The organism is Streptomyces sp. NPDC055025, from assembly GCF_053608565.1.
In genome coordinates, this window is record NZ_JBSGVS010000040.1 from 1 (window position 1) to 56,412 (window position 56,412).

Consider the following 56,412-nt stretch of genomic DNA (forward strand, 5'->3'; position numbering starts at 1 on the left):
GGGACCCTGTGGGAGAGTAGGACGCCGCCGAACAATTATTGTGTGAAGTGCCCTGTGCCGGTTATCCGGTACGGGGCACTTCTGCGTTCCAGGACCTTTCCGACGACCGTATCGCGACGGCCGTATCGCAATGACTGCGTAATGACTGCGTGCGGAGCCTGCGTCTAAAGTCGGAGCATGCGCTACGAATTGATCATTTTTGACAATGACGGCGTCCTCGTCGACAGTGAGCCGCTCTCCAACACCATTCTGGCCGCCTACCTCACCGAGTTGGGGCACCCCACGTCGTACGAGGACTCCCTGCGCGACTACATGGGAGCTGCCGTGCATCGCGTCCACGATCTCATCGAGGAGCGGACGGGCCGGCGTCTCCCCGTGGACTTCGACGACACGCTGCACGCGCGTGTCTTCGCTGCCTTCGAGCGGGAGTTGGAGCCGGTCGAGGGAGTGGTCGAGGTGCTGGGGAAGCTGGCCGTCGACGGTGTGCCGTACTGCGTCGCCTCGTCGGGGAGTCATGAGCGCATCCGTGTGGGCCACCGTAAGACCGGCCTGGACCGATGGTTCGAGGACCGGGTCATCTTCAGCGCCCAGGACGTCGGACGGGGCAAGCCGGCGCCTGATCTCTTTCTCCATGCCGCCGAGCGGATGGGGGTCGCCCCCGCGCGATGCGCCGTGGTGGAGGACAGCCCCCTCGGGGTCGCCGCGGCGAGGTCTGCCGGGATGGATGTCTACGCGTTCACGGCGATGACACCTGCCGAGAAGCTCGTGGGCGCCACCGCCTACTTCTCCACCATGGCCGAACTGCCTGGTCTGCTTGGTCGGCCTACGGCCTGATCCGCGGCCCGATCCGCGGCCTGATCCGTTACGCGATCCATTGTGTGATCCATCTACCCATAGGTAGCGGATCGCCCTACGCTGTCCGGCCATGACAGATGCGGCGGACGCGACGGACGCTCGGCTGCGGCACGGCCGTGTCTCCCTGGCGCTGAGTTTCTTCGTCCAGGGGGTGACCTTCGCACTGCTCGTGACGCGTATCCCCGCCATCCAGGACCGGTACGGGGTGTCCGACGGGCTCCTCCCCGCCTTTCTCGCCGCTGTTCCCGTCCTCGCCGGCGTCGGCAGTGTCGCCACCGAGAAGCTGGTCGCCCGGGTGCGGCCGAGGGTGGTACTGCGCTGGGCTCAGCCCGTCGTACTGCTGGCTCTGCTCGGTGTCGGAGCCGGTGACGCGGTCTGGCAGCTCGCCCTGGCCTTGGCGGCGTTCGGGCTCGCGGTCGGTGCGCTGGACGCGTCCATGAACATGCTCGGCGTCAGCCTTCAACGCGCCTACGGGCGCAGCATCATGCTCGGTTTCCATGCCGTGTACAGCCTGGGCGGTATCGCCGGGGCCTCGCTGGCCTGGGCCGGTGCCCACTGGGATCTGTCGTTGCTGGTGTCGTATCTGCCGGCGGTGGCCCTGCTGCTGCCGGCCGCCCTGCTCGGAAGCCGTTGGTACGCGGACACCGACCGGGATCCGGTCGACCGCCGGGACCCGGCTGTCGGCGGGAATCCAGCTCCTGCCCCGGGACCCGTGGTCTTCAAACTGCTGCTTCCGCTCTGTCTGGTGATGGCCTTCGCGTACATCGGCGACTCCACGGTGTCGAACTGGAGCGCGAAGTATCTCCAGGACGTGCTGGGTAGTTCGGAGGAGCTGGCGACCGTTCCGTACAACGCCTATATGGTCACCACACTGCTGGGGCGTGCGGTGGGGGATCTGGGGGTGCGGCGGTTCGGGCCGGTGGCTGTCGTGCGGTGCGGGACTCTGCTGGCGGGGGCGGGGTTCGCGGTGGTGGCGCTGGCTTCCGGCGCGTGGATGGGCATCCTCGGGTTCACGATGCTCGGGCTCGGGCTGTGTGTGATCGTGCCGCAGACGTTCGCGGCGGCGGGACGGCTGTTTCCCGCCTCCAGCGATGCGGCTGTCGCGCGGCTCAATGTCTTCAACTACGTGGGCTTTCTGATCGGATCGCCGCTGGTGGGAGCGCTCGGGGACATGTGGAACTACCGCGGCGCGATGCTCGTACCGATGGTCATGGTTCTGGTGACTCTGGTGTACGCCCGCTCGTTCGGGACGGATCCGGCCCGATACGGTGGCGGGCATGAGCGGTCGCGCACGGCTGATGTGGGATGACGCGGTTACGGGATACGACTTCGGGTCCAGCCACCCGATGGATCCGGTACGGCTCGCCCTGACCATGGGGTTGGTACGGGCGTATGAGCTCGACAGAGCGGTGGAGGTGAGGTCCGCGCCCGTGGCCGGGGACTCGACCCTGCGGCTCGTCCACGAGCAGGAGTACGTGGACGCGGTACGGCGGGTCTCACTGGATCCGCGTGCCGCCGACGGGTCGTACGGCCTCGGCACGATGGACGATCCGGCCTTCGCAGGGATGCACGAGGCGTCGGCGCTGATCGCCGGGCTGTCGGTCGGTGCGGCGGAGGCGGTGTGGAGCGGGGAGGCCGCGCACGCCGTGAACTTCGCCGGTGGGCTGCACCACGCGATGCCGGGGGCGGCGTCCGGCTTCTGCATCTACAACGACGCGGCCCTGGCGGTCGCCCGGCTGCTGGAGCTGGGCGCGGAGCGTGTCGCGTACATCGATGTGGACGTGCACCACGGGGACGGTGTCCAGGCGGCGTTCTGGGAGGACCCGCGTGTTCTGACGATCTCACTGCATGAGCATCCGCGAACGCTCTTCCCGCAGACGGGCTGGCCGGAGGAGACCGGCGGCGGTGCGGGTGAGGGCAGTGCGGTGAATGTGGCGCTGCCGGCGGGGACGGGGGACGAGGGCTGGCTGCGGGCGTTCCACTCGGTGGTGCCCGAGCTGCTGGCGGACTTCCGGCCCGAGGCGCTGGTGACACAGCACGGCGCGGACACGCACTTCGACGATCCGCTGGCGCATCTCGCGGTGTCGCTCGACGCGCAGCGTGCGGTACAGGCGTCCTGCCATGAGCTGGCACACGAGTATGTCGACGGCGGGCGGTGGGTCGCGCTCGGCGGCGGCGGTTACGCGGTGGTGGATGTGGTGCCGCGGTCCTGGACCCATCTCGTGGGGATCGCGGGACACGCGCCGGTCGAACCGGAGTCGGTGGTGCCGGAGTCCTGGAAGAGCGAGGTGTACGCGCGGACACGGCAGTTGGGGCCGGGGCGGATGACGGACGGGCGGACACCGAGCTGGCAGCCGTGGGAGGCCGGGTACGATCCGGCCGACCGGCTGGACCAGTCGATCCTGGCGACACGGAAGGCGGTCTTCCCGCTGCGGGGGCTGCTGGCCTGAGGGCCCCGGCCGTCCGGCCGGACGACCGAACGACCGTCCGTCACGTCATGTCCGTTACGCCAACTGTGCGGTGAACGCGGGGTTCCCGCCCCGGGCGGGTGCCTGAGGCGGGAGCATCGGCAGGGTGTTGAGCACCGGAGCGCTGCGGGCGCATCTGCTGGCGGCCGGACCGGCCGGTCCCGTGGCCACCTCGCGCGAGGACAGTCTGCGCAGCTACCGTCTCTTCGCCGCCCGCGATCCACGGGTCATGCTCGGACTCGATCCCGAACGGGCATGGGATGAGCGGGAATTGCTCGGTCTCATGGCCGACAGGTGCGGGGTTTCGAGCGATCCCGGTCGGGTGACGGGCACGGATGTGATCGCCCCGGAGCGGACACTGAGCGCGCTGGACGCGTTCGCCGAACGGCTGCGTGTGGCCGCGGCGCACGGGGCCCCGGTACTGCTCGGGACGGGGCATCCGGACCGGCTGCTCGGTTTCTACACGGGCCTGGCAGACGCTTTGTCGGCGGCGGGATGTCTCGTCCTCACTCCGGCGCAGGGGCGATGTATCGACATAACGACCCGGTTCGGCGTACGCACGCGCAATCTCGACTACGTACGGGGCGTCGCGCTGGTGCGGGAACCCGGCGTGCGATGTGCAGGGCGTGAGCCCGGCGCACATACCCACTCGCCGCTGCCGGTCCGGGTGGCTCTGGAGGGTCTGGCGGAGTCCGGCGGGCCCCTTCCCGGGCTGGTCGTCGGAGACCATGGATGGGTCTGCGGAGCAGGTCAGCTGGGCATTGAGGCCATCGGGCTCGCCGATACGGACGATCCCGCGCTGTTCGTGGGGGAGGCCGAGGGGCGCGTGTCCGTAGCCGTTCCACTCCACGACACCGCGCGGCCTTCTTACTACCTGCCGCTGACGCGCTATGTACTCAATCGAGCGTGTCTGTCACAGTAGGCCGCCGAAGGCTGCTCCTCTTCCCCACTCGCATCACCCGCCCCTAGTCTGGATGTGAGCGCACAGCGACGAAGAGTTACCGGAGGGGAAGCCGGTGGCCGTCGGGTGCGGAAGGTACAGGTGGGTCATGGCTGCTGGCAGCGAGAGGCCTCTCAACGAGGTCAAGTTCCTTACCGTGGCGGAAGTCGCCTCGGTGATGCGAGTGTCGAAGATGACCGTGTACCGCTTGGTGCACAGCGGTCATCTGCCGGCGATCCGGGTGGGCAGGTCATTCCGGGTTCCGGAGCAAGCGGTTCACGAGTATCTCCGCGAGTCCTTTGTGGGGGTCGAGTCCGCCTAGGGCGTCCCTCGGATTACGTCCCTCACTCGGCGACGGGTAGGCTAGGCCGACGTAGGTCGTGTGGGCCCAGACGCCCCGCACCGAGTGAAGAGAAGTGAGCGAGGGTAGTCGTGGGCTCTGTTATCAAGAAGCGGCGCAAGCGGATGGCCAAGAAGAAGCACCGCAAGCTGCTCAAGCGCACCCGCGTTCAGCGTCGCAACAAGAAGTAAGCGGCGCTGTTCGCGCATTCGCGGCCCTTCCACCGACCTGGTGGGAGGGCTTCGGTGTTTGTCGGTAAAAGTGCTGTGCGACGCGTCGTACGGTCACCGTCGCGCAATAACGACCAGCTACGGTGACGCGTAGGGACACTTTTTCCAGTGGAAGGCGCTGATCGTGGGCAAGGTCGTGCTCGTGACGGGAGCGGCCCGGCAGCTCGGCGGCCGTTTCGTACGGCGTGTTCAACGCGACCCCGGTGTCGACCGGGTGATCGCCGTGGACGCCGTCGCTCCCGCGCATCAGCTCGGCGACGCGGAATTCGTCCGTGCCGATATCCGCCGGCCCGCCATCGCGCGGGTGCTCGCCGAGCATGCCGTGGACACGGTCGTGCATATGGATGTGACGGGTACTCCGCTGGGCACGGGCGGCCGGGCCGCGGTCAAGGAGACCAATGTCATCGGCACGATGCAGCTTCTCGGTGCCTGTCAGAAGTCGCCGTCCGTGAAACGGCTCGTCGTCAAGTCCAGTACGAGTGTGTACGGATCCGCGCCCCGCGATCCGGCGGTTTTCACCGAGACCACACCGCCCAAGTCGCTGCCGAGCGGCGGCTTCGCCAAGGACGCGGTGGAGGTCGAGGGGTATGTTCGGGGCTTCGCGCGCCGCAGGCCCGATGTGGCGGTCTGCGTACTGCGTTTCGCGAACATCCTGGGGCCCGCGGCGGATTCTCCGCTCGCCGAGTATTTCTCCCTGCCGGTTCTGCCGACGGTTTTCGGTTATGACCCGCGGCTCCAGTTCGTCCACGAGGACGATGTCATCGATGTGCTGATGATCGCCGCGGACGAGCCGCGGCGCTCCACGCTCAACAGCGGGACCTTCAATGTCGCCGGCGAGGGCGTGCTGCTGCTGTCGCAGTGTTCCCGGCGGCTGGGGCGGCCCACGGTGCCCGTGTTCCTGCCCGCGGTGACCTGGGTCGGCACGGCGCTGCGTACGGTCGGGATGACGGATTTCTCGCCGGAGCAGATCAGGCTGCTGACCCATGGCCGGGTGGTCAGTACGGACCAGATGCGCGAGACACTGGGCTTTGTCCCGACGTACTCGACCGCAGGGGCCTTCGCGGACTTCGCCCGGGGCCGGGGTGCCGGGCTGCTGCCGCCCGAGGCTGTGGCCCGTACCGTCGACCGGCTCTCCACTCTCGTCAGCAAGGAGCGCACCTGACATGGCTGATGCCAAGGTCATCCCCTTCGGTGATGAACCGAGGTCGAGGCGTGGCTCCGCGGGTGGCCGGCGGCAGCACGCCAAGGACGCCGCCGCGAAGCGCTCACAGGGGGCAGGGCCGGGCTCCGGTCCGGCGCAGCCGGGTTCGGGTCCGGGTCCGGCGCACGGTTCGGGTCCGGCGCGTACGCCGGGTCCGCTGAAGCCTGTTCCTGAGCCCGGGGCGGAGGCGGGGCAGCGGGAGCAGGGTGAGCGGGACGAGGACGACGCCGGGTCGTCCGGTGGACTGTCCGGCTCCGCGACGGCGGCGGCCGCCGCTGCGGTCGGCCAGGCGCTCCAGGAGCAGGACGGCGGCGGCGACTGGGAGCGGCGGATCGCGGGCGGGCTGGCGTTTCTGCGCCGAAGGCTCACGGGGGAGTACGAGGTCGACGAGTTCGGCTACGACAAGGAACTCACCGATCACGTCCTCATGTCGTTGATCCGGCCGCTCTACGAGAACTACTTCCGGGTCGAGGTGAAGGGCATCGAGAACATCCCGTCGGACGGCGGGGCGCTCGTGGTGGCCAACCACTCCGGGACGCTGCCGCTGGACGGGCTGATGATGCAGGTCGCCGTCCATGACAACCATCCGGCGGAGCGGCATCTGCGGCTGCTCGCCGCCGATCTGGTCTTTATGCTGCCCGTCTTCAACGAGCTGGCGCGGAAGGCCGGGCACACGCTGGCGTGCGCGGAGGACGCGGAGCGGCTGCTCCAGCGCGGTGAGGTCGTCGGGGTGATGCCGGAGGGCTTCAAGGGCATCGGGAAACCGTTCGGTGACCGCTACAAGCTTCAGCGCTTCGGGCGCGGCGGATTCGTCTCGACGGCGCTGCGGGCGCGGGTGCCGATCGTGCCCTGTTCGATCGTGGGGGCGGAGGAGATCTATCCGATGATCGGCAACGCGCGGACGCTGGCGCGGCTGCTGGGCATTCCGTACTTCCCGATCACGCCGACGTTTCCGTGGCTGGGGCCGTTGGGGCTGCTGCCGCTGCCGACGAAGTGGACGATCCAGTTCGGCGAGCCGATTCCTACGGACGGCTATCCGCCGGAGGCGGCGGAGGATCCGATGCTGATGTTCAATCTGACGGATCAGGTCCGCGAGCAGATCCAGCACACGCTCTACAAGCTGCTGGTGCAGCGGCGCTCGGTGTTCTTCTGAGGCGGTCGGCGACGTTCTTCCGACGTGCTTGACGACGTGCTTGACGGGCAGACGGCTCGGTAGCGGTGGATGTCAGGCGCGGTGTTCCCTCGGAGAGCACCGCGCCTGACTCATGCCGTGTGAATCACTCCGTGTCCTCGGCCCTGATGCCCAGTCCTGGCAGCAGATCCGGCAGCAGGGGCGGGATGGTGACATCGGGACCCGGACGGTCGGCGCCGTTCTGGTTCTCGGACGGCGACGGGGTGGCGCTGTTCGGCGGAGGGTCGAACAGTCCGCCCGTACTGCCGCCGAGCAGACCTTCCTCGGACTCGCTCTCCGAGTGCCGGCCCGGCGGGTGCGGCTGATCGCTGGGGTGCGAGCCGCCTCCGTTCGTACTCGGTGAGCTGGGCGAGGGACGGTCGGGTCGGCCGGTGCCGGTGGAGTCCTGGGTGGCGCCGGGATGGGTGGTGGTGCCCTGGTGTTTCTCCGGGGCGCGGGGCAGCAGCGACTGGAGCGGTGCGACCTCTTCGTCTATGGCGTCGAACACCGAGCTGACTTCCTCGCTGACGTCCGTGAGCTGGACCGGCAGCCGTTCGCGCAGTCCGTTCCAGGTCTTGCGGTGCGAGGCCGAGAACGAGGAGAGCGTGGCGATCGGGCCGAGCGAGCCGTCCCGTTCATATGCCTGGTGGAGCAGGCGGTGGCCCTCCGACGCGTCGTGCTTCATCCCGCTCAGGGTGCGCCGGATCTCGGCCATGGATTCGTGGTCGAGCCGGCCGGAGCGGCCCCGCTCCATCAGCCGCCGGGCTTCGCTGAGCCGGGTCGAGGCATGGTCGAGGTACAGCTCGCCGCGGTCGGACTCGCCGTCCGCCAGATTGAGCTTGAAGTCCTCCATGCCGCGTTTCAGCCCGTACAGCGAATCACCGGGCAGGGCGTCGGAACTGGCGGCCGCGACCCCGCCGAACGCGCCCGCTGCCACGCCGACCGTGAGTCCGCCGGCCGCGAGGCCCTTGGACCAGCGGGATCTGGGGCGCAGTCTCCGGAGCCGGGAGGCCCGGTGGGCGCCCCGGCCGGAGGTCCGCTGCTCGGGCACCGTAGGGCCCGGAGACAGCCCGCCGCCGGCTGTGCCCTCCAGCAGCATGGCCTCCATGGCTGCCACGAGCTGGGCTCGCTGCACCACTTTGACCTCGGGGTCCAGCGTGGGTTTCGGCAATTCGCCGAGGCCCTTCGCCAGAGCCAACAGCCGCCCCTGTTCGGCCGGTTCGGCCGACTCGGCGGGCTGTTGTCCGGCCGCCGCGCCCTGGACCGTCTGGTCTTCCAGGGCCTGGGCGAAGGCGTTCGCCCGCCGGTGTGCCGAAACGTTCGCGATCACTGGCGGCACCTCCTCTCGTCATGACGATCGACTCCCCTGGGGGTCCGGAAGGTTGCACGCCTTGAGCACATCCACACAAGTGAGTGAGTGGCTGCGGGCATGGCGTGACCGCAGGGAGCCTGCACCCGCACAACGAGCGGCGCGGCACTTGGGTTACGCGCGAAGGATGATCCGACCAGAGCGTCATCGAGGCGTCACCGACGGTGAGTTGAGGCCGTCGTGAGAGGCACGGAGGGTGTACGAGGGGGGTGTACGCGGGGGTTACGGGATCGGGATGGTGGGGGGAGGCGGGCGAGCGCGTGGAGGGACGGCGGCGGTCAGCGGGCGTCTTCCGGGAGGAGCCGGGCCAGCGTACGGACCGCTCGGTACTGCAAGGTCTTGATCGCTCCTTCGTTCTTGCCCATCACGCGGGCGGTCTCCGCGACCGAGAGGCCCTGGAGGAAGCGCAGGGTGACGCACTCCTGCTGCTGTGGATTGAGTTTCCGTACGGCTTCCAGCAGCGCCGCGTTCGAGAGGGACTCCAGGACCGAGTCCTCCGGGCTGCGCTCGACCTCGTTGGCGTCGAGCATTTCGCCCGTGGTCACTTCCAGCCGGAAACGGCTCGACTTGAAGTGGTCGGCGACCAGGTTGCGGGCGATGGTGACCAGCCAGGCGCCGAAATCGCGCCCCTGATAGGTGAAGGTGGAGATACGGCGCAGGGCGCGCAGGAACGTCTCGCTGGTGAGGTCCTCCGCGGTCGCCTTTCCGCCCACGCGGTAGTAGATGTAGCGGTACACGGTGTCGCTGTACTGGTCGTACAGCCGGCCGAAGGCCTCGGCCTCACCGGCCTGGGCGCGCTCGACGAGTTCCATCATGCGGGCGCTGTCGCTGTCGGCGGTGGGGCGGCGTGCGGAGGTCGAGGCGGCGGTGCCGCCGCGGCTTCCCCGTCTGCCGACCGCCGCACCGCCGTTCGCCAGGGCATAACAAGGACCGATAGGGCCGCTCACGGCAGGGGCCGTGGCGGCGAGGGCGGGGACGGCGTACGCGGTGGGGACGAAGCCGCGCAAGTGGTCGAGGACCGTTGCGCGCAGCGTAGCCAGGCCCGAGGCGTCAACCCCGACGTGTGGGTACACGGGACTCCCAGAGGCAGAGCTTCCATCACGTGCAGTGCGGGACCGTTCACCCGTCGTGGCGACGTGTGGGGTCCGGTATGCGTCTGAGGAGAATAACGCTTCGTACAGGCAGTGCTACACCCAGTTGCTCAAATCATCGATTACGTCGCTTCCGTGACGCCTAGGCGGCGTATCAAGTAGCACATCGTGACCGTTTATTGATCAGATTGAGTCAAGATCTGTTTGGTGTCGTGATGGGTTGTGCCTGAGTGGCGACCCGGTGACTGGCGGCCCGGCCGCGCGGGTAGAACGGCGGGATCGGCCGCGTGCGGGGGGCGGTCCGGGGGTACGCGGGGCCGGCGGGGCGGCACGGCGGCGGGACGGCCGGACGGGTGACGGCCGGGCGTGCCGGAGTGCGAGGGAGGCGCGGGCCGGTGACCGGCGGCGCTCAGCGGCGGCGGCGGTGCAGGGCGACCGCGGCGGCCGTACCGCCCGCGAGCGCGCCCACCCCGGCTGCCGCGGGGATGCCGACCTTGGCCGCCTTGCGGCCGGTCCGGTAGTCACGCAGTCGCCAGTCGAGCCGGCGGGCGTGCTTGCGGAGCTTGCTGTCCGGGTTGATGGCGTACGGATGGCCGACCAGCGAGAGCATCGGGATGTCGTTGTGCGAGTCGCTGTACGCCGCGCAGCGGTCCAGGTCGAAGCCCTCACGGGTGGCCAGGGCGCGGACGGCCTCCGCCTTCGCCGGGCCGTGCAGCGGTTCGCCGACGAGCTTGCCGGTGTAGATACCGCCGACCGACTCGGCGACGGTGCCGAGGGCCCCGGTCAGACCGAGCCTGCGGGCGATGATCGTCGCCGTCTCGACGGGCGCGGCGGTGACCAGCCAGACCTGCTGGCCGGCGTCGAGGTGGGCCTGGGCGAGGGCGCGGGTGCCGGGCCAGATGCGGTCGGCCATGTACTCGTCGTAGATCTCCTCGCCGATGGACATCAGCTCGGCGACCCGGTGGCCCTTGACGATGGACAGGGCGCTGTCGCGGGCGTCCTGCATATGCTCGGGATCCTCGACCCCGGCCAGTCTGAACCAGGTCTGCTGCCAGGCGAACCGGGCCAGCTCCCGCCGCTGGAAGAACTTCCTCTTGTAGAGGCCGCGGCCGAAGTGGAAGAGCGCGGCGCCCTGCATCACGGTGTTGTCGAGATCGAAGAAGGCGGCGGCGCGCGCGTCCCCGACGACGGGGAATTCCGGTGTCTCGTCGCGGGAGGCCGGGGGCTTGTGCGGCGCCGGGGCGTGCGGCTCCAGGGTGTCCTGTGCCTGTGTGGACTTCAGTCCTGCCTCGGCTGCGGCCTCGCCCGCGAGCACGCTCCGGGCGGTGGCGGAGCGTCTACGGGGGGTGAGCCATCCCAGTGCGGCCATAGCGTGAGCATAGCCAGTCTGTTCGGAACTGCCCGACGGGTGGGGATGCCATGGGGTGAACTCTGCGGGACCGGTGCGTTAATCGGGGGATCGAGGGCGCCTGTGGATGACCGGGCACCTCGGATCCCGCTCGGGCGCAGAATGGACCGCATGAGTCCTCTGCTGCGGCGTACGGCCAGGAACACGAAGAGCGAGAACACGAAGAAGAAGGCCGACGAGCGGGTGGTGACACTTGTCTCGAAGCCGGGATGCCATCTCTGTGACGATGCGCGCGCGGTCATCGAGACGGTGTGCTCGGAGACAGGAGCATCGTGGGAGGAAAAGGACATCACGCGGGACGAGGCGCTGCATCGCGCCTACTGGGAGCAGATTCCGGTGGTGCTGGTGGACGGGGAGCAGCACACCTTCTGGCGGGTGGACGCCGACCGGCTCCGCCGGGAACTGGGGGCCTGACGGAAAAGACGGTTACCATCGTGGGCGCTTTGCCGGGCTCCCTCAGGGGAGGGCGGTCCGGGTCGCGGTGCGGTGCGGACGCTGTCGCCGGAGATCCGGGGATCGGTCCCGGAGGGGTTCGGGGAGCGGTCTCGGGGGCCTATTCGTAAGGAGTGTGTGCGGCTTTGGCCCCTTCTTGTGTGCAACGGGTCGATGCGGTCGCCGGTTCCGGGACCGCTGGATCGGGATGCGTGACCCCGGTCACTTTGCTCGGACAAAGCGGACACTATCTTTGTGCACGCGTTCACAAAGACATAGCCTGCATTCGACGGGGCGGTCCTGGGACATACGGCCGCCTGCAGCCTCGCTCATCCCGCAGGAGCACCGTGGCAACTGGCCGAACTCACCGACCGGCGACCCGTAGCCGAGGAATCCCCGAGGCCACCGTCGCCAGGCTTCCGCTGTATCTGCGGGCGCTGACCGCTCTGTCCGAGCGTTCCGTACCCACGGTCTCCTCCGAGGAGCTCGCGACCGCGGCCGGGGTGAACTCCGCCAAGCTGCGCAAGGACTTCTCCTACCTCGGTTCGTACGGGACCCGGGGGGTCGGGTACGACGTGGAGTACCTCGTCTACCAGATCTCCCGTGAGCTGGGGCTCACCCAGGACTGGCCGGTCGTCATCGTCGGTATCGGCAATCTCGGCGCCGCGCTCGCCAACTACGGCGGGTTCGCCTCCCGCGGCTTCCGGGTCGCCGCGCTCATAGACGCCGACCCCACGATGGCCGGCAAGCCGGTCGCCGGAATGCCGGTCCAGCACTCGGACGAGCTGGAGAGGATCATCAGCGACAACGGCGTGTCCATCGGGGTGATCGCGACGCCCGCGGGCGCCGCCCAGCAGGTCTGCGAGCGGCTGGTCGCCGCCGGGGTGACCTCGATCCTCAACTTCGCGCCGACCGTGCTCTCCGTTCCCGACGGGGTGGACGTACGGAAGGTCGACCTCTCCATCGAGCTGCAGATCCTCGCCTTCCACGAGCAGCGCAAGGCAGGCGAGGAGGCCGCGACCGAAGCGGCCCTGGCCGCCGCGGCGGAGCGCGAGGGAATCACCGACGCCGCGGCGGACGGCGGCGCCGCACATCGCAAGGGACCCGACGGGGACGTTCCGGCGGTGATGCCGGCATGAGTCTTCTCGTCGTCGGACTGAGCCATCGCAGCGCGCCGGTGAGTGTGCTGGAGCGGGTGTCGCTCCCCACCGGCACGCAGGTCAAGCTGTTGCAGGACGCGCTCGCCGCGGAGCCGGCGACCGAGGCCGCCGTCCTCGTCACCTGCAACCGCATCGAGCTGTACGCCGACGTCGACAAGTTCCACGCCGGAGTCGCCGAGCTGTCCACGATGCTCGCCCAGCACAGCGGGGTCGGGCTGGAAGAGCTGACTCCCTATCTCTATGTGCACTACGAGGACCGTGCCGTCCACCATCTCTTCTCGGTGGCCTGCGGTCTGGACTCGATGGTCGTCGGCGAGGGCCAGATCCTCGGTCAGATCAAGGACGCGCTGGCGCTGGGACAGGAGCTGCACACCGCGGGCCGGCTGCTGAACGACCTGTTCCAGCAGGCGCTGCGGGTCGGCAAGCGGGCCCACAGCGAGACCGGTATCGACCGGGCCGGGCAGTCGCTCGTCACCTTCGGTCTGGAGCAGCTCGCCGCCGGCCGGGCCGTGGAGGCCTGGGCCAAGGACAAGCACGCCCTGGTGATCGGCGCGGGCTCGATGTCCTCGCTGGCCGCCGCCACCCTCGCACGGGCCGGTGTCGAGGAGATCGTCGTCGCCAACCGTACGGCCGCGCGCGCCGACCGGCTCGTACAGATCCTCAACCAGCCGGGAGGCACGGGCGTGACCGCCCGCGCCGTGGCCATGGGCGCCGTCGCCGACGAGGTGACACGTGCCGATGTCGTCGTGTCCTGTACCGGCTCGACCGGTGTGGTGCTGACCGCCGACGCCGTCGAGGCGGCGCTGGAGGGGCGCGGGGCTCCGCTGGCGCTGCTCGATCTCGCCATGCCCCGCGATGTCGACGCCGCCGTGCACCGTCTCGGCGGGGTCAGGCTGGTGGACATCGAATCACTGGCCGAGGCGTCGGCCGACGCCCCGATGGCCGCCGATGTCGATCAGGTCCGCACCATCGTCTCCGACGAGGTGGCCGCCTTCGGCGCCGCCCAGCGCGCCGCGCGCATCACACCGACCGTGGTCGCGCTGCGCGCCATGGCCGCCGATGTGGTGAACAGTGAGGTCGCGCGTCTCGAAGGCAGACTCCCCGATCTCGACGACAGACAGCGCGCCGAGGTCACCAGGACCGTGCGCCGGGTCGTCGACAAACTCCTGCACGCGCCCACCGTGCGGGTCAAGCAGCTCGCCAGTGAGCCCGGCGGCGCCGGGTACGCGGACGCGCTGCGTGAACTCTTCGACCTCGACCCGCAGACGGTCGCCGCCGTCAGCCGGGCCGACCTGAATGACACCGACGGTGTAGGCAGAGGGCGAGTATGACCGAGAAGGCACTGAGGCCCGAGAAGGCACTGAGACTCGGAACCAGGCGCAGCACGCTCGCCAGGGCCCAGTCCGCGCTGGTGGCGGACGCGGTGCGCGAGCTGTCCGGCCGGGCGGTGGAGCTGGTCGAGATCACCACCTACGGCGACACCTCCCGCGAGCATCTCTCGCAGATCGGCGGTACGGGCGTCTTCGCCACCGCTCTGCGCGACGCGCTGCTGAGCGGCGAGGTCGACTTCGCCGTGCACTCCCTCAAGGACCTGCCGACGGCCCAGCCCGACGCGCTGACGCTGGCCGCGGTGCTGCGCCGCGAGGATCCGAGGGACGTGCTGATCGCGCGGGACGGGCTGACCTTCGAGCGGCTCCCCTCGGGTGCCCGTGTCGGTACGGGCTCGCCGCGCCGCGCGGCCCAGCTCAACGCGTACGCGCGCGGCCACGGCCGCACCATCGAGACCGTACCGATCCGCGGGAACATCGACACCCGGATCGGTCAGGTCCACGGTGGAGAACTCGACGCAGTCGTGCTCGCCGCCGCCGGACTCCAGCGGATCGGCAGGATCGACGAGGTGACCGACTTCCTTCCGGTCGACACCGTCCTGCCCGCCCCCGGCCAGGGGGCCCTCGCCGTCGAGTGCGCCGCGGTCAACGTGGACCTCGCCGCCCTGCTCTCCGGACTCGACGACCCGCACACCCGGGCCGCCGTGACCGCCGAGCGATCCCTGCTCGCCGCCCTGGAGGCCGGCTGTAGCGCACCCGTGGGTGCGCTGGCCGACCTGCTGGCCGACGGACAGGTTGTCAACGAAATGCGCCTGCGCGGCGTCGTCGGCACGACCGACGGCTCGACGCTGGTGCAGTTGTCCATCACCGGTCCCGTACCCACGTCGCTCGGCGACGCCATCGCGCTCGGGCGCGAGCTCGCGTCCGAGATGCTCGCCAAGGGTGCGGCCGGTCTTATGGGGGAGCGAGCACATTGAGCCCCACCACCTCTGACCTTTCGGCCTACTCCGCATCGGGGCACGTCACCTTCCTCGGTGCGGGACCCGGAGATCCGGGTCTGCTGACACTCCGCGCCGTGGAGGCGCTCTCGGGAGCGGATGTACTGATCGCCGAGCCTGATGTGCTCGAAATGGTACGCAGCCATGCCAGGGCGGGAGTGAGCACCCCTGCACTGACGGTCGTCGACGATGCGTCAACAGCCGCCGGAATTCCCCCGATCCGGGATGCGGCCAATCTTGTCATGGAGGCCGCGCGGGGCGGAAAGCGGGTCGTCCGTGCGGTCACCGGGGACCCCGGGCTCGACGGCGACGCGGGCACGGAGATGCTCGCCTGCGCCTCCGCCGGCATTCCCTTCGAGGTCGTGCCCGGTATCGCCGCCGCGGTCGGTGTACCGGCGTACGCCGGGGTGCCGCTGCGCGACGCGCAGGGCACGGACGTACGGCTCGTGGACGCCAGGACCGCCAGCGACCGCTGCTGGACCGAGGTCGGCGCGAGCGACGGCACGGTCGTCGTCTCCGCCACCCTGGAGTCGGTCGCGGGCGCCGCGGGTGAGCTGATCGCGGCGGGCCGCAAGCCCGACACCCCGATGACCGTCACCGTCGCCGGTACGACCACGCGCCAGCGCACCTGGACCGCCACCCTCGGCACCATCGCGCAGACCCTCAAGCAGGCCAAGGTGCTGCCGTCCCCGGAGGGACACCAGCCCGTCATAGCCGTGGTCGGTGAGCGCAGTGCCGCCGCGCAGCGCGACCAGCTCGCGTGGTTCGAGTCCAAGCCGCTGTTCGGCTGGAAGGTGCTCGTGCCGCGCACGAAGGAGCAGGCCGCGTCGCTCTCCGACCAGCTCAGGTCGTACGGCGCGGTCCCGCACGAGGTGCCGACCATCGCGGTCGAGCCGCCGCGCACGCCTCAGCAGATGGAGCGGGCGGTCAAGGGCCTGGTCACCGGCCGCTACGAGTGGATCGCCTTCACCTCGGTCAACGCGGTGAAGGCGGTGCGGGAGAAGTTCGAGGAGTACGGGCTCGACGCGCGCGCGTTCGCCGGGATCAAGGTGGCGGCGGTGGGCGAGCAGACCGCCGCGGCGCTGGTCGACTTCGGTGTGAAGCCCGACCTGGTGCCCTCGGGCGAGCAGTCCGCCGCCGGGCTGCTGGAGGACTGGCCGCCGTACGACCCGGTGTTCGACCCGATCGACCGGGTGTTCCTGCCGCGGGCCGATATCGCCACCGAGACGCTGGTGGCCGGGCTCATCGAGCTGGGCTGGGAGGTCGACGACGTCACGGCGTACCGCACCGTGCGCGCCTCGCCGCCGCCGGCCGACACCCGCGAGGCCATCAAGGGCGGCGGCTTCGACGCCGTGCTCTTCACCTCGTCCTCGACCGTACGGAACCTCGTCGGTATCGCGGGCAAGCCGCACAATGTGACGGTGATCGCGTGTATCGGCCCCGCGACGGCGAAGACCGCCGAGGAGCACGGTCTGCGGGTCGACGTCCTCGCCCCGGAGCCGTCGGTGCACAAGCTGGCCGAGGCGCTCGCCGCGTTCGGCATGCAGCGCCGCGAGTCGGCGCGGGAGGCCGGTGAGACGGTCACCAGGCCGAGCGAGCGCAGGCCGGGGAGCCGCAGGCGGCGTACGACGACCTGAGGGCGGTACGAGCCAGTTGGGGGGTCCGGCCGTTTCGACGGCCGGACCCCCCACCGCTGTTTCCGGTCGTGGTGTCGGTAAGGCGGTGGGGCACCCGGAGCTATGGTCGAAGGTGGTCCGACGGCCGGCCGGGTGCCGACCCGGCGCCGGGTTCCGGCCCGGCCCCGACGAAGCGGATCACCCGAGAGGCACAAGAGGCGGCAGACGATGACTGTGTACGGATCCTTCCCCGGCTCGCGGCCCCGGCGGCTGCGGGTGAACCCGGTGATGCGGCGGATGGTCGCGGAGACCCGGCTGCACCCGGCGGATCTCATCCTCCCCGCCTTCGTACGGGAGGGGATCGCCCGCCCCGTCCCCATCACCGCGATGCCCGGTGTCGTCCAGCACACGCTGGACACCCTGCGCGAGGCGGCGGTGGAGGCGGCCTCGGCGGGCGTCTCCGGGATCATGCTCTTCGGTGTCCCCGAGGACGCCAAGAAGGACGCGGCGGGCACGGCGGGCACGGACCCCGAGGGCATCCTCCAGGAAGCGATCCGCGCGGTGAGGGCGGAGACCGGCGACGAGCTGATCGTCATGTCCGACCTGTGCCTGGACGAGTACACCGACCACGGCCACTGCGGTGTGCTGGACGTGGAGGGCCGTGTCGACAACGACGCGACCCTCGAACGGTATGCCGAGATGGCGCAGGTCCAGGCGGACGCGGGCGTCCATGTGGTCGGCCCCAGCGGCATGATGGACGGCCAGATCGGTGTGGTCCGCGAGGCCCTGGACACGATCGGCAAGGAGGACGTGTCGATCCTCGCGTACACGGCGAAGTACTCCTCCGCGTTCTACGGTCCCTTCCGTGAGGCCGTGGGCTCCTCGCTCAAGGGTGACCGCAAGACCTATCAGCAGGACCCGGCCAATGTCCGCGAGTCCCTGCGCGAGCTGGCGCTCGACCTCGAAGAGGGCGCCGACATGGTGATGGTCAAGCCCGCCCTGCCGTATCTGGACGTCGTGGCGCGTATCGCCTCCGAGGTGGACGTGCCGGTGGCGGCGTACCAGATCTCCGGTGAGTACGCGATGGTCGAGGCGGCGGCGGAGAAGGGCTGGATCGATCGTGACGCGGCGATCCTGGAGACCCTGACGGGGGTCAGGCGCGCGGGCGCGAACATGATCCTGACGTACTGGGCGACGGAGGTCGCGGGGAAACTCTGATGTCGGAGCCTGCTGGTAGAACAGGGCGCACCGATGCCGGACCCCAGAACCTCGGGAGCGCCCCTTGTCCTACGTGCAACACGTCGAGCGTTTCCACGGATTACCCGTACTGACCGTTCCGCCGTACACACCCGCCACGGCTCTGCCCGATGCCGCCTCCGTCGCCTGGCGTCTTTACGTCGGGCCGTATGTGAACGACGAGGACTACGAGGCTTACTGGGACCGTTTCACCAGCACGGTGGAGCTGGGGAAGGTGCGGGCGCTGGTCTTCGCCCATGGCGCGCACTACCTGTCCAACGAGGTGCTCATCGATCTGAGCTCCCGGCTGACCGGGCTCGAAGCGCTCTTCCTCAGTGACCTGGAGGACGACGAGGCGATGATCTCCACGATCTACCAGTCCGATCTCGCGCCGCTCCTGGACGCGTTTCCCGGGCTGCGGGAGCTCGTCGTCCGTGGCGGGGAGGGGCTGGACTTCCCCGTGACCGGTCACGCGGGACTGCGGGCGCTGCGTGTCGAGTCCGGTGGGCTGCCTCCCGGGGCGGCGGCGCATATCGCCGCGGCCGATCTGCCCTCGCTGGAGCGGCTGGAGCTGTGGCTGGGCGAGGACGACTACGGCGGCGGCACCACCGTCGAGCAGCTCGCCCCGCTCCTCGCGGGTGAGGGCAAGCCCGCTCTGCGCCACCTGGGCCTGCAGAACAGCCCCATCCAGGACGAGCTGGCCGCCGCGGTGGCCTCCGCCCCGGTCGTGCCGCGGCTCACCTCGTTGAGCCTGTCCATGGGCACGCTCTCCGACGAGGGCGCGGAGGCGCTGCTGCACGGGCAGCCGCTCACCCACCTCAAGGAACTCGATCTCTCGCACCACTTCCTCAGCCACGACATGATGCTGCGGATATGGACGGCGCTGGAGCCCGCGGGGGTCCGGGTGAACCTGTACGGGAGGAAGGACGCGGAGAACGACAGGTGGGAGAACGACGACGAGGAGTCCGGCACCGGCGGCCGGTATATCGCGGTGGCCGAATGACCGCCGCGCCCGAACCTCGCCGTAATCGCCCTCCGTACCCGTACCCGCGCCCGTTCCGAAAGGTCCACGATGTCGGACAGTCCTGAGTCCCAGGATCCGGAGGACCTCCGGATCACCCGCCTGAGCGTGGGCCGTGAGGTCTCCCGGGTGAAGCCCGACCGGCGGGTGCCGTTCGGACATGTTCTGTACGCCGCCGGCACGCTGGGGCGCCCTCCCGCCGACATCGTGTCGAGGCTGACCGCGCTGGGGTACGCCGACTTCGAGCTTCCCGGCACTCCGCTGCCTCTCACGGCCGACCCGGACGACGCTCTGCTGATCAAGGCGGAGGGGTACAACCTGTCGTGGCTCGAACTCGGCAAGCCCGTGTCGCTGCGGCACATACTCGCGGCGGCGGGGCGGGCGGGCCGGAGCCCCGCCGACGCCGCCCGTCGGCTGAGCGCCTTCGGCTACGCGGTCCCGGCCGGCCGGCCGCTGCCCGAATCCCCGGAAACCCGGGACCTCGCGCTGATCCGTACGGACGGCAGGGGCGACGGGGGGTGGCTGGACTGGGGCGAGGAGGTGCCCGCACACCATGTGCTCAGCGCGGCGGCGGTGGTCGGGTGCAGCCCGCACGACGCCGCCCTCCGTCTGATCGGGCTCGGCTTCCGGCTGCCCTACACCCCTGAACCCGGGGACGAGCGGATCCTCCGATACGGGACCGGCCACAGGCCCTGGCCGTCCCGGTACTCCTCCGTGCCGAGCGGGCACGTCCTCGATGTCGCACGGGAGACGGGCCGGCCGCAGGCCGACGTCGTCGCCCGGCTGGCGGAACTGGGCTGCCGGACGGACGCGCCCCTGCCCGACACCCCGGAGAAGGACGACCTCCTTCTCCTCAGCCAGGAACTCGACGGCCGTGCGCCGTGGTTGCCGGTGAACGGCGCCGTCGGGGTGCGGTTGGGGCACATACTGCGCGCGTCCCTCGCGACGGGACGGACCCCGGCGGAGATCACCGAGAGGCTGGCCACGCTGGGACACCGGCCGCACGCAGACGCGAAGGTGCCCGCGGTCGCGGACGTGGAGGACATCCGGCTGCTGGAGACCGTGGACCGCTCGTTCCTGGACGACGTCCACCTCGAACACGTCCTGCGCGCCGCGAGTCTGACGGGGAGAAGCCCGGCGGACGTCGCGTCGCGGCTGACCGCCCTCGGCCACCGACTGCCGGACGAGGTGGAGTACCCGGAGGTGCGGGGCAAGGCCGGGGGGTACCGGCCATGGGGGGTGCCGGAACGTCTGCCATAAACTTTGACCTGGTGAAACGAACTGTCTCTGGAACGTGTTCCTGGGGTGGACCGACCGGGAGATCGAGGGGGAACAGTCTGTGGCGACGACCGAGGCCGAGGCTTTCGCGGAACTGCTCAGGAAGCTGAAGGACCGCTCGGGGCAGAGCTACGGAGTCCTCGCGGGGAAGCTCCATGTGAGCACGTCCACGCTGCACCGCTACTGCAACGGCGATGCCGTGCCCGCCGAATACGCCTCCGTCGAGCGGCTCGCGAGGCTGTGCGGGGCAAGGGCCGAGGAAGTCGTCGAACTGCACCGGCGATGGATTCTGGCGGACGAGGCCAGGCGGCGGGGGCGGTCGGCGGCGACGGCTGCTCCCGCCGTTGCCCCTGCCCCTGCCCCTGCCCCTGCCCCTGCTCCCGCTTCTGCTCCTGCCGCGGCGGCTCCCGGAGCCTCTGCCGCGGCCCCTGCCGCCGCTGATCCGGCGTCGGCTTCCGCCGCGGCCCCTGCGGCCCCCGCTGTCCCCGCGGCTGAGTCCGAGGTCGTCGGGTCCGAACTCGCCGGGGACGCGTCCGTCATCGACATGCCAGGAGGCACGCGTACCGGGCCGCGGGCCAAACGCCTCTGGCTCGTTCTCGCCGCCGTCGCGGTCGTCGCGGTCGTCGTTCCCGCCGTGGTCCTCGGAAGCCGGGCCGGACTGGCGTCGGGGGACGATTCCGTCACCGCCGGTGCGACGGACGATCCCGGCAAGCCGGCGGGCGCGGGCAGTGGTCCGCACTCGGCCTCACCCGAGTCGGAGTCGCCGTCCGCGTCGCTTTCGCCCACCGCCTCCGTCTCCCGCTCGGGCGGCGCGGGTCCGTCGTCCTCCCCCAGCTCCGGCCGGACGCCCGTGGCCGGCTCCGGCCCCGGCTCCGGTTCCGATCGGGACACGGCGGGCAGTGCGGTGCCGGTGACGGTGTCCACGCGCCCGTACGCCTTCGAGGACCCGTGCAGTCAGCACTACCTCATCGACCGCCCGCCGACAGAGGTCCCTCCGCCGCCCACCGAGCAGGACGCGCCCGGCTGGGTCAACGCGCTCGGCGGGGTCGCGAGCGGGGGCCAGTACATCGAACTCACCGTGCAGGGCACCGGCAGCGAGACGGTCGTGCTCCAGGCGCTGCACGTACGTGTCGTGAAGAGCGGCGCCCCGCTCGCCTGGACCGACTACATCATGGGGGTCGGCTGCGGGGGCGGTGTCTCCACGAAGTCCTTCGACGTAGACCTGGACGCGGGCAGGCCCAGTTCCGTACCGAGGGCCGGGCAGCGGGACTTCCCGTACAAGGTCAGCGAGTCGGACCCCGAGGTGCTGTACGTCTCGGCCCGTTCGAGCGCGCGTGATGTGAGCTGGTACCTGGAGCTGGAGTGGTCCAGCGGCGAACGGCACGGCACGCTCCGGGTGGACGACCGCGGCAGGCCGTTCCGCACGAGCGGAGCGACGGGACGCCCCTCGTACGAATATCCGCCGGGCGGTACGGAGTGGCTGACGGCCGCCACAGGCTGAGCCCCAAGGGGTTGAGCCTGGCAACGGCCTGAGACCCCGACAGGCCGAGCCAGCAACGGACCGAGCTGGGAACGGGCAACGGGCCGACTGCCTGGCGGCGGTCGGCCCGTTGCCGGAAACAGGGCCTAGGGTCTTTCGTTTGGATCTGGCTGGATGAGGGAGCGGGGTCTGGTGCCGTGGATCGCAAGGCGGAGGAGGGAGCCCACGCGGAGCGTAGGCGACCGACGACAACGCGGCGAGGCGCGGTGCCAGGGCACGCGAGCCCAGCAAGATCCAAACGAGAGGCCCTAGAGGCGCTCGGGGGCCCGGATGCCGAGCAGGGCGAGCCCCTGCTGGAGCGTGCGGGCCGTCAGGTCGCACAGGAACAGACGGTTCTCGACCTGGGCCGGGGTGTCCGCCTTCAGGACCGGGCACTGGTCGTAGAACGTGGTGAAGTGCGACGCGAGCTGGTAGAGATACGCGGCCAGCTTGTGCGGCTCGTACGAGGACGCGACCTCGGACAGGACCTCACCGAACTCGTCCACATGCAGCCCCAGCGCCCGCTCCGCCGGGGCCAGTGCCAGCTCCGGACGGGCGGCGGGCTCGGTGTCGCCCGCCTTGCGGAGGATCGACTTGATACGGGCGTACGCGTACTGGAGGTAGACCGACGTGTCGCCGTTCAGCGAGACCATCTGGTCCAGGTCGAACTTGTAGTCCCGTACCGCCGACGTCGACAGGTCCGCGTACTTCACCGCGCCGATACCGACGTACCAGCCGTTCTCGGTGATCTCCCGCTCGCTGAGTCCGGCCTTCTCGGCCTTCTCCCGTACGACCGCCGTCGCCCGCTCGACCGCCTCGTCGAGCAGGTCCTCCAGCCGTACGGTCTCGCCCTCACGGGTCTTGAACGGCTTGCCGTCCTTGCCGAGCACCGTGCCGAACGCGAGCTGGACGGCGCGCACCTCGTCGTTCAGCCAGCCGGCCCGCCGAGCGGTCTCGAAGACCATCTTGAAGTGCAGCGACTGCCGTACGTCCACGACATACAGCAATGCCGTCGCGTCCAGGCTCCGCACCCGGTCGCGGATCGCGGAGAGGTCCGTGGCCGCGTAGCCGTAACCGCCGTTGGACTTCTTGACGATCAGCGGGACCTGATTGCCGTCGGGCCCCTTCACATCCTCGAAGAAGACGCAGAGCGCGCCCTCGGAGCGGACGGCGACGCCCGTCTCCTCCAGGATGCGGCAGGTCTCCTCCAGCATGTCGTTGTAGCCGGACTCGCCCACCACGTCGGCGTCGTGGATCTCCATGTCCAGCTTGTCGAAGACCGAGTAGAAGTAGATCTTCGACTCGTCCACGAAGCGCTGCCAGAAGGTCCGCGTCTCCTCGTCACCCGCCTGGAGGGCCACCACCCGGTCGCGTGAACGGGCCTTGAACTCCTCGTCGGAGTCGAAGAGGACACGTGAGGCCTTGTAGAGCCGGTTCAGATTCGACATCGCGGTCTCGCCGTCGATGGCGGCGGCCGTCCCCGGGCCGTCCGGGCTGCTCGTACCGCTCGTGCCGTCCGTACCGCTCGTGCCGTCCTTGTGGTCCAGCTCGTGCGGGTGCTCGATCAGATACTGGATGAGCATGCCGAACTGGGTGCCCCAGTCGCCGATGTGGTGGCGCCTGATCACCTTCTCGCCGGTGAACTCCAGGATCTCGACCATCGCCGCGCCGATCACGGCCGAGCGCAGATGGCCGACGTGCATCTCCTTGGCCACATTCGGCTGCGCGTAGTCGATCACGGTCGTGCCGGGCCGCTCCGCGTACGGCACACCGAGCCGACTGTCCGCCGCGCGGGCCGCGAGGGTCTCGATGATCGCCCGGTCCGTGACCGTGATGTTGAGGAAGCCGGGTCCTGAGACCTCGGCCTCCTTGATCACGTCAGGGGCGGTCCCCTCGGCGGTCAGCGCGGAGACGACCCGCGTCGCCAGCTCGCGCGGATTGCCCTTGAGCCGCTTGGCGAGCGCCAGCAGACCGTTGGCCTGGAAATCGGCCCGGTCGCTTCGGCGCAGCAGCGGGCTCGCGGGACCGGCCTCCGGCAGGGCTGCCGAGAGGGCGTCCGCGATGCGCTGATCGACGGTCGAAGCGAGGGAAGAGACCGAGGCCATGGGCTGGTGCCGTTCCTGTCGGGTGCGGAGGGAAGTCCTGCCCAGTATCCCATGGGGCTACAAGCCGTTTTCGCTCTCCTGGGGGGACCTGGGAGAATGGCAGCCGCCGGAATGTTTGAGCGTACGAGAAAGAAGAAGGACGTGCCGATCGTGGCTCAGAGCACCGAGATCGACTGGGTCTCCCGTTTCGCGGACGATGTCATCGCCGAGTCGGAGCGACGTGCGCCTGGCAAACCGGTCGTCGTCGCGTCCGGACTCTCCCCCTCCGGCCCCATCCATCTGGGGAATCTCCGGGAGGTCATGACCCCCCACCTGGTCGCGGACGAGATCCGCAGGCGGGGCCACGAGGTCAGGCATCTGATCTCCTGGGACGACTACGACCGCTATCGCAAGGTCCCGGCCGGTGTTCCCGGTACGGACCCGTCCTGGGCCGAGCACATCGGCAGGCCGCTGACGTCCGTGCCCGCACCCGCGGGGTCGGCGTACCCGAACTGGGCCGAGCACTTCAAGGCGGCGATGACCGAGGCGCTGGCCGAGCTGGGCGTCGAGTACGACGGCATCAGCCAGACCGAGCAGTACACCTCGGGGGCGTACCGCGCGCAGATCCTGCACGCGATGAGGCATCGCGCGGACATCGACGCGATCCTCGACCGCTACCGGACGAAGGACAAGCCCTCGCAGCTCCCCCAGGGCCAGAAGCAGGGGCAGGCGCCGGGCCAGACGCCGGGACAGCAGCAGGGGCAGAAGCAGGGGCAGAAGAAGCCTGAGGAGGCGGAGCTGGAGGCCGCCGAGGGCTCGGGCGCGGCGGCCGAGGACGACGGCAGCGGCGGCTCCGCGGGCTACTTCCCGTACAAGCCGTACTGCGGCGGCTGCGGCAAGGACCTGACCACCGTCACCTCGTACGACGACGAGACGACGGAGCTGGCGTACACCTGCGCGGAGTGCGGCTTCTCCGAGACCGTGCGGCTGAGCGAGTTCGACCGCGGCAAGCTGGTCTGGAAGGTCGACTGGCCGATGCGCTGGGCCTACGAGGGCGTGATCTTCGAGCCGTCCGGCGTCGACCACTCCTCGCCGGGGTCCTCGTTCGTCGTCGGCGGGCAGATCGTGCGCGAGATCTTCGACGGGGTGCAGCCGATCGGCCCGATGTACGCCTTCGTCGGGATCTCCGGGATGGCGAAGATGTCGTCCAGCAAGGGCGGGGTGCCGACCCCGGCCGACGCGCTGAAGATCATGGAGGCGCCGCTGCTGCGCTGGCTCTACGCGCGGCGCAGGCCCAACCAGTCGTTCAAGATCGCCTTCGACCAGGAGATCCAGCGGCTGTACGACGAATGGGACGCGCTGGAGCGCAAGGTCGCGGACGGTTCCGTACTGCCGGCCGACGCGGCGGCGTACGCGCGTGCCACGGGTACGGCCGCCGGCCCGCTGCCGAGTACGCCGCGCCCGCTGCCGTACCGCACGCTTGCCTCGGTCGTGGACATCACGGCCGGTGCCGAGGAGCAGACCCTGCGGATCCTGAGCGAGCTCGACCCGGCCCGTCCGCTGACCTCGCTGGAGGAGGTGCGCCCCCGGCTCGACCGCGCCGAGAACTGGATCACCAGCCAGGTGCCGGCCGAGGCGCGGACGATCGTGCGCTCCGAGCCGGACCACGAGCTGCTGGACTCGCTGGACGAGCAGGCGCGGGAGTCGCTGCGGCTGCTGCTGGAGGGCCTGGACGACCACTGGTCGCTGGACGGGCTGACCACGCTCGTCTACGGAGTGCCGAAGGTGCTGGCGGGCCTGGCGCCCGACGCCAAGCCGACGGCGGAGCTGAAGGTCGCGCAGCGGTCGTTCTTCGCGCTGCTGTACCGGCTGCTGGTGGGCCGGGACACGGGGCCGCGGCTGCCCACGCTGCTGCTGGCGGTGGGGGCGGACCGGGTACGGAAGCTGCTGGGAGCCTGAGCCCTTGGCCCCGGAGCCGCTCTTGGCCCCGGGGTCCTGAGCTCGGAGTCCTGAGCTAGGAGTCCTGAGCCCGGAGTCCAGAGCCCGGAGCCTTTGGCTCCGGGCTCTGCCGTTTCGCCGCGACGTGCTCTTCCGGCTACGCGATGTGCTCGGAGTCCAGCTCCGCCTGGTAGCGGAAGGGGAAGTCGCGCAGATAGGGCCGCAGAGCGCTCTCGGTCAGCGGGCCGCCGTTGCGTCCCGTGATGCTGTAGAGGTCCACGAGGTAGAGGCCGAACTGGCGGGCGTTGGGGAAGCCGCCGTTCTCGCTGATGTACTTCCGGAAGGCTCCGTAGTACGCCTCTTCGCGGGAGACGTCGTCGGGCAGGCTGGGGGTGGGCAGCTCTTCCGACGGCTCCTGGTCGGCGCCAGGAGTGTCGGTGCCGGCCGACTCGGCCTGCTGCTGGGGCTGTTCCTGCGCACGCTGTACGGGCACCCCGCCGAGCGGGCGGCTGCGGCCCGGTCCGGACGGGATCATCACCGGTGTCGGTTCGAGGCCCTCGACGTAGGTGGGGTTGTAGGCGCCCTCGTACGCGCCCTCCGGGACCTGCGGCGCGGCGAACCAGGGGCTGGCGTGGGTGGTGTTGCCGACCTGGTTCGGGAGCTGGGGCGGGAACTGGGCCTCAGCATCGGGCTGTTGTTGCTGTTGCTGTTGCTGTTGCTGTTGCTGTTGCTGTTGCTGTTGCTGTTGCTGCTGGTGTGGTGGCTGGGGCTGCTGCTGTGACGGGGGCTGCGGCTGCCGGCCCTGCCCGTTCTGCTGCGACTGGACCTGCTGCGGCCCGGGTATGGGTGCCGGCGCCTGGGCTTGGGCCTGAGCTGGGGGCTGGGGCTGGGGCTGAGGCTGGGCCTGGGCCTGCGCGTCGGCGGGTATCTCGGTCCGGCCCTGCGGGAGTTCGGCCATCGGGGGCGCGGGCGGCAGCAGTACCGGTTCGATACCGGCGGCGGCCAGCCCCGAGGGCGCGGTGTCCGCGAGCGGTACGCCGTACTTGGCGAGCCGAAGCGGCATCAGCGCCTCGATGGGGGCCTTGCGGCGCCAGTTGCGGCCGAACCTCGCCTGGAGGCGCGACTGGTAGATGAGCCGGTCCTGTTCGAGCTTGATGACCTGTTCGTACGACCGCAGCTCCCACAGCTTCATCCTGCGCCACAGCATGAACGTGGGGCCGGGCGAGAGCAGCCAGCGTGTGAGCCGTACGCCCTCCATGTGCTTGTCGGCGGTGATGTCCGCGATCCGGCCGACCGCGTGCCGTGCGGCCTCGACGGAGACGATGAAGAGGAGGGGGATCACCGCGTGCATACCGACGCCGAGCGGGTCCGGCCAGGCCGCCGCGCCGTTGAAGGCGATGGTGGCGGTGGTCAGGACCCACGCCGACTGGCGCAGCAGCGGGAAGGGGATACGGATCCAGGTCAGCAGGAGGTCGAGCGCGAGCAGGACGCAGATGCCCGCGTCGATACCGATCGGGAAGACCAGTGAGAACTGCCCGAAGCCCTTCTCCTCCGCGAGTTCGCGTACAGCGGCGTAGGACCCCGCGAAGCCGATCGCGGCGATGATGACCGCTCCGAAGACCACGACCCCGATGAGTATCCGGTGCGTGCGTGTGAGCTGCATCGCGGCCACCCGCGATCCCCTCCCGTATTCGACTCCTTATGACGCCGTGCGGCGCCTGGTGACGCCGTGTTCGACGTCGGACAGCCGGTCAGGTACTCGACAACCGGTACCCGACGGCCCGACATCCGGCGGGCACAGCCTGGCACATGTGTACGCATGACGTGGCGCGGGTAGCGTAGCGGGGCCCGCTGAAGAGGGCCTTGTTACGTGGAAAAGGGGACAAAGCGCCCTGCGTGGGGGAGCTGTTCCGGAACTCCGGGGTTCGTTTCGCGACCGCGAGGCAGGGACAGGCGGGACCGCGAGACCGCGCGACCGGGACAGGCGGGACCGCGCAGGCGCCGTCCAGGAGACCGCACAGGTCCCCTCGTGGGCGGCCCCCCGTACCGCGTAACCCCGCCCCCGTGCCCCGCCCCCGTACGGCGCCGCGTGCCTACCTGGCCTTGGCGGTCTCCTGGGCGGCGGACTCCCCCGTGGCGGGTGTCTGCCCGGACCCGGCGGACACCGCGGCCACCACTTCCTTCGCCGTTTTCACCGCGTCCTTCGACATATCGGCGACACTGGGCGACTTCGCGCCCGCGTACCCCGCGCCGTTGTAGGTCAGGGTCAGGACGACGTTCTCCGTACGGGCCACGACCGTGGCGTACGAGAAGTCCTCGTCGGTCTTCTTGAGCGAGTACGTGACGGTCGTCGCCTCACTGCCGATACCGGTCGACGGGGTCGCCTTGAGCTCCTTGGCGCCCTCCGTTGCCTGGACCCCGGCGACCTCCTTCGTGTAGTACTCGGTGGCACGCTTGGCGCCGCTGCCGAGTGTCACGTCGGAGTCGTACCGGGTGAGGGAGACATCGAGCCAGCGGTACTGCGAGCCCTTGACGCCGTTGTCGTCCAGACCGTTCCAGGAGCAGCTCGCACGCGCGGCGATATCGCTGGACTTGCCGGCCGTACCGCCCTTGACCTTGGCTTTCGGCACGAGCGAGTCGATCGTCTTGCGGCCGATCGTCGCGCAGGCGTCGGGCAGCCCGGTGAACTTGGCGGGGGCGACGGTCGCGGACGGCTGGGCGGTCGGGCTCGTGGCGGAGCCGTCGGCGTCGCTCTTGTCGCCGGAGTCGGAGGAGCAGCCGGCGACGACGAGCATCACCGGAACGGCTGCGCAGGCGAGTATGCGGGTGAGTCGCGAGGCTGATCGGTGCATGGTTCCTTCAGTCGGTCATTCGTCCGGTCATTCGGCGCACGGTCATTCGTCGTACGGTCCGATCGGCCACGGTAACCGGCGAGCCGGGGCCGCGGGTCCTGGATCCGGAGTCCGTGCCCGGCCGAGGAGCGGTCCGAGGCGCGGACGGGGGCCGCTACTCGTCGAGCTCCTCGGCGAGCCTCTTGGCCAGCGCTCGGGCCTTGTCCTGCAGTTCCGCGCTGTCGGGCACCGCGGCGGTGAGCGCGGGCTGCTCGGTGTACCGGACGGTCACGATCACATTGGATGTGCGGAACACCACGCTCACCGTCCGGTGCTGGGCGGCCGAGCCGGAGCGCGCGAGGACGTCGTTCAGGAACGCGGCGTCGCCGAGGCCGTCCAGGAGGCGGGGCTCCAGGCCCTCGGCGGGCGGGGTCTCGGAAGGCGATCCGGGAGTGACGGGAGTATCGGGCGACCCCGAGGCGCCGCCGGAGGGAGCGGCCGGAGAGGAGGCGCCGGTCTGGGTCGTCGTGTTCGGATTCGTACCGTTGTCGGGATCGCCGTCGGCCTTGGGATCGGTAGCCGGTCCGGTGGCGGGAGGCGAGCCGCCGGGCGTACCGGACGTACCGGACGGGTTTCCGGTGTTCGAGCCGCTCGGTGACGGCAGGGCGGCGGAGGTCTCCTTCCTCGTGTAGACCTCCTGCGCGCGGTCGTCGTCGCTCACGGCCGGGTCGTACGACACCACGCGTTCCAGATCGATCACGAGCTGGTGGGAGGCGTCCGTGCCGTCGGCCTTCCAGTTGCATCCGACGCGGCGGTCCGTGTCGTACGTCACGGCGGCCGTGCCCCCGTACACCTTCGTCTGCTGGTCCTCGGGGAGCGAGGCCGCGCCGGGGAGCAGATCCTTGAGCATGGTGAGCGGTACGGCGCCGCAGGGCTCGCGGAGCGTGCGGTACTTGCCGGGGGCGGCCGCGGTGGCGGTGGTGGGGCTGCCCGCCTTGGGGTCGGCGGCCGAGCCGCCGTCCGCGCCGCCGCCGGAGCAACCCGCGACGACCGCCACGAGGAGCGCCGCCAGGCCGGGTAGGTACGCGTGTCGCGCCTTGGGCTGCACGGTCCCGGGCTCCCTTCTGTACGGGTTCCGCGCGGGGGTGCCGCGCGAAAACTGCTTGCCGCCGGATGACGGTCGATGGACACAATGTCTATCGCACGCACCGCCGTCGACGCTGGTCGGCTGTCTCCTTTGACGGCCCTGGTTCCGGTTTTTGCGTTATTCAGACTTTCGGGGGAATCGAGGGGTTATGTCGTATGTAGAGATACCTGGCGCGAAGGTCCCGATCCGTATGTGGGCGGACCCCGCGGCGGTCGACGAGGGCGCGATGCGGCAGCTCCACAATGTTGCCACCCTGCCCTGGATCAAGGGCCTCGCCGTCATGCCGGACGTCCACTACGGCAAGGGCGCGACGGTCGGCTCGGTGATCGCGATGCATGGCGCGGTCTGCCCGGCGGCGGTGGGTGTGGACATCGGCTGCGGAATGTCGGCGGTGAAGACATCCCTGACGGCGAACGATCTGCCGGGCGACCTCTCCCGGCTCCGCTCCAAGATCGAACAGGCGATCCCGGTGGGCCGCGGCCTGCATGACACCCCGGTGAACCCGGGCAGGCTCCACGGTTTCCCGACGGCGGGATGGGACGACTTCTGGGAGCGGTTCGGCGGAGTGGCGGATTCGGTCAAATTCCGCGAGGAGCGTGCCGCGAAGCAGATGGGAACGCTCGGCGGGGGCAATCATTTTGTGGAATTTTGTCTTGATGAGTCGGATTCGGTCTGGCTGATGCTTCACTCCGGATCGCGGAACATCGGCAAGGAACTGGCCGACCATCACATCGGCGAGGCCCAGAAGCTCCCGCACAACCAGGGTCTGGTCGACAGGGACCTGGCCGTCTTCATCGCGGACACCCCGCAGATGGCGGCGTACCGGAACGATCTTTTCTGGGCGCAGGAGTACGCGAAGTACAACCGCGCGATCATGATGGGACTCTTCCAGGACGTGGTCCGCAAGGAGTTCAAGAAGGCCGGGGTGACCTTCGACCCGGTCATCTCCTGCCACCACAACTATGTGGCGGAGGAGCGGTACGAGGGCATGGATCTGCTGGTCACGCGGAAGGGCGCGATCCGTGCGGGCAGCGGGGACTTCGGCATCATCCCGGGCTCGATGGGGACCGGTTCGTACATCGTGAAGGGCCTGGGGAACGTGGCGTCGTTCAACTCGGCCTCGCACGGCGCGGGCCGGAGGATGAGCCGCAACGCGGCCAAGCGCCGCTTCTCCACGCGGGACCTGGAGGAGCAGACGCGGGGTGTGGAGTGCCGTAAGGACGCGGGTGTGGTGGACGAGATCCCGGCCGCGTACAAACCGATCGAGCAGGTCATCGATCAGCAGCGGGACCTGGTGCGGGTCGTGGCGAAGCTGAAGCAGGTCATCTGCGTGAAGGGCTGAGGGGCTGAAGGGCTGAGGGGCGGAAAGGCTGGGGGCTGAGGAGCGGAAGGGGGACCGCGGCTCCGCTCTGGTCCCGTGTGAGTGATCAGAGTTCGCGGTGGACCTTGGTGTTGGACGCCTGGGCGCGGGGGCGGACCACCAGGAGGTCGATGTTGACGTGGCTGGGGCGGGTGACCGCCCAGGTGATCGTGTCGGCCACGTCGTCGGCGGTGAGGGGCTCCGCGACACCCGCGTAGACCTTCGCCGCCTTCTCGGTGTCGCCGCGGAAGCGGGTGGTGGCGAATTCCTCCGTCCTGACCATTCCGGGGGCGATCTCGATCACCCGGACCGGGGTGCCGACGATTTCCAGGCGGAGGGTCTCGGCGAGGACATGGGCGCCGTGTTTGGCGGCCACATAGCCCCCGCCGCCCTCGTAGGTGCTGTGACCGGCGGTGGAGGAGAGGACGACGACCGTACCGTCGCCGCTCGCCGTGAGAGCCGGCAGCAGGGCCTGGGTGAGATTGAGCGTGCCGATGACGTTCGTCTCGTACATCTGACGCCAGTCGGCCGGGTCGCCGGTGGCCACCGGGTCGGCGCCGAGCGCGCCGCCGGCGTTGTTGACCAGGACGTTCACGGAGGGGAAGCGGCCGAGTTCGCCGGCGAAGGCGTCGACGGCCGCGCGGTCGGTGACATCGAGGGTGTAAGCGGTGGCGAGATGGCCCGCCGTGGTGATCTCCGCGGCGAGCGCCTCGATACGGTCCTTGCGGCGGGCGGTGACGACGACGTGGTAGCCGGCCGCGGCGAGCTGCCGCGCGGTGGCGGCACCGATGCCGCTGCTCGCTCCGGTGATGACGGCGATGGGGGTCCCCGCGGCGGTCATGACGTACTCCTCGCGCGTGTGATCGATGTGGGGCCAGGATAGGCAGGGGTACGGGCCGACGTGCTGTCTGTCCGGAGCGCGGACCGTGCCGGAGTGCGGACGTGCCGGAGCGCGGACCTTGAATGACTTGGGTGAACTGTGCCCGTGGAGGGCAGGCAGGGCGTGAGGCCGGGGTGTGAGCCGTGCGCGGGGCCCGGGGTGTAGCCGTGCGCGGGGCCGGGGGCGTGAGCCGTGTGCGGGGCCGTGAGGCCGCCGGTCGGTTCAGTGGCCGCGGGGCGCGTACATGATCAGCGCCATACCGGCCAGACACACCAGCGCTCCCGTGATGTCCCAGCGGTCCGGGCGGTAGCCGTCGGCGACCACGCCCCAGGCGATCGAACCGGCGACGAAGACCCCGCCGTACGCGGCGAGGATGCGGCCGAACTCACCGTCGGGCTGGAGCGTGGCGACGAAGCCGTACGCCCCCAGGGCGATGACCCCGGCGCCGATCCAGATCCACCCCCGGCCGCCTCCCGTGCCGTCCCCGCGCACGCCCTGCCAGACGAGCCAGGCGCCGCCGATCTCGAAGACGGCGGCGAGCAGGAAGAGAGCGGCGGAGCGGAGAACGAGCATGCGAACAGCGTGCCATGTGGGTGATCGGAGACGCGCCGGGCTGGAGATTTATCGCTATTGCGATGTGATGATCAGTATGTTCCCCTCATGGGTGTCGTGCGTAACGCGCTGCTGGTAGTGGTGTCCGCGGCCACGGTGGTCATGACAGGGGCGGGTCCTGGTGCCGGTGCTTCCCGGGTCTCCGGTGCTGTCGAGCCGGAGGCCGATCTGTCGCACCACGGGCATGTGTCGCTGTGGGGCGGCGAGTTGACGCTTCGGATCCAGACCGGGAACCACGGGCCGTCCGGGCTGACGGACGCGACCGTGCGGCTGGACTTCTCGGCCCCTTTGCTGCACGACCTGTCACTGCCGCCCGCCTGTCTCTGGGGCGGCGAGCGGGTGGTGCTGTGCCGTACGGGTCACCTCCGGGCGCTCGGACGGGGCCCGGAGATCACGGTCGACCTCAGGACGGTCGGGCGGCCGGACGAGGTGGTCGTCCGGATCGACACCGCCTGGAGCGGGGGCGCGAGCGACCGCAACCCCGAGAACCATCGGCACCGGGTGCTGGTCCCGGACACGGGCGACCGGTACGTCTTCTGAACTCCGGCGCTGCGATCCGCGCGGACGCGCCCTGCGCTAGGGCTGTCCGGTCCGTGCCGCCCCGCACGTCCCGTGCTTGCCGGCCCGCCCTGTGGCTACGCGGCCGCGTTGCCGAACTCCCGTACCGCCGCCTCCACGATCGCCGCCAGCCGGGCGTGGTGCGCGCCCCGCCAGTACACCCGGCCGCACGTCCGGCACTGCGCGAAGACGTCGTACGAACGCTGTGTGCCGTGTTCCAGCCGCTCCTGGACGGAGTCCTTGTCGGCGGGGCCCAAGTCGCCGTTGCAGGCGGTACAGCGTGTCCAGGGCGCGAGGGCGGGCGCGAAGCGCTCCAGTACGTCCCGGAGCTGGTCGTCCGGGCGGTCGCTGTAGATATACGCCCCGGCCCAGATCTCGCGCCGCCGCAGCAGCCCGCGGTCCCGGGACAGCATCACGCGGCGCTCCGTGGCGGAGAAGGTGGCCAGCGCCGGATCCCCGAGGTCCTCGCTCTCGTACGCCGTGTCGACGCCCAGGAGCCGCAGCCGCCGCGCGAGCGTGCCGAGATGGACATCCAGCAGGAAGCGCAGGGGCGCGCCCGGCACGCGTTGCGGCCGGCTCACGGCCCGCACCTCGATCGATTCGCCCGCGGCGGGGATGTGCGCGACGGGCACTTCGCGGCCGTCGACGAGCAGCCGCCCGACCTCGGTGAGCGGGACGCCGAGCGATTCGACCGCGTGGCCGAGTGTGGACTTGCCGTCGGTGACCACGGCCGTACGTCCCTGGCGCCGCTCGGCCGCCACGAAGAGGCGCAGCTCAGAGGCGAAGCTGATCTGGATCTCCGGTCCGTTCACGCCGTCAGGATGTCATTGGAGGAGGGCAGCGGGCCAGGGCGGAATCATTCGGCCTCGGCGGACTCAGGACCGGACGCGAGGCCGGGGTCGAGGTCCAGCCGCCAGTCGTTGCAGCGCATCACATTCCCCGGCGGGAACTCGAAGTCGCATTCGCCCCGGAGGGAGAAACCCGCCCTGCGGCACAGACGGTTCGACGACGGATTGGCGACGGAAGGGAAGGCGTGCAGATAGCGGTGTTTCTTCTCGGCGCGCGCCCTCTCCGCGACGGCCGCGGTCGCCGCGGCGGCGATGCCCCGCCCCTGGAACGCGCTGAGGACGCCCCAGCCCGTCTCGTACACCTCCTGTCCCTGCCAGGTCTTCTCCCAGAACCCGATCGTGCCGACCGCCTCGCCGTCCGGCAGCAGCACGACGCGGAACATACGGCCCTTGCCCGTCCGGTCCGCGCTCAGATCGACGTACCGTCTGTGCCGTTTGACAAGCTGCTCCTCCGTCTCGGGACCGCCGAGGTGGATCATCATTTCCGGCGTGTTCGCCGCGCGGAGAAGGCCGAGATCGGTCTCCGACCACGGTTCGAGCCGTACGCGCGGTGTTTTGATCTCCATGTCACGCTCCATGTCACGCACTGTAGGACGGGGGTCTGACATATGGGCCGGGGACGGTGCATGGGCCGTCGGCGCCGTAGCGGAACGTGAAGGGGAGGGTGTGGGAGCGGCTGGTTCAGAGGCCCGAGCGGCCGTATGCCGTCGGCGGCACTCCGACGGTCGCCGTGAAATCGCGTACGAGATGTGCCTGATCGCTGTAGCCGAGTTCGGAGGCCAGCTCCGCCCAGTCGACCTGTCGGCCGGAGGCGGGCGCCGACGCCGAGCCGGAGCCGGGGCCGGCGAGGGAGCCGGAGCCGGCGTGGGGGCCGGCGTCGGCCTCGGAGTCTTCGCCGTTGACCGCGCCCGCGTCCGACTCGGCGCGTTCCAGCGCCTCATGGATCCGGTAGCGCAGGATGACCCACTTCGGCCCCACCCCCACATAGGTGGCGAACAGCCTCTGCAACGAGCGGGTCGAGACCCCTTCCGCCTCGGCGAGCTGGGCGACGCGCCGGATCGTACGGTCCGTCCTGATCCGGTCGGCCAGCGCCATGGCGTGGTCGGCCCCAGGGTCCGGCCGCGGGCCGACTCCCAGCAGATACGTGTCGAGCGCGGCCACCCTGGCGTTCTCCTGCCTGGCCTCCTGTTTGGACTTCTCCTCGGTTTCCTTTCCGGTCTTCTCCTCGGACTCCTCGGACTCCTCGGCTTCGGCGGGGCCGAGCACCGTCTCGATGTCCGCGTCCGTCGTGGGCATGACCTCGCCGAGGGGCACCCGCCGTCCGGTCCACTCCGACACGGGCCACCGCGGCGCGAACGGCCGGAAGCCACCGGGTCTGAACTGCACCCCGCACACCCGGCCCCGGCCTTCGAGCCGCTGGGTGAACAGTTCCAGCCCGATGCCCGTGACCTCGGCGAAGGGCGGGCTGTCGGGGCCGTGTCCGAAGCGCTGGAAGACCACGTTCACCGAGGGGTGCGGCACGACATGGGAGACGTACGGCTGGGGCAGATCCCAGTCGATCAGCCAGTAGTGCTCCAGGTACGGCCGCAGGGCCGGCGCCGGTTCGCGGCGTCGGAAACGTACCCGCGCGAACAGTTCCGGGGCGTCGACGATGCCCCGGGTGTCGCGCCGTGGACCGGCCATGGACGGATCCTATGTCGCGTTTGTTCAAGACGCCGAGAGCGGTCGGTTCATACGGTCGGGGCCATGAGCGACAAGATCAGCAAACTGTTGGAGGTGGCGGCCGACCGTACCGTCACCGTCGTCCGCGGCATCACCGATGACCAGCTCGCCGCACCGACTCCGTGCGGCGAGTACGACGTACACGCCCTAGCCGACCATCTCTTCCAGGTCGTCGTCAACTTTCAGGCGCTGGCGGCCAAGAAGGACGCCGATTTCGGTGTCGCCCCCGAGCATCTGGCGGGGGAGTGGCGCGAGCGGTTCGCCGAGGAGACCGCGCGGCTCGCCGCGGTCTGGGACGCGCCCGGGGCGGAGGAGGGCACCTCGGGGGCCATGGGGCTGCCGGCCAGGACGGTGGGTGCGATGGTGGTCGGCGACCTGGCCGTGCACGGATGGGATCTGGCGCGGGCGACGGGGCAGCCGTACGACCCGGATCCGGCGCTCGTCGAGATGCTGGGGGAGGAGTTCGCGGCGCTGGCGCCGATGGCGCGGGAGATGGGGATGTTCGGGGAGCCGGTGGCGGTGACGGAGGACGCCGGACCGTTCGAGGTGCTGCTGGCCGCGACGGGGCGCGACCCGCGGTGGAGCCGCGCGTAGTGCCTCCGGAGGCGTCTCCCGCTACCTCCCGCTACCTCCCGCTACCTCCCGCTACCTCCCGCTGCCTCCCGCGATACCTCGTGCGGTATCTCGTCTGCGGGCGTTCGCCCTTCCACCACCCGTGACCCTCAAACCGAACTGGCGAACTATCGCACTCCTGGACTGAACGCATATTCGGCGGGCAGACGTTCTGACATACACCGCGATCAACAGCGAGTGTGGTGAGAAGGAGCGGACATGGAGATCTCCGGCATTTTCACGGCCATAGTGATCGGTATCGTCATCGGTGTGCTGGGGCGGCTTGTCGTCCCCGGGCGCCAGCACATCGGTGTGCTGTGGACGATCGTGGTCGGTATCGTCGCGGCCCTGATCGGTACGGCCCTGGCGGCGGCCTTCGGGGTCGCCAATACGGACGGTCCTGACTGGGTCGAGTGGATAATCCAGATAGGACTGGCGGCGGTGGGTGTCGCCGCGCTGGACCGGGCCAAGGCGCCGCGCCGCTGACCGACTTCGTCGGGGTGTTCGGGGTGTACGGGGATCCTCAGGGCGCGGCGGTGCGCAGGGGACGGCCGGCGAGCAGATTCCAGCGGCCGTCGCGCCCGCTGAGTTCGGTGACGGACAGGGGCTGTACGTCGATCCTCCAGAACGACCGGGGGGAGGCACCGAGGGCGTGGACGGCGGCGGCGCGGATGATGTCGGGTTCCGCCACGGCGATGACACGTCCGCCCGAGTCCTCGCCGGAATCGGAGCCGAGGCTGTCCAGCCAGTGACCGACGCGGGCGTGGAGGGCCAGCAGGGATTCCCCGCCATGAGGCGCGGACGCGGGATCGGAGAGCCAGGCGGCCACCGACTCCGGTTCCTCGGCGACGACCTCATCGAGGGTTCTGCCCTGCCAGCGGCCCATCGCGCACGGGGCGAGGTCGGACAGCGGCGCGGTGTCCAGGCCCAGGATCTCGGCGGTGCGGCGGCAGCGGTGCGAGGGGGATACGTAGAGGGCGGCGGTGCGGGGGAAGGTCTCCCGTACGGCTTCGGCCTGCCGGAGCCCGAGGGGGTCGAGTGCGTCGACGGTGCCGGACGCGTCGACGGTGTCGCGTGCGCCGGCGCCGCTGCCGGTGTGGGCGCCGGTGTGGGTGCCCGTGCCGGTGGTGACGTCGGCGGTGCCGGTAGCGGTGCCGGTAGCGGCGTCCGCGCCCCGGGCCGGGGTCGGGTCCGCAGCGCCCTGGTCGGCGCGCTCGGGGAATCGGGCCTCGCGCAGGGCCGTGCTGAAGGCCGGTGAGACAAGCATCACCCGGGTCGTCATACGGCTCTCCTCGTTCCGGTTCCGACGGTCTTTCGACGCCTGCCGTTGATCGGTGTCCTCTTGGCCCGTCTGCCGGTTCGCGGTACCTTCACGTCGATATCACGACGGCGGGACGGAAGTCCGGTGAGAGTCCGGCACGGTCGCGCCACTGTATGCCGGGAGTCGGCCGCGTGACAGCGCGGTGGAGCCCGGTCAGTCAGACCCGACGGCCGTCGTTCGAGCTCCATCGAATGGGACGCGAGTTCCCCAAGGAGGTTCCGCCATGGCTGAGTCCATAGCCCCGCCGACCGTTTCGCCCGTCAGCGTCACGGTGACCCCGCTTCCACTGCGCGCTGTTCTGCCGTGGGCGGTGTTCGTGGGCACTCTGATGCTGGTCCTGCTGTACTTCGTCGGCGCCGAGCAGGGCGCGACGTCGGTGTTCTCGGGTGAGGGTGTGCACGAGTGGGTGCACGACGGCCGTCATCTCCTCGGCTTCCCCTGCCACTGACGCTGACGGAGATCACGCACATGCATGCCTCCACCGTCAGAACCCTCCTGGTCCGCGGCATGATCGCGGGTGTGCTGGCCGGGCTCTTCGCGTTCGCGCTGGCATATCTGGCCGGTGAGCCCTCCGTACGGGACTCCATCGCGCTGGAGGAGACCCAGTCGGCACCGGCGGCGGCGCACGCACCGGGAGCGACGCACGAGCACGGCGAGGAAGAGGAGGAGGAACTGGTCACCAGGCCGGTCCAGTCGACGTTCGGACTGGCCACCGGAGTCCTGGTGTACGGAGTGGCCCTGGGCGGAATCGCCTCGCTGGTCTTCTCCGTCTGTCTGGGCAGGATCGGCCGATTCGGACCGAGGGCGACCGCGGCGCTGATCGCGGGAGCGGCCTTCACCACGGTCTATCTGGTGCCGTTCCTCAAGTATCCGGCGACCCCGCCCGCGGTGGGCAACCCGGACACCATCGGCAAGCGCACCACGCTGTTCTTCCTGATGATCGTGCTCAGCGTGCTGCTGGCCGCCGTCGCCGTCATCGCGGGCAGACGGCTCGCTCCGAAGCTGGGCAATTGGAACGCGTCCGTCGTCGCCGGCGCGGGATATGTCGTCGCCGTGGCGGTCGCCTGTCTCGTGCTGCCCGGCAACTCCGATGCCGTTCGGGAAACCTTCCCGGCCGCTCTCCTCTGGGAATTCCGGCTGGCATCGGTCGCCGTACAGGCGCTGCTGTGGACGGCCTTCGGGCTGATCTTCGGCGCGCTGGCCGAGCGGGTACTGCGGCCCGGTGGCCAGGGTGTCTCCGCGACGGGCGTGGACGCCGGCGGTGTCACCTCACCGGTACGGAGTGCCGGCTGACGTTCCGTCCGCCGACGCCCGCCCGGTCCTCCGACGTCCCTGTCGTCCGATGTGCCGACCGCCACCGTCCCTCTCCGCTCTTCTCATCCCTTTCCCCGGCACGGACCTGAGCCCGGACCTGAGCTTGGACCCGGACCCGGACCTGAGCCCGGACCCGGACCTGAGCCCGCGTCGGGAAGGAAGGAATGAGCGCGGAGAAGGGCGGGCGTCAGTTGCTGACGCCGACGGCGTGCCGGACCGTCTCCGGGAGCGTCACGAAATCCAGCATGGCGCGGGCGACGTCGGCGCGGGCGATCGTACTGCCGGCCGGGCCCGTTCCGACCTGGTGGCGGTAAGTGCCCTTGCCCGCGGTGTTCGTCAGCCGGGGCGGCCGTACCGCTGTCCACTCCAGGCCGCTCTCCCGCAGGAGCCGTTCCATCACTTCGAGGTCGGTGTACAGCTCCTTGAGAGCCGCCCGGAGGACGGGCGTGAGCACCCGGTGTGTGAGCCACGCCTGACCGGTCCCGGCGCGGTTGAGCGGCGCGGCGCTGACGACGACGACCCGGCGTACTCCGGTCGCCGTCATCGCCTCGACCGCCGCGCGGGCGGAGGAGGAGGCGGGCTTGAGCGGGTCATGGCGGCCGGGCTGGCCCATGCCGGACAGGACGGCGTCGGTTCCGTCGACGACCTTGATCAGAGAGGCGGGGTCGAGGGCGTCGGCCTGGAGCACCGTGAGGTTCTCGTGCGTCAGATTCAGCCGGGACGGATCCCGTACCGCGGCAGTCACCGTATGCCCGTCCGCGAGGGCGTGCGTGACGATCTGCCGTCCCACGCCGCCGGTGGCTCCCAGCACTGCGAGTTTCATGACCATGCCCCTTCGAGGGGAGTGAATACTTACTCCCCATAGTGGGTGAGTGTTCACTCACCTGTCAAAGCTAGGATGTCGGTATGACTTCAGAAGCAGCTCCGCCGCCGTCCAAGCCCCTGACGGGGGGTGCCCTGACCCGCTCGCGCATCCTTGACGCCGCCGCGCGCCTGATGAACACGGTGGGACTGACCCGTACGACGACGAAGGAGATCGCGAGGGAGGCGGGGTGCTCGGAGGCGTCGCTGTACAAGCACTTCCGCGACAAGGAGGAGATCTTCGTCACCGTCCTGCGCGAGCGCGAGCCGCGCTTCACGGACGCGCTGGCGGCGCTGCCGGGGCGCGCGGGCGAGGGCGAGGTGGCCGAGCATCTGGAGGAGGTGGCGCGGGTGGCGGTCCTCTTCTACCGCCGGACGTTCCCGATGGCGGCCTCCCTCTTCGCCAGTCCCGATCTCCTCGCGGCCCACCGCGGAAAGCTCGACCTCAGCGCGTCGGGCCCCCAGGTGCCCGCCCACTCCCTGGCCGCGTATCTGACGGCGGAACAGGAACTGGGCCGGCTGTCCCCGGCCTTCGACCCGGACGCGGCGGCGATGCTTCTGATCGGCGCGTGTTTCCACCGGGCGTTCCTGACCCTGTTCTTCGCCCCGGACCCGCCGGCGGGGGCACTGCTTCCGGAGGACGAGACGGCTTTCGCGCGGGAGACGGTACGGGCCCTGCTGGAGGGGATCGGGTCCTCCGCGCACGCGAGGAGCGGACGTTCCGGGTGACGGAACCGGGCGTACGGTCCACGGCTGTCCGTCGGCGTGCGGCCGTTCGCTGGCGTGTGGCCGTTCGGCGGAGTGCGGAGGATTCGTCGGGTCCGTCGGGGGCGGGAGACGGCGGGACAGTAGAGTGTGGGGCCGGTCTTTCTCCAGCTCAGAAGCTCAGAGGTGTATCGCAGTGAGCGCAGCACCGCCCCCGCCTCCGCTCCTTTCGGCGTGTCCGCGGCGTCCGCGGTCTCTGCGGTGACCGCTGTGACGGCCGCGACGGCCGTGACCGTCGTGGGGATCGGTGCCGATGGCTGGGCGGGGCTCTCCGGCGTGAGCCGGGAGGCGTTGCGGGCGGCCGAGGTGGTGGTCGGCGGGGCACGGCAGTTGGCGCTCCTGCCGGAGGACGAGTGCGCGGGTGAGCGGGTGGTGTGGCCGTCGCCGCTGCGGCCCGCCGTGCCCAAGGTGCTCGCGGCCCACACGGGCCGGCGGATCTGTGTGCTGGCGAGCGGGGACCCGATGTTCTACGGGATCGGACGGGCCCTCGCGGAGGTGGTGGGGGCCGGGGCGCTGCGGGTTCTGCCGCATCCGTCGTCCGTGTCGTACGCCTGCGCCCGGCTCGGCTGGCCGGTGGAGGACACGGAGGTCGTCACCCTGGTCGGCCGCCCCACCGAGCGGCTCGCCGCCGCCCTGCACGAGGGCCGTCGGGTGCTCGTGCTCAGCGCGGGGGCGGCGACCCCGGCCGAGGTGGCGGCGCTGCTGAGGGACCGGGGTTTCGGGCCGAGCCGTATGCGTGTACTCGAACAACTCGGCGGCGGGGAACGGGAACGGTGTGCCGAAGGCCTCGCGCGGGACTGGACCGAGCCGTCCGGCGACCCGCTGAACGTCGTGGCGGTCGAATGCTGGCGCTCACCGGACGCGCCGCGGCTCGGCGCCGTACCGGGCCTCCCGGACAGCGCGTACGAACACGACGGCCAGCTCACCAAGCGCCATGTCCGTGCCGCCACGCTGGGCGCGCTGGCGCCCGCGCCGGGCGAACTGCTGTGGGACGTCGGCGGCGGGTCGGGTTCGATCGCCGTCGAGTGGATGCGTACGCACCGGTCCTGCCGCGCGGTGTCGGTCGAGCGGGATCCGGTACGGGCGGAACGGATCGGACGCAACGCGCGAGCGCTCGGCGTCCCCGGCCTGCGGGTCGTCACCGGTGCCGCGCCCGGCGCGCTGGCGGGACTGCCGGTGCCGGATGCGGTGTTCGTCGGGGGCGGGCTGACCGTGCCGGGGTTGCTGGACGCCTGCTGGGACGCGCTGCCGGCGGGCGGCCGACTGGTCGCGAACACGGTGACGCTGGAGTCCGAGGCGCTGCTGGCCGAACGGTACCGCCGCTTCGGCGGGGAACTGGTACGGCTGGCGGTCGCGCACGCCGTGCCGGTGGGCGGATTCACTGGCTGGCGGCAGGCGATGCCGGTCACGCAGTGGTCGGTCGTAAAAGGCCCAGGTCCGGGTCCGGGAGTTGGGCCGGGTCCGGGTCCGGGAGTCGGTTCGGGTCCGGGCCCGGGATTCGGTCCGGGCCCGGGATTCGGTTCGGGCCCGGGATTCGGTTCGGACAATGGTCCGATGCCGGGCTCCGGTCCGGGCCGCGGTCCGGAATCCGGTCCGGAATCCGAGCCGAACTCCGGGCCGGGACCCGATCCCGGGCCGGGCTCTCCGCATGTCCTCCCAGGAGATCAACGATGACGGTGTACTTCATCGGTGCCGGCCCCGGCGCCGCCGACCTGATCACGGTGCGGGGCGCTCGCAGGCTCGCCTCGTGCGGCGTGTGTCTGTACGCGGGCAGCCTGGTACCGCGCGAACTGCTGGCCGAGTGCCCGCCGGACGCGCGGCTCATCGACACCGCGCGGATGGATCTGGACGGGATCACCGCGGAACTGGTCCGGGCCCACGAGGAGGGCCAGGACGTGGCCCGGCTGCACTCCGGCGACCCCTCGGTCTTCAGCGCGGTCGCGGAGCAGATGCGGCGGCTGGACGCGGCGGGCGTGCCGTACGAGGTGGTGCCGGGCGTGCCGGCCTTCGCCGCCGCGGCGGCGGCGCTGAAACGGGAGCTGACGATACCGACGGTCGGTCAGACGGTGATCCTGACCAGGATCGCCCAGCGCGCCACCCCGATGCCGGAGGGGGAGGACCTGGCGACGCTCGGCCGGAGCGGCGCGCTGCTGGTGCTGCACCTCGCGGCGGGATACGCGGACCGGGTGGTCCGGGAACTGCTTCCGCACTACGGCGCGGACTGCCCGGCCGCCGTGGTCGCGATGGCCAGCCGCCCCGACGAACTGGTCCTGCGCGGCACGCTGGACGACATCGCGGGGCAGATGAAGGAGGCGGGGGTGGTGCGGACGGCCGTGATCATGGTCGGCCGGACGCTGGCGGCGGAGCAGTTCCGGGACAGCCACCTGTACTCGGCGGAGAGGGAACGCCCGTGTCTGTCGGGTGAGCGGACGCCCGATCCGGTGGAAGCGGCTCGGGACGGCGCGAACCCCTCGTAAACGACCGGGCCGCATCTCGCGAACGGTCGGGCTCCCTCGTAAACGGCCGGCCCGCATCTCGCGAACGGCCGGGCTCCCTCGTAAACAGCCGGGCTCCCTCGTAGACGGCCGGGCCGGGAAGCCCGGCGCCTGCGGGAAATCCAGCTACCGCGGGTCGCTGCGGCCCACCACCGTGCCCGCCCTGTCGATGCAGATGACATCGACCACCACCGGCGCCCCGCGCAGTACCCTCAGTGCCTCGCCGCGCGCCCCCGCGGCGACCATGTCGCCCAGCGGGATGCCCCGGGACCGGCACAACTGGAGCGCCCCCAGGCCCGTGTTGGCCTCCGACACCTCCGCCGCCAAGGTGGCGTCCGCGCCCGCCCGCGTGGCCAGTGCCGCGAGGAACGACTTGTCCACCTGGGAGCGGGACGAGTGGAGGTCCAGATGGCCCGCGGCCAGTTTGGAGAGCTTGGCGAAGCCCCCGCAGAGGGTGAGCCGGGGGACGGGATGGCGGCGGAGATAGGTCAGGACCGCGCCGGCGAAGTCGCCCATGTCCAGCAGGGCGTCCTCGGGCAGGTCGTATTCGGTGCGGACGGTCTTCTCGGAGGTCGAGCCCGTGCAGCCCGCCACATGGGTACGGCCCGCCGCGCGCGCCACGTCCACGCCCCGGCGGATGGAGTCGATCCAGGCCGAGCAGGAGTACGGGACCACGATGCCCGTCGTACCGAGAATGGACAGACCGCCCAGAATGCCCAGTCTCGGGTTCCAGGTGGAGCGGGCGATCTCCTCGCCGTTGTCGACCGAGACCGTTATCTCCACATCGCCCGTACCGCCGTGGCGCTCCGCCACCTCCGCCACCTCCGCGCGCATCAGCTGACGCGGGACCGGGTTGATCGCCGGTTCGCCCACCTCCAGAGGGAGTCCGGGGCGCGTGACCGTACCCACTCCCGGACCCGCGCGGAAGACGACGCCCGCGCCCGGTGGCAGCAGCCGTACCGTCGAGCGGATCAGGGCGCCGTGCGTGACGTCCGGGTCGTCGCCCGCGTCCTTGATCACTCCGGCCATCGCCCAGGCGCCGGACCGTTCGCTGGACAGTTCCCCGGCGGCGGGTTTCCCGAACAGTTCCTCGGCGGCCAGTGTGAAGCTCGGCGTCCGGCCCTTCGGGAGGGTGATCGTCACCGGGTCGGGGAACTCCGCCGTCAGCAGGGCGGTGTACGCGGCCTTCGTCGCCGCCGTCGCGCACGCGCCCGTCGTCCAGCCGTGGCGCAGCCCGGTGCGTTCGAGCTGGGCGCCGCGCCCGCCCGCCGTTCCTGTCCCCTCAGTCATATGGTCCCCTTGTCGTATCCGTGTCCGTTGTCCCCTTCAGCCAGGGAAGACTTGCCGCCGATGAGTGAACCGTTCCATGTGTTGATCCTGGGCGGGACCACCGAGTCGCGCCGCCTCGCCGAGAGTCTGTACGGCCACGGCGGTACGTACAGCCAGGACGGTACGTACGGTCCCGGCCGCACGTATGGTCCCGGGCTCCGGGTCACCAGCTCCCTCGCCGGGCGCGTCACCCGGCCCGTACCGCCTCCGGGGGAGATACGCGTCGGCGGATTCGGCGGCGCCGAAGGGCTGGCGCACTGGCTGCGCGAGCATCGCGTGGACGCTCTCATCGACGCCACTCATCCCTTCGCCGCGACGATCAGCCGGAACGCGGCGCTCGCCGCCGCCGACGCCCATGTTCCCCTGCTGGCGGTGCGCCGTCCCTCGTGGGTGCCGGTCGCGGGCGACGACTGGCATTCGGTCGGTTCGCTGGCGGAGGCCGCCGAGGCGCTGCCCGCGCTCCCCGGGCAGCGGCGCAGGGTCTTCCTCACCACCGGACGGATGGGGCTCGCCGCCTTCGCCCGTCTCGACGAGCTGTGGTTCCTCGTACGGTCCGTGGACGCCCCCGAACCGCCCTACCCCGCCCGTATGGAGACGGTTCTCGACCGTGGTCCCTTCACGCTCGACGGGGAGCGTGAACTGCTGCGCCACCACCGCGTCGACACCCTCGTGACCAAGGACAGCGGCGGCGCGGCCACCGCGCCCAAACTCACCGCCGCCCGCGAGGCCGGACTGCCCGTCGTCGTCGTGCGCCGACCGCCGCCGCCCGAGGGCGTGGCCGTGGTGGACACCGTGGCGGAGGCGGTCGCGTGGCTGCGTCAGCTCTCCGGACGCGGGTCCGGTACTGAGACGCTCGGCTCAGGTGCGTCACCTGCGTCACCTGCGTCGGGTGCGTCGGGTGCGTCGGGTGCGTCGGGTGCGCCGGGTGCGTCCGATGCGCCGGGCGTGCCTGGTTCGTCGGCCGGGCGCGCGTCCGGGTAGCGGCGCGGCGTCCAGACGATCTCCTCGCCGCCGACGTCACTGCCGACGTCACCGCCCCCGCCGTCACCGTTGCCGCCGCCGGGGCCACGCCGTGCCGTCACCGTCTGCGAGGAGCCCACCAGCAGGATCGTCCGCATGTCGACCTGCGCCGGATCGAGATCGGCGAGCCGTACGATCCGTACGCTCTCCTCCGCTCCGCCCACATCGCGGCCGATGACGACGGGGGTGTCCGGGGCGCGGTGCTCCAGCAGCAGTTCACGGGCCTTGCCGACCTGCCATGTGCGGCTGCGCGAGCCCGGGTTGTAGAGCGCCAGCACCAGGTCCGCCGCCGCTGTCGCGTGCAGCCGTTCGGCGATGACCTCCCACGGCTTGAGCCGGTCGGAGAGCGAGAGCACGGCGTAGTCGTGGCCGAGCGGGGCGCCCGCGCGCGCGGCGGCGGCGTTGGCGGCGGTCACACCCGGGAGCACCCGTACGGGGACGGTCCTGTACGGGTCGGCCGACGCGACCTCCAGCACGGCGGTGGCCATCGCGAAGACCCCCGGATCCCCGCCGGAGACCACGGCCACGCGCCGGCCGCGCCGCGCCAGATCGAGGGCGAACTCGGCGCGCTCCGACTCGACCTTGTTGTCGGAACCGTGCCGTCGCTGGCCCGGACGGACCGGAACTCGGTCCAGATAGGTGGTGTAGCCGACGAGATCGTTGGCCGCGGCCAGTGCGCCACGGGTCTCGGGCGTCAGCCACAGCGGTCCCGCAGGGCCCGTCCCGACGACGACCACGTCACCGGTCTCCGCAGAGGTGCCGGTGTCCGGAGAGGCGGAGGCGGGGCGGGCGTCCACCCGGCTCGGCAGCACCGCCACCGAGAAGTACGGGACGGAGTCCGGGTCGGTGTCGGCCAGCGCGCCGGTCCGCTCCCCGCTCATGGTGGCGCGTTCGACGTACCGCGCGTCCGCGAGCCGGCCGGCCCGCTCGACGGCCCGTCGTACGGCCGGGAACGTACGGCCGAGCTTCATCACCACGGCCGAGTCCGCCGAGGCCAGCCGGGCCGTCAGCTCCTCCTCGGGCAGCGTGCCCGGCAGGATCGTCAGCACCTCCTCGCCCTCGACGAGCGGGGTGCCGAGCCGGGCCGCGGCGGCGCTGACCGAGGTGACACCGGGGATGACCTCCGTCGGATAACGGTCGGCCAGCCGCTTGTGCATATGCATGTACGAGCCGTAGAAGAGCGGGTCGCCCTCGGCGATGACGGCGACGGTGCGGCCGGCGTCGAGATGTACGGCGAGGCGCGCGGCCGACTCGGTGTAGAAGTCCTCCATCGCGCCCCGGTAGCCGCCGGGGTGGTCGGTGGTGCCGGTGGTGACCGGGTAGACGAGCGGTTCTTCGAGATGGTCCGGACGCAGATGTTCCGCGGCGATGGAACGGGCTATGGAGCGGCCGTGGCGTGCGCTGTGGTACGCGATCACATCCGCCTCGGCGATGACCTGGACGGCGCGTACGGTCATGAGGGACGGATCGCCGGGGCCGAGGCCGACCCCGTACAACCGGCCGGTGCCGGTGCCGGTGCCGGTGCCGGTGCCGGTGCCGGTGGTACGGGCGGCGGCGGATCCTGCGCTTGCGCCGGTTCCGGTTCCGGTGCCCGTGCCCGTGTCCGTGCTGGTGGTACGGGCGGTGGCGGTGCCGGTGCCGGTGGCGACCGTACCGGACGACGCCGTGCTGTTCGCGTTCACTCTTCCTCGCTCGCGATCGCGTTGATGGCCGCCGCCGCGAGGGCGCTGCCACCGCGCCGCCCGCGTACGACCAGGTGCTCAAGTCCGGCGGAATGCCCGGTGAGCGCGTCCTTGGACTCGGCCGCGCCGATGAAACCGACCGGCACGCCGATGACGGCCGCCGGGCGGGGGGCGCCCGCCTCGATCATCTCCAGCAACCGGAAGAGGGCGGTCGGCGCGTTCCCGACGGCCACCACCGCGCCCTCCATCCGGTCGCGCCACAGCTCCAGGGCGGCGGCGCTGCGCGTGGTCCCCAGCTCGGCGGCGAGCGCGGGGACGGACGGGTCGGACAAGGTGCAGATCACCTCATTGGCGGCGGGCAGCCGTTTACGGGTGACTCCGCTGGCGACCATCGCCACATCGCACAGGATCGGCGCGCCCGCGCGCAGGGCCTCACGGGCGCGGGCCACGACGCCGGGGGTGAAGGCCAGATCGCGCACCAGGTCGACCATGCCGCAGGCGTGGATCATCCGGACCGCGACCTGGGAGACATCGGCGGGCAGCCCGGCGAGGTCCGCCTCGGCGCGGATCGTGGCGAAGGACTGGCGGTAGATCGCCGCGCCGTCCTTCTCGTAGTCGAACACCGTGGGCTCGTTGGGCACTGTGGTCTCGCTCATCTCGTCACTGTGGTTATGCGTGCCGTCGCCACCGCGTCGGCGAGTTCCGGTCCTGGCGGGGTCGTCGTCGCGGTCGTCGTCGCGTCCGTCGCTGTCTCTGTTACCGCCGCCGTTGCGGCCGCTGTGGGGGCTCTCCCGGGTACGGAGACGCGGTAGCCGCCCCCGGTTGTCGCGACCACGTCCACCCGGGCCCCTTGGGGATGGCCGCAGCGGCGGTCACAGCCCGACCAGTAGACCGGTAGCGCGTCGCGGCCGGTCGCCGGGCGCCGCCGGAGCGCTTCGGTCGCGTCCGCGCGTACGTCCGCGAGCGACTTCGCGCACCCGGGTCGGCCGGTGCAGGCGCCGACTCCGTACCAGGGGGAGTCGCGGTCGGTGATCAGTCCGGCGATGCGGAGACGTTTCAGCAGGTCGTCGGCAGCGGCGGGCTCCAGCCCCGGCACGATGACGCCACGCCAGGGCGTGACGCGCAGCGCGGTGGCCGGATCGGCGCCGTGTCGCCCGCTGCCCCGCGCACCGCCTCGCGTACCACTCTGGGCACAGCCCTGCGCCGATGCCAGCAGTCGCCACTGGGCCGCACTCAACCGTCCCAGCGGTGCGTGGACGGACAGGGCCACGGTGCCGTCAGGAGAGTGGATCGCTCCCGGAAGCGGAGGCTCCCCGTCCCCGGGGTGGGTTTCCGCTGCGCGGTCCGCTGTCGCGGCTGCCGCGCGATCCGCCACGTACTCCGCGCCGATGCCCGCCTCCGTCAGCCGCGACGCGACCGCCACGTCCAACCCGTGGCCGGGCGGCAATTCCCGTACCCGCCAGGCGCCCGAGCCGCCCGCCTCCGCCACCGTGAGAAACGTCTCCGCGGCCAGCAGGGCGGCCCTCGGGGCGTCGGCGGTGTCTACACGCAGACCCGACCGGTTCGCCCCGGTATATACGACCGCCGTGCCGTCCCGCCGTGCGAGCAACGTCACATCCGCGCCGAGGGCCGCCACATCTCCGCGACCGTCGTCCAGCGCGAACAGGAAGCGGCCGGAGAGCGCCGTCGCCGCTTCGCTCGCGCAGAGGAGATCGTCCAGTTCCCGAGCCCACAACTGCGGTCGCCCGACACGGGATCGGCCCCCGAGTCCGCCCCTGGGTCCGCCCCCGAGTCCGCCCCTGAGCCCGCTCCCGAGTGCGCCGTCTTCCCCGACCCCGACCCTCGCCCCGACAGCGGGTCCAGGTCCGGGTTCGACCCCGAATCCGTCGAGACCGGCCAGCGGTGAGGCGACGATGTTCCGGACCCGCTCATGCCGTTCGGAGGGCAGCAGCCCGGCCTCGTACAGCAGGTCCGCCAGTTCGGCGCCGCAGTTCGCGTCCGCGCCCAGCCCCCGGAGCTGCACATTGCCCCGGGACGTGATGTCGACATGTCCGTCGCCCAGGCGCTCGGCCGCGCCCGCCAGCACCTCCACCTGACGGTACGTCAGAAGCCCTCCGGGAAGGCGAAGTCGGGCCAGCCGTCCGTCGTCCGCCGCGTGCAGCCGCAGCGCTCCCGGGCAGGCGTCACCGGCCTCCCGTACGGGGACCCGCACAGGATCCGGAACGGAGGCCCGCGCGGGTTTGCGCGGGGCAGCCCTCAGGGGAGCCCGCGAGGGAGCTTCGTCCCGGTTGGCGGGCGTTGGCGAGGTGGGCGGCATGGCGGCGAGCATACCCACGTACCTCCGCGTCCCATCCTGGCCGCCCAGGCGCCCTCCCCGCCCGTGACCTGCTGCACCTACTATGCAGAAGCCGTGAGAGTCGGAGCGCACTCGGTCATCCGCCCTCGGACGGGCCCTGACCTGCTGACGGAACCTTATCGCGCGCCCGCTCGGACTCCCCGGAATCGTCTTCCAGGCCCTCCTGCGTGAGCGCCGCGTGAGCGGGTGTGCTGTCGATCTTCTTCGGACGCTGCATCGGGACCAACTTCGCTGCCGCTTCCGCCACTTCCCTGTCGACCTGCGGCAGCAGGTTCATGTAGATGTCCGACGTAACCGCGATCCCCGCGTGCCCAAGCGTCGACTTGATGTAGTGAAGATCACCACCACCCGCGTGCATCAGCGTAGCCGCAGCATGCCGTAGATCGTGCAGGCGCACCGGCGGCAGACCGACCTCCGCGTACAGCTCCTTGAACCGGTCCGTCACGTTCGACGGCCGCAACCAACTGCCGTCCTCCTCCGTGAACACCCGGCCCGTGTTCACCCACCCGGCGCCGGCGTGCTTCCGCTCCACGGCTTCGCGCGCCCGCCGCTCCCGCAGAACCTCCACGGTCACGCTGTCCAGCGAGATGGTGCGCGCGCCCGCATCGGTCTTCGGGTCCTCTTCGTAGACGTCCGAGCCGTTCTGGATGAGCGGCTTCGCCACGGTCAGCAGACCGGCGTCCAGGTCCACGTCGGTCCACCGCACGCCGCACGCCTCGCTGCGGCGCAGGCCCCGGAACGCGACCAGGTGGAAGAGGCCGTACAGCCGGTCCTCGGCGGCCTGCTCAAGGAAGCGGCCGATCTGTATCGGCGTCCACACCATCACCGGGGACGGCTTCTCCCCGGTCTCCTCCCAGCGCGCGACGTGCTCCGCGGACCAGAGGACACCCTTCGGCTTCTTCCCCTTGTCCAGCTCGACGAGGGCGGCCGGGTTGACGGTGATCCCGAAGCGCTGCTGCGCGATCGCGTCGTTCAGCGCCCCGCGGAGAGTGGCGCGGATCCGCTCGCGGGTCGAGGCGCCGACCGTATGCCGGAACGGCGGCATCGCCGCGATGGCCTCCTTCGCCGCCTGCCTGGCCTCCTTGCCGCGGATCGCTTTCAGCTCCTCGACGGCCTGGCGGCGCTGGACGTTGGCCTCGGAGATCTCCTCGTTGGCGTCCGCGATCGCCTGGAACATCTCCGAGAGGTGCGAGACCCGTAGGCGGTCGAGCCGGTGGTGACCGATGCGCGGCTTGAGGTGGACGCGGACGTTGATCTCGTCGCGGTCGATCGCGGTCGGCCGGCCGCGCTTGCCTCCCATCCACTCGTCGAGCCACTCGCCCACGGTGGTGCGGGAGGTGAGGGGCTGGCCGGTCGAGTAGCGGAGGCGGACTTCCTCCAGCTCGGGGAGGGGCGCCTTCTTGTCCTTGCTGACGGTCTCCAGCAGGTCGCCGATCCGGGCCTGCCCGTCGGCGTCGTCCTTGTCGGGCAGGCCGAGGAGCGCGCGGACCTTGTCGAGGTCTTCCTGGGCCTTCTTCGCGGTCTCGTATCCGGAGCGGCTGAAGCTGCGTCGGCCGCCGTCGGCGCGCGCGGGCAGCTCCTGCCGTACCGCGTACACGCCGTGTCTGCGGCTGGTGAGCTGCGGGCAGGACTTGCCCAGTGCCTTGCCGTCGTCACTGCGGCAGTAACAGCGGCGGTATGTGGAACCTTTCATGGATCTCCCCCCTCGGAGTCCTGTGCTTTGTGTATTGCGCGCCAAGTAGCCAACTGCCTCGTCAGATTCTGATACCGCCCCTTTAGCTCCGCTGTTTCCGCTGCGTGTACCTGCTGTCGCATCTGGGCCAACTTCAGTTCTTGCGTGGCAGCCGCGACCACCTCTTCTGCCTGGTTAAGGGCATCCGATGCCTGCGCGGTTCGCTCGGCCGCTTCCTCCATTTGTTGGAGGACTGACTCCACCTCTTGCTCTAGGGTCGCGATATTCCGGGAATCGCTTCTGTCGTAATAGGCGGGCTCCGCGTTGGCCGCACGGAGCATTGCGCCCACGGTTGTGCCCAACGCCTGCGCAAGCACGTCCGCCTCTGACAACTTGAGGGACCGCTGACCTGCTTCAAGCTTGGCAATCGTCTGCTGATACATCCCACCGCCGAGCATCGCTACCCGATCTGCGAGTTCGCCTTGCGACAGTCCTAGGACTACCCGCCTCGTCTTCATCTGCCGGATGAAGGCGTCCTCGGCGGCACGGCCGGCCGGAACGGATTCCTCACTCCCCAACGCAACCAACACCTTTCATGCCTAACACGCTACACCCTGTCGTTGTTGTTGCGATACACCGCCATCGAGTACATACTCGTGGTGTCCAACGGCAACACCGTGAGGGGGTTGAGTGGTGTCCAGGCTGCTCATCAGTAACGAAAACAGCTATCTGACCACGGCGGATCTCGCTGCGAGGTACCGCACTGCGGCCAGCACGATCCGCTACTGGCGGCACATCGGATACGGCCCGAAGGGCATCAAGGTCGGCCGGCGAGTCCTGTACGCGCAGGCTGAAGTGAACCGCTTCGAGACGGCGCTCTCCGACAAGAAGATCGAAGAGTCGGCATGACCACGGCGGTCCGGCACAAGACGCTCACCATCGCTGATCTGTACGACCAGCCGCCGCTGATGCCTCTGTGGCCCGACTTCGGGGGCGGCGTCCTCTTGCTGTCCGAGTCGTCGACCTATCTGTTTGCCGCGCAGAAGCGGCTCCCCGTTGAGACCGTCCGTCTCGGGCGCAAGCAGTACGTCAGGACCACCGATGTCCTGACCTGGCTCAACCTGCCTGAAAACAGCGATGCCCCGAAGGCGGCTACCTCCGAGGCATCGAGCGAGCACGTAAGCGAAACGCCTAGCAAGCAGATCGGAACACGCTCATGACCATCTTGACAGACTCCGCTGACAGTCGACAGCCGGTCCCCGGCCAGTCCGTCAGCCTCGTTCTCGACGCCGAGATCATGACCGACAGCGACACCGGGCAGCCCATGCTCGTCGCCTCCACTAGCCACAACCAGCACGACACCCGCGAGATCACCCCCGCCCAGCTCCGCGCCAAGACCGCCGAGCTGCGCGCCCGGCTCGACGCGTTCGACATGCTCGCGGACCGGTACGAGTTCGCTGCGCTCGTCGCCGAGCACGGCTTCACCGTTCAGGAACTGGACGCCTCACTCCTCGGCGAGAACCTGCGGCGCAAGTTCCTCGCCAACCTGTACGACTTCATCGACGGCCGGACCATCCTCGTCGTACCCGCCGGGCAGGACCCCGCCGAGCGGCTGCGAGTCACCCGCATGCTCGTGGCGCAGCTGGAGCGTGGGGAGCAGAGCTCATGACCCACACCGCCGCACCCGACGCGGTCACCCTCGGCAAGGAGATCGCCGACCGGGTACTGGCCGCACTGCCCGGTCTGCTCACGCGGATGAGCCCGGCGGAGTTCGCCAAGCTGACCGCCGACCGCCTCGTGGAGTACGGTCTCGCCTCTCCGCCCGCCACTTGCACCAAGTACGACTGGTGCAAGGAGACCGGCGCCCATGACATGTGCTGGTCCACGGCCATCGAACTCCCGGGCGGCGACGCCTTCGGCACGCACTCCCTTCCCGCTCACCTCATGGCCGTGGACGGCGAGGCACCGGAGGTCGGGTTCCTCGACCTGGGCCTCACCCCGGACCAGGCCCGGGAACACGCCCGGCAGGTCATCCGCCACATGGGCGAGGTGCTGCTCCTCGCGGACCTCGCGGAGGGTGTCGGCCCGCTGGAGCCCGACGCCGAGTCGTACGGGGTCCGGGCCGGAGAAGCCGGAGGCCGGATCCTCAACGCGGAGCTGTACACCACCGACGACGAGAACCCGGCGGACCGGGTCACCCGGATCTCCGTGTGGTCGTACTGCGGCGACGACGACCTGAACGTCGAGCAGACGGATCAGCTCATTGAGGACCTGGAGGACTTCCTCCCGCAGTTGCGGGCGCTCCGTAACCGCGTCGCCGAACTCAACGCCGCGCGAGGCCGCGCGTGAGCGAGACGACCACCACCGCGACGGCCGGGGTCCCCACCCCCGGCCGTCCGGCCCGCCCCATCCGGGCGATCTTCCACCAGCCCAGCAGCACGGAGGCAGCAGCGTGAGCGACTTCGATACCTGGATCAAGGAGCACCGCGCGGTCGGCGAGCAGCTTGCTCCCGCTGCCCGGCTGATCCACAACGCGCTCGCGGACTTCTGCGAGAACCACCGTGCCTGGCCGCGACTGGGGCTGGGGCACTTCATTGACCTCTGGGGATTCGGGGAGGTCCCCGTCGTTGCCGAGGCAGCAGACGGCACGGGCCACTGGCTTCACCTCCCTGACCTGATGACCCCCACGGGCGTCGACTACCCGACGCTGCGCCACGAATTCGACCGGGACACAGCCGACGACTACGGCGACATCGCGTACGTCACCTGGCCAGGCGACAACGGCGGTCTGCACCTGGTCAAGCACACATTCGCCATGCGGATCTTCGCGGGCGAATCGCCGTGGGCCAAGGAGTTCTGGGCGAACACCAAGGACATCCTCCGCCTCGGCATGCTCCACTCCGGGCTCGCCGACACCCTCGGCATGGCCGACGTGATCCGCGAGGACGGCCCGCTGCCCTCCGTGGAAGTGGCCCAGCGCCAGGCTATGTCGGGCCCCCTCGGCGCGCTCGACACGGGGAGCCAGCCGTGACCGAACAGCGTCGGCCCGGCGAATGGCCGGCTGTCCCCTCGGCCGCTCTACCCACAGCACAACCCACACCTGTGGATGAGCAGGGCGAGGCGCATCTCGCGCTCGTCAGGGCGCGCGCTCTGTGGGTCATGCCGATGGAGAGCATCCGCGTGCTCCTCAATGAGCAGCCCAGCGTCCCCAGCATCCGCGCCATGGAGCGGCGGTTGAAGGCGGAGATCGGGGAGAACGCCGACCGGGCCGTACAGCGGCTGAAGAAGGCCGGGTAGCGGGGGCGCGCCGCCGGGCCCGAACCGTCCCCAGGTTCGGGCCCGGCACGCACCACGAACACCCCTACCGGCCCGACAGAAAGCCACCGTTCGTGAGAACCACCGCGGCCCCGGCCGACACCCTCTTCGACGAGCCGGAGCCCGCCCGGCCGGCCGCCGCCCCCGCGCGCGACCTCGCCCCGGCCTCCGCGCGGCTCGTCACCACCAGCAGCCCGGACATGAACGACCCCGAGCGGCGGCCCCTGCTGCTCCTCGTCGTCGACTGCCCGTACTGCGACCACCAGCACATCCACCCCGCCGGCCGGACCGGCGAACCCCGGTTCGGGAAGCGCCGCTTGCGCTGCGTCGGTACTCAGGGCGGCGACTACCACTTCCCGGTGGTGGACCAGTGACCGAAACGAAGCAGGCCGTAGCACTCCCGCCACTGATCGAGTTCGCGCAGTGGTACGGCAAGCGGGGTTGGCGGGTCCTGCCCCTGCACCACGTGGTCGACGGCCGGTGCTCCTGCGGCAACCCGAAGCAGGACGCGAAGCACGACTACCGGCAGGGCGGCAAACACCCCGTCTACGCGGCGTGGCAGGACAACGCCACCACCGACCCCGGCCAGATCGCCGCATGGTGGGGCGAGCGCCCGCTCGCGAACGTCGGCGTCGCTACGGGCGAGGCGTCCGGGATCTTCGTCCTCGACGTCGACCCGGACAACGGCGGCCTCGACAGCCTCACCGCGCTCGAAGCCGAACACGGTCCGCTCCCCGAGACCCGGCGCCACGAGACCGGCTCTGGCGGGCTGCACTTCTTCTTCGCCTGGCCCGGCTTCAACCCGCGTAACAGCTCGGGCAAGCTCGGGCCCGGCCTCGACATCCGTGCCGACGGCGGGCAGGTCGTCGCCCCGCCGTCGATATCGGTCAAGGGTCCGTACACCCCGCGTGGCGGCCCCGACCCGGTCGAGGCGCCTGCCTGGCTTCTCGGCCTGCTGCGCCCGCCGGCGCCGCGGGAACCAATGCCGCCCGGTACGTACACCGCCCCGGTGGGCAATCAGGACGCGTACACGAACAAGGCCGTGCAGGACGAGTGCGACGCGATCGTCGGCGCTCTGGACGGGATGCAGAACGACACCATCAACCGGGCCGCGTTCAGCGTGGGCACCCTCGTCGGAGCGGGGGCGCTCAGCGAGGGCGAGGCGCGAGAGACGCTGCTCTCGGCCGCCCGAGCGGGCAACCACCCCGAAGGCAGAGCCCTCGCCACCATCGAGTCGGGGCTCCGCGCGGGTATGGCGCAGCCCCGGCACCCGTGGCCGCCGGTCTCCCAAAGAGACGACTGGCGGGACTTCTCCGCACTCCTCGCGCCGGATACCGAGGCCCGCGCCGACCCCGCCCGTACCACTCCGCCCGTGGCGAAGGAGCGCGGAGAGAAAGCCGCACCGCCCAAGGAAACGGGCGAGGGGCTGACCTCGGAGGAGCACTTCGAAGCTCGGCTGCGGGCCCTCGACGAGGAGCTCCTCGACACCGACGACCTCGACCACATCCCCGCCCTCGAACCGATCGTCGAAGACGTCCTCTTCAAGGACACCCTCGCCCGGATCTATGGCGCGTCCGGCACCTTCAAGTCCTTCATGACCCTGGACTTCGCCGCGTGCGTCGGCACCGGTACACCATGGCACGGCCAGCGTGTCCGGCAAGGGGAAGTCATCTATCTGGTCGCCGAGGGCATCAAGGGCATCCGCAAGAGGGTGCGCGCCTGGGAGCAGCACCATGGGATCCGGATGACCGGGGTCAAGTTCCTGCCCCGGCCCGTACAGGCGATGGACCCCGAGTGGCTGGTGCTCATCGAGCTGTGCCGCCGCAAGCGGCCGTCCCTCATCATCGTCGACACCCAGGCCCGGGTCACCGTCGGCATCGAGGAGAACTCGAACACGGAGATGGGCAAGGTCGTTGACCGCATGGAGCAGTTGCGTGGCTCGTCCGGCGCGTGCGTCCTGCTCGTCCACCACACCGGTCACGACAGCGACCGCGGGCGCGGCGCGACCGCCGTGAAGGGCGCCCTTCAG

The 56,412-nt window shown here is 70.5% G+C and carries 55 protein-coding genes and 1 pseudogene (1 of these 56 only partly in view); 36 read left to right on the forward strand and 20 right to left on the reverse strand.

The genetic code is table 11. The annotated features are described in order from the left end of the window. Positions 1-177: 177 nt before the first annotated feature. The 8 genes from ACWGDX_RS23755 (at position 178) to ACWGDX_RS23790 (ending at position 7,187) form a co-directional block, all read left to right on the forward strand. A complete protein-coding gene (locus ACWGDX_RS23755) occupies positions 178-834 on the forward strand; it encodes an HAD family hydrolase (protein ID WP_365904601.1) in 657 nt (218 codons plus the stop codon). Between the two features lie 91 nt (positions 835-925). Further along, positions 926-2,164, forward strand: a complete 1,239-nt coding sequence (locus ACWGDX_RS23760) for an MFS transporter (protein WP_453628552.1) — start codon at positions 926-928, stop codon at positions 2,162-2,164. Next, positions 2,133-3,305, forward strand: coding sequence for an acetoin utilization protein AcuC (locus ACWGDX_RS23765; protein ID WP_453628554.1), 1,173 nt, complete (start codon positions 2,133-2,135; stop codon positions 3,303-3,305). Before ACWGDX_RS23760 ends, ACWGDX_RS23765 begins: the two co-directional genes overlap by 32 nt. 124 nt (positions 3,306-3,429) lie before the next feature. Continuing rightward, complete coding sequence (locus ACWGDX_RS23770; RefSeq protein WP_453628556.1) at positions 3,430-4,245, forward strand: phosphatase; 816 nt, start codon at positions 3,430-3,432, stop codon at positions 4,243-4,245. A gap of 127 nt (positions 4,246-4,372) precedes the next feature. Continuing rightward, positions 4,373-4,585: a helix-turn-helix domain-containing protein gene (locus ACWGDX_RS23775; RefSeq protein ID WP_014046653.1), complete on the forward strand. Its 213-nt coding sequence runs from the start codon at positions 4,373-4,375 to the stop codon at positions 4,583-4,585. 110 nt (positions 4,586-4,695) lie between these two features. Next, positions 4,696-4,794, forward strand: a complete 99-nt coding sequence (locus ACWGDX_RS23780) for a 30S ribosomal protein bS22 (protein WP_003948845.1) — start codon at positions 4,696-4,698, stop codon at positions 4,792-4,794. A gap of 163 nt (positions 4,795-4,957) precedes the next feature. Further along, positions 4,958-5,995: an NAD-dependent epimerase/dehydratase family protein gene (locus tag ACWGDX_RS23785; protein WP_453628558.1), complete on the forward strand. Its 1,038-nt coding sequence runs from the start codon at positions 4,958-4,960 to the stop codon at positions 5,993-5,995. 1 nt (position 5,996) lies between these two features. Next, complete coding sequence (locus ACWGDX_RS23790; protein ID WP_453628560.1) at positions 5,997-7,187, forward strand: lysophospholipid acyltransferase family protein; 1,191 nt, start codon at positions 5,997-5,999, stop codon at positions 7,185-7,187. Positions 7,188-7,311: 124 nt separating this feature from the next. On the opposite strand, the gene ACWGDX_RS23795 is transcribed toward ACWGDX_RS23790, so the two are convergent. The 3 genes from ACWGDX_RS23795 to ACWGDX_RS23805 form a co-directional block, all read right to left on the reverse strand. Further along, complete coding sequence (locus ACWGDX_RS23795) at positions 7,312-8,535, reverse strand: DUF5667 domain-containing protein (RefSeq protein ID WP_453628561.1); 1,224 nt, start codon at positions 8,533-8,535, stop codon at positions 7,312-7,314. Between the two features lie 317 nt (positions 8,536-8,852). Then, positions 8,853-9,647: an ECF subfamily RNA polymerase sigma factor, BldN family gene (locus ACWGDX_RS23800; protein WP_363083255.1), complete on the reverse strand. Its 795-nt coding sequence runs from the start codon at positions 9,645-9,647 to the stop codon at positions 8,853-8,855. Positions 9,648-10,074: 427 nt separating this feature from the next. Next, on the reverse strand, positions 10,075-11,034 hold the full coding sequence (locus tag ACWGDX_RS23805) for an HAD family hydrolase (protein WP_453628564.1): 960 nt from the start codon (positions 11,032-11,034) through the stop codon (positions 10,075-10,077). A gap of 150 nt (positions 11,035-11,184) precedes the next feature. Between ACWGDX_RS23805 and ACWGDX_RS23810 the strand changes: the two genes are divergently transcribed. The 9 genes from ACWGDX_RS23810 to ACWGDX_RS23850 all read left to right on the forward strand — a co-directional run bounded on the left by ACWGDX_RS23810 (position 11,185) and on the right by ACWGDX_RS23850 (position 21,643). Beyond that, a complete protein-coding gene (locus ACWGDX_RS23810; protein ID WP_453628566.1) occupies positions 11,185-11,487 on the forward strand; it encodes a glutaredoxin family protein in 303 nt (100 codons plus the stop codon). Between the two features lie 365 nt (positions 11,488-11,852). Beyond that, on the forward strand, positions 11,853-12,644 hold the full coding sequence (locus ACWGDX_RS23815) for a redox-sensing transcriptional repressor Rex (protein WP_453628568.1): 792 nt from the start codon (positions 11,853-11,855) through the stop codon (positions 12,642-12,644). After that, positions 12,641-13,996: a glutamyl-tRNA reductase gene (locus ACWGDX_RS23820; protein ID WP_453628570.1), complete on the forward strand. Its 1,356-nt coding sequence runs from the start codon at positions 12,641-12,643 to the stop codon at positions 13,994-13,996. The genes ACWGDX_RS23815 and ACWGDX_RS23820 overlap by 4 nt, the downstream gene beginning before the upstream one ends. Further along, entirely contained in the window at positions 13,993-14,970 is a 978-nt protein-coding gene (gene hemC, locus ACWGDX_RS23825) for a hydroxymethylbilane synthase (protein ID WP_453628572.1), read from the forward strand. Before ACWGDX_RS23820 ends, hemC begins: the two co-directional genes overlap by 4 nt. Beyond that, positions 14,967-16,628: a uroporphyrinogen-III synthase gene (locus ACWGDX_RS23830; protein WP_453628574.1), complete on the forward strand. Its 1,662-nt coding sequence runs from the start codon at positions 14,967-14,969 to the stop codon at positions 16,626-16,628. Before hemC ends, ACWGDX_RS23830 begins: the two co-directional genes overlap by 4 nt. Positions 16,629-16,835: 207 nt before the next feature. Next, entirely contained in the window at positions 16,836-17,825 is a 990-nt protein-coding gene (gene hemB, locus ACWGDX_RS23835; protein WP_453628576.1) for a porphobilinogen synthase, read from the forward strand. A gap of 73 nt (positions 17,826-17,898) precedes the next feature. Next, positions 17,899-18,846: an STM4015 family protein gene (locus ACWGDX_RS23840; protein WP_453628733.1), complete on the forward strand. Its 948-nt coding sequence runs from the start codon at positions 17,899-17,901 to the stop codon at positions 18,844-18,846. 69 nt (positions 18,847-18,915) lie between these two features. Next, complete coding sequence (locus ACWGDX_RS23845; RefSeq protein ID WP_453628578.1) at positions 18,916-20,124, forward strand: wHTH domain-containing protein; 1,209 nt, start codon at positions 18,916-18,918, stop codon at positions 20,122-20,124. Positions 20,125-20,203: 79 nt separating this feature from the next. Further along, entirely contained in the window at positions 20,204-21,643 is a 1,440-nt protein-coding gene (locus ACWGDX_RS23850) for a helix-turn-helix domain-containing protein (protein ID WP_453628580.1), read from the forward strand. A 287-nt stretch (positions 21,644-21,930) separates the two neighbouring features. On the opposite strand, the gene argS is transcribed toward ACWGDX_RS23850, so the two are convergent. Beyond that, positions 21,931-23,766, reverse strand: coding sequence for an arginine--tRNA ligase (argS, locus tag ACWGDX_RS23855; protein WP_453628581.1), 1,836 nt, complete (start codon positions 23,764-23,766; stop codon positions 21,931-21,933). 141 nt (positions 23,767-23,907) lie between these two features. Here argS and lysS point away from each other — a divergent pair, with 141 nt between their 5' ends. Next, entirely contained in the window at positions 23,908-25,704 is a 1,797-nt protein-coding gene (gene lysS / locus ACWGDX_RS23860; protein ID WP_453628583.1) for a lysine--tRNA ligase, read from the forward strand. Positions 25,705-25,840: 136 nt separating this feature from the next. On the opposite strand, the gene ACWGDX_RS23865 is transcribed toward lysS, so the two are convergent. The 3 genes from ACWGDX_RS23865 to ACWGDX_RS23875 all read right to left on the reverse strand — a co-directional run bounded on the left by ACWGDX_RS23865 (position 25,841) and on the right by ACWGDX_RS23875 (position 29,622). Next, positions 25,841-27,355, reverse strand: coding sequence for a DUF2637 domain-containing protein (locus tag ACWGDX_RS23865; protein ID WP_453628585.1), 1,515 nt, complete (start codon positions 27,353-27,355; stop codon positions 25,841-25,843). A gap of 421 nt (positions 27,356-27,776) precedes the next feature. Further along, the gene (locus tag ACWGDX_RS23870) at positions 27,777-28,535 is read right to left on the reverse strand and encodes a DUF3558 domain-containing protein (RefSeq protein WP_453628587.1); all 759 of its coding nucleotides are present in this window, start codon (positions 28,533-28,535) and stop codon (positions 27,777-27,779) included. A gap of 154 nt (positions 28,536-28,689) precedes the next feature. Beyond that, on the reverse strand, positions 28,690-29,622 hold the full coding sequence (locus tag ACWGDX_RS23875; RefSeq protein WP_453628588.1) for a DUF3558 domain-containing protein: 933 nt from the start codon (positions 29,620-29,622) through the stop codon (positions 28,690-28,692). A 187-nt stretch (positions 29,623-29,809) separates the two neighbouring features. Here ACWGDX_RS23875 and ACWGDX_RS23880 point away from each other — a divergent pair, with 187 nt between their 5' ends. Next, positions 29,810-31,003: an RtcB family protein gene (locus tag ACWGDX_RS23880; protein ID WP_453628590.1), complete on the forward strand. Its 1,194-nt coding sequence runs from the start codon at positions 29,810-29,812 to the stop codon at positions 31,001-31,003. Between the two features lie 85 nt (positions 31,004-31,088). Here the strand turns inward: ACWGDX_RS23880 and ACWGDX_RS23885 are convergent, their stop codons facing one another. Both ACWGDX_RS23885 and ACWGDX_RS23890 read right to left on the reverse strand, forming a co-directional pair. Beyond that, positions 31,089-31,862, reverse strand: a complete 774-nt coding sequence (locus ACWGDX_RS23885; RefSeq protein ID WP_363079132.1) for an SDR family oxidoreductase — start codon at positions 31,860-31,862, stop codon at positions 31,089-31,091. A 261-nt stretch (positions 31,863-32,123) separates the two neighbouring features. Then, positions 32,124-32,474 (reverse strand): YnfA family protein, encoded by a 351-nt coding sequence (locus ACWGDX_RS23890; protein ID WP_365904578.1) that lies wholly within the window; start codon positions 32,472-32,474, stop codon positions 32,124-32,126. Positions 32,475-32,561: 87 nt separating this feature from the next. Here ACWGDX_RS23890 and ACWGDX_RS23895 point away from each other — a divergent pair, with 87 nt between their 5' ends. Further along, positions 32,562-33,053 (forward strand): hypothetical protein, encoded by a 492-nt coding sequence (locus tag ACWGDX_RS23895; RefSeq protein WP_453628592.1) that lies wholly within the window; start codon positions 32,562-32,564, stop codon positions 33,051-33,053. A 95-nt stretch (positions 33,054-33,148) separates the two neighbouring features. Here the strand turns inward: ACWGDX_RS23895 and ACWGDX_RS23900 are convergent, their stop codons facing one another. The 3 genes from ACWGDX_RS23900 to ACWGDX_RS23910 all read right to left on the reverse strand — a co-directional run bounded on the left by ACWGDX_RS23900 (position 33,149) and on the right by ACWGDX_RS23910 (position 35,602). Next, positions 33,149-33,883, reverse strand: coding sequence for a Mut7-C RNAse domain-containing protein (locus ACWGDX_RS23900; protein ID WP_453628594.1), 735 nt, complete (start codon positions 33,881-33,883; stop codon positions 33,149-33,151). A gap of 44 nt (positions 33,884-33,927) precedes the next feature. Continuing rightward, entirely contained in the window at positions 33,928-34,497 is a 570-nt protein-coding gene (locus ACWGDX_RS23905; protein WP_453628596.1) for a GNAT family N-acetyltransferase, read from the reverse strand. Between the two features lie 103 nt (positions 34,498-34,600). Then, complete coding sequence (locus tag ACWGDX_RS23910; protein WP_453628598.1) at positions 34,601-35,602, reverse strand: AraC family transcriptional regulator; 1,002 nt, start codon at positions 35,600-35,602, stop codon at positions 34,601-34,603. 63 nt (positions 35,603-35,665) lie between these two features. Between ACWGDX_RS23910 and ACWGDX_RS23915 the strand changes: the two genes are divergently transcribed. After that, entirely contained in the window at positions 35,666-36,235 is a 570-nt protein-coding gene (locus ACWGDX_RS23915) for a TIGR03086 family metal-binding protein (RefSeq protein ID WP_453628600.1), read from the forward strand. A gap of 237 nt (positions 36,236-36,472) precedes the next feature. Beyond that, a complete protein-coding gene (locus ACWGDX_RS23920) occupies positions 36,473-36,739 on the forward strand; it encodes a GlsB/YeaQ/YmgE family stress response membrane protein (protein ID WP_453628602.1) in 267 nt (88 codons plus the stop codon). A 37-nt stretch (positions 36,740-36,776) separates the two neighbouring features. On the opposite strand, the gene ACWGDX_RS23925 is transcribed toward ACWGDX_RS23920, so the two are convergent. Beyond that, a complete protein-coding gene (locus ACWGDX_RS23925) occupies positions 36,777-37,535 on the reverse strand; it encodes a histidine phosphatase family protein (RefSeq protein ID WP_453628604.1) in 759 nt (252 codons plus the stop codon). Between the two features lie 262 nt (positions 37,536-37,797). On the opposite strand from ACWGDX_RS23925, the gene ACWGDX_RS23930 reads away from it, so the two are divergent. After that, positions 37,798-38,022 carry a CbtB domain-containing protein gene (locus tag ACWGDX_RS23930; RefSeq protein ID WP_363079123.1) on the forward strand — a complete coding sequence of 75 codons (225 nt, stop codon included), beginning with the start codon at positions 37,798-37,800 and terminating at the stop codon, positions 38,020-38,022. A 20-nt stretch (positions 38,023-38,042) separates the two neighbouring features. Beyond that, positions 38,043-38,867, forward strand: coding sequence for a CbtA family protein (locus ACWGDX_RS23935; RefSeq protein ID WP_453628606.1), 825 nt, complete (start codon positions 38,043-38,045; stop codon positions 38,865-38,867). 208 nt (positions 38,868-39,075) lie between these two features. On the opposite strand, the gene ACWGDX_RS23940 is transcribed toward ACWGDX_RS23935, so the two are convergent. After that, positions 39,076-39,711, reverse strand: a complete 636-nt coding sequence (locus ACWGDX_RS23940) for an NAD(P)-dependent oxidoreductase (RefSeq protein ID WP_453628607.1) — start codon at positions 39,709-39,711, stop codon at positions 39,076-39,078. 83 nt (positions 39,712-39,794) lie between these two features. Here ACWGDX_RS23940 and ACWGDX_RS23945 point away from each other — a divergent pair, with 83 nt between their 5' ends. From ACWGDX_RS23945 to cobM, 3 genes are all read left to right on the forward strand, one after another. Then, entirely contained in the window at positions 39,795-40,478 is a 684-nt protein-coding gene (locus ACWGDX_RS23945) for a TetR/AcrR family transcriptional regulator (RefSeq protein ID WP_453628609.1), read from the forward strand. A 210-nt stretch (positions 40,479-40,688) separates the two neighbouring features. Beyond that, positions 40,689-42,188 carry a precorrin-6y C5,15-methyltransferase (decarboxylating) subunit CbiE gene (cbiE, locus tag ACWGDX_RS23950; protein WP_453628611.1) on the forward strand — a complete coding sequence of 500 codons (1,500 nt, stop codon included), beginning with the start codon at positions 40,689-40,691 and terminating at the stop codon, positions 42,186-42,188. Then, positions 42,185-42,991: a precorrin-4 C(11)-methyltransferase gene (gene cobM / locus ACWGDX_RS23955; protein WP_453628613.1), complete on the forward strand. Its 807-nt coding sequence runs from the start codon at positions 42,185-42,187 to the stop codon at positions 42,989-42,991. Before cbiE ends, cobM begins: the two co-directional genes overlap by 4 nt. Positions 42,992-43,135: 144 nt before the next feature. Here cobM and ACWGDX_RS23960 read toward each other — a convergent pair whose 3' ends face one another. After that, a complete protein-coding gene (locus ACWGDX_RS23960) occupies positions 43,136-44,299 on the reverse strand; it encodes a cobalt-precorrin-5B (C(1))-methyltransferase (protein WP_453628615.1) in 1,164 nt (387 codons plus the stop codon). A gap of 60 nt (positions 44,300-44,359) precedes the next feature. Between ACWGDX_RS23960 and ACWGDX_RS23965 the strand changes: the two are divergent. Further along, positions 44,360-45,169, forward strand: a pseudogene (locus tag ACWGDX_RS23965) (cobalt-precorrin-6A reductase); the annotation flags it as partial. Here the strand turns inward: ACWGDX_RS23965 and ACWGDX_RS23970 are convergent. The 5 genes from ACWGDX_RS23970 to ACWGDX_RS23990 form a co-directional block, all read right to left on the reverse strand. Next, a complete protein-coding gene (locus ACWGDX_RS23970; RefSeq protein WP_453628735.1) occupies positions 45,157-46,854 on the reverse strand; it encodes a precorrin-2 C(20)-methyltransferase in 1,698 nt (565 codons plus the stop codon). The pseudogene ACWGDX_RS23965 and the gene ACWGDX_RS23970 sit on opposite strands and share 13 nt — an antisense overlap. A gap of 182 nt (positions 46,855-47,036) precedes the next feature. After that, complete coding sequence (locus tag ACWGDX_RS23975; RefSeq protein ID WP_453628737.1) at positions 47,037-47,663, reverse strand: precorrin-8X methylmutase; 627 nt, start codon at positions 47,661-47,663, stop codon at positions 47,037-47,039. Between the two features lie 29 nt (positions 47,664-47,692). Further along, complete coding sequence (locus ACWGDX_RS23980; RefSeq protein WP_453628616.1) at positions 47,693-49,357, reverse strand: cobalamin biosynthesis protein CobG; 1,665 nt, start codon at positions 49,355-49,357, stop codon at positions 47,693-47,695. A 115-nt stretch (positions 49,358-49,472) separates the two neighbouring features. Further along, entirely contained in the window at positions 49,473-51,089 is a 1,617-nt protein-coding gene (locus tag ACWGDX_RS23985; RefSeq protein ID WP_453628618.1) for a site-specific integrase, read from the reverse strand. Beyond that, a complete protein-coding gene (locus ACWGDX_RS23990) occupies positions 51,086-51,646 on the reverse strand; it encodes a helix-turn-helix domain-containing protein (protein WP_453628620.1) in 561 nt (186 codons plus the stop codon). Before ACWGDX_RS23990 ends, ACWGDX_RS23985 begins: the two co-directional genes overlap by 4 nt. Before the next feature lie 115 nt (positions 51,647-51,761). On the opposite strand from ACWGDX_RS23990, the gene ACWGDX_RS23995 reads away from it, so the two are divergent. The 8 genes from ACWGDX_RS23995 to ACWGDX_RS24030 form a co-directional block, all read left to right on the forward strand. Then, a complete protein-coding gene (locus ACWGDX_RS23995; protein WP_453628622.1) occupies positions 51,762-51,977 on the forward strand; it encodes a helix-turn-helix transcriptional regulator in 216 nt (71 codons plus the stop codon). Next, positions 51,974-52,288, forward strand: coding sequence for a helix-turn-helix domain-containing protein (locus ACWGDX_RS24000; RefSeq protein ID WP_453628624.1), 315 nt, complete (start codon positions 51,974-51,976; stop codon positions 52,286-52,288). The genes ACWGDX_RS23995 and ACWGDX_RS24000 overlap by 4 nt, the downstream gene beginning before the upstream one ends. Next, positions 52,285-52,737, forward strand: a complete 453-nt coding sequence (locus ACWGDX_RS24005; protein WP_453628626.1) for a hypothetical protein — start codon at positions 52,285-52,287, stop codon at positions 52,735-52,737. Before ACWGDX_RS24000 ends, ACWGDX_RS24005 begins: the two co-directional genes overlap by 4 nt. After that, a complete protein-coding gene (locus tag ACWGDX_RS24010; protein WP_453628628.1) occupies positions 52,734-53,417 on the forward strand; it encodes a hypothetical protein in 684 nt (227 codons plus the stop codon). The genes ACWGDX_RS24005 and ACWGDX_RS24010 overlap by 4 nt, the downstream gene beginning before the upstream one ends. 103 nt (positions 53,418-53,520) lie before the next feature. Beyond that, complete coding sequence (locus tag ACWGDX_RS24015; RefSeq protein WP_453628630.1) at positions 53,521-54,099, forward strand: hypothetical protein; 579 nt, start codon at positions 53,521-53,523, stop codon at positions 54,097-54,099. A 71-nt stretch (positions 54,100-54,170) separates the two neighbouring features. Next, positions 54,171-54,365, forward strand: a complete 195-nt coding sequence (locus tag ACWGDX_RS24020) for a hypothetical protein (RefSeq protein WP_453628632.1) — start codon at positions 54,171-54,173, stop codon at positions 54,363-54,365. A 92-nt stretch (positions 54,366-54,457) separates the two neighbouring features. Then, on the forward strand, positions 54,458-54,757 hold the full coding sequence (locus ACWGDX_RS24025; RefSeq protein WP_453628634.1) for a hypothetical protein: 300 nt from the start codon (positions 54,458-54,460) through the stop codon (positions 54,755-54,757). Then, on the forward strand, positions 54,754-56,412 hold the 5' portion of the coding sequence (locus ACWGDX_RS24030; protein ID WP_453628636.1) for a bifunctional DNA primase/polymerase. 420 nt of this gene lie beyond the right edge of the window; only the first 1,659 of its 2,079 coding nucleotides appear in the window; it begins with the start codon at positions 54,754-54,756; its stop codon lies off the right edge, out of view. The genes ACWGDX_RS24025 and ACWGDX_RS24030 overlap by 4 nt, the downstream gene beginning before the upstream one ends.

Coding starts and splice junctions, on each gene's coding strand:
- ACWGDX_RS23755 (WP_365904601.1), top strand. CDS start 178: ATGCGCTACGAATTGATCATTTTTGACAATGACGGCGTCCTCGTCGAC.
- ACWGDX_RS23760 (WP_453628552.1), top strand. CDS start 926: ATGACAGATGCGGCGGACGCGACGGACGCTCGGCTGCGGCACGGCCGT.
- ACWGDX_RS23765 (WP_453628554.1), top strand. CDS start 2,133: ATGAGCGGTCGCGCACGGCTGATGTGGGATGACGCGGTTACGGGATAC.
- ACWGDX_RS23775 (WP_014046653.1), top strand. CDS start 4,373: ATGGCTGCTGGCAGCGAGAGGCCTCTCAACGAGGTCAAGTTCCTTACC.
- ACWGDX_RS23790 (WP_453628560.1), top strand. CDS start 5,997: ATGGCTGATGCCAAGGTCATCCCCTTCGGTGATGAACCGAGGTCGAGG.
- ACWGDX_RS23805 (WP_453628564.1), bottom strand. CDS start 11,034: ATGGCCGCACTGGGATGGCTCACCCCCCGTAGACGCTCCGCCACCGCC.
- ACWGDX_RS23810 (WP_453628566.1), top strand. CDS start 11,185: ATGAGTCCTCTGCTGCGGCGTACGGCCAGGAACACGAAGAGCGAGAAC.
- ACWGDX_RS23820 (WP_453628570.1), top strand. CDS start 12,641: ATGAGTCTTCTCGTCGTCGGACTGAGCCATCGCAGCGCGCCGGTGAGT.
- hemC (WP_453628572.1), top strand. CDS start 13,993: ATGACCGAGAAGGCACTGAGGCCCGAGAAGGCACTGAGACTCGGAACC.
- hemB (WP_453628576.1), top strand. CDS start 16,836: ATGACTGTGTACGGATCCTTCCCCGGCTCGCGGCCCCGGCGGCTGCGG.
- ACWGDX_RS23845 (WP_453628578.1), top strand. CDS start 18,916: ATGTCGGACAGTCCTGAGTCCCAGGATCCGGAGGACCTCCGGATCACC.
- argS (WP_453628581.1), bottom strand. CDS start 23,766: ATGGCCTCGGTCTCTTCCCTCGCTTCGACCGTCGATCAGCGCATCGCG.
- ACWGDX_RS23870 (WP_453628587.1), bottom strand. CDS start 28,535: ATGCACCGATCAGCCTCGCGACTCACCCGCATACTCGCCTGCGCAGCC.
- ACWGDX_RS23880 (WP_453628590.1), top strand. CDS start 29,810: ATGTCGTATGTAGAGATACCTGGCGCGAAGGTCCCGATCCGTATGTGG.
- ACWGDX_RS23885 (WP_363079132.1), bottom strand. CDS start 31,862: ATGACCGCCGCGGGGACCCCCATCGCCGTCATCACCGGAGCGAGCAGC.
- ACWGDX_RS23890 (WP_365904578.1), bottom strand. CDS start 32,474: ATGCTCGTTCTCCGCTCCGCCGCTCTCTTCCTGCTCGCCGCCGTCTTC.
- ACWGDX_RS23895 (WP_453628592.1), top strand. CDS start 32,562: ATGGGTGTCGTGCGTAACGCGCTGCTGGTAGTGGTGTCCGCGGCCACG.
- ACWGDX_RS23905 (WP_453628596.1), bottom strand. CDS start 34,497: ATGGAGCGTGACATGGAGATCAAAACACCGCGCGTACGGCTCGAACCG.
- ACWGDX_RS23910 (WP_453628598.1), bottom strand. CDS start 35,602: ATGGCCGGTCCACGGCGCGACACCCGGGGCATCGTCGACGCCCCGGAA.
- ACWGDX_RS23915 (WP_453628600.1), top strand. CDS start 35,666: ATGAGCGACAAGATCAGCAAACTGTTGGAGGTGGCGGCCGACCGTACC.
- ACWGDX_RS23920 (WP_453628602.1), top strand. CDS start 36,473: ATGGAGATCTCCGGCATTTTCACGGCCATAGTGATCGGTATCGTCATC.
- ACWGDX_RS23925 (WP_453628604.1), bottom strand. CDS start 37,535: ATGACGACCCGGGTGATGCTTGTCTCACCGGCCTTCAGCACGGCCCTG.
- ACWGDX_RS23930 (WP_363079123.1), top strand. CDS start 37,798: ATGGCTGAGTCCATAGCCCCGCCGACCGTTTCGCCCGTCAGCGTCACG.
- ACWGDX_RS23935 (WP_453628606.1), top strand. CDS start 38,043: ATGCATGCCTCCACCGTCAGAACCCTCCTGGTCCGCGGCATGATCGCG.
- ACWGDX_RS23940 (WP_453628607.1), bottom strand. CDS start 39,711: ATGAAACTCGCAGTGCTGGGAGCCACCGGCGGCGTGGGACGGCAGATC.
- ACWGDX_RS23945 (WP_453628609.1), top strand. CDS start 39,795: ATGACTTCAGAAGCAGCTCCGCCGCCGTCCAAGCCCCTGACGGGGGGT.
- cobM (WP_453628613.1), top strand. CDS start 42,185: ATGACGGTGTACTTCATCGGTGCCGGCCCCGGCGCCGCCGACCTGATC.
- ACWGDX_RS23960 (WP_453628615.1), bottom strand. CDS start 44,299: ATGACTGAGGGGACAGGAACGGCGGGCGGGCGCGGCGCCCAGCTCGAA.
- ACWGDX_RS23980 (WP_453628616.1), bottom strand. CDS start 49,357: ATGCCGCCCACCTCGCCAACGCCCGCCAACCGGGACGAAGCTCCCTCG.
- ACWGDX_RS23985 (WP_453628618.1), bottom strand. CDS start 51,089: ATGAAAGGTTCCACATACCGCCGCTGTTACTGCCGCAGTGACGACGGC.
- ACWGDX_RS24000 (WP_453628624.1), top strand. CDS start 51,974: ATGACCACGGCGGTCCGGCACAAGACGCTCACCATCGCTGATCTGTAC.
- ACWGDX_RS24005 (WP_453628626.1), top strand. CDS start 52,285: ATGACCATCTTGACAGACTCCGCTGACAGTCGACAGCCGGTCCCCGGC.
- ACWGDX_RS24010 (WP_453628628.1), top strand. CDS start 52,734: ATGACCCACACCGCCGCACCCGACGCGGTCACCCTCGGCAAGGAGATC.